Here is a 57,671-nt window from a genome sequence, read left to right on the forward strand (position 1 = left end):
CCTTTTAGCTTTAGAAAAAGAGGTTAGGTTTTAACTAACACCTATTTTATTGGGATATAAAACTCTGTTTTTAGTTTATGAGGTTTTACACGCTCTGGGTTGCTAATGTATTTTTCTCTAACAATTTCATCACGCAATTCGTAGTCGTTATTTAACAACCATTCATTAAAAATATAATTGTATACGTCTTGGAAAAATTCATAACTACCTTGATATAAAAATACTGCAAACTTACCGCCTTTAAGGATTTTAGTCCCAATGTCTCCTGAAGCTTTAGCGTCTTTAAGGATTACTAAGCAAGAGTCGTATCTTATTTTATCTTCGTCTGTTACTTTTGGATCATCATATGGTAAACCTATATGTTCAATCCCTGCTGTAAATAACTTTTGTTCTTTTACCAGTCCCCAAAGCTTTTGCCATGAATCTGTATAATCTAATGTTTTATATGGCCCCTGCATACGAATGTAGATACATTTTTTATCTTCTAAATCTAGAATTTTAGGCTTTTTGATGTTTAAACTTTGACTGTTTTCGGTACTGGACATTGTTCCCATGATGTTCGATTTTTTAATTGTGAATAATTTGTTTTTGCGATACGCGGTTGGAGATACTCCAAAATGATTTTTAAACTTTTTAGATAATGACGAAGGTGTTTCAAAACCAACATTATAGGCAATGCTTTCAATATCTAAAGACGTATAGCGGATCATTTTTGCAGCCGTTTCTACACGTATTCTAGAAATGTATGCTCCAATGGGTTCTCCTAAAAGCGCTCTACTAATACGATGAAAATGAAACGGTGAAAAATGTGAGATCTCTGCCAGCATTTTTATGTCTATTTTGCTATCTAAATTACTGTGAATGTATTCTACAATAACATTTAGTTTTTGTTCATAAAAAGCTTTGTTGGTTTGTTTTAGTGTCATTTTTAAAGTATTGATTAAATACTATTTAACATTTATACTTATCGTAATAAAATGTCCTTTTTTCCTTTCTATTTCATTATAAAAAGAAACCATAACTTAGGCTATGCTTTGGTTTTCTAATTCATATAAAGAAAAAAATCATCATTTTCTTTTTACGCTAACTACAAATATTAAATAGTATGGCAAATGTATTCACTATTCAAGATATAAACTTTTCCAAACTTGCTAGATTATTATCCATAATTGAATGAATTTAACAATTATTAAATTTATTTTGTAACTTATTATGGCTTCTATACGTCTTACTTTTAATTTAGAATAAACCCATTCATCTAAAATGTTAGCATATGAAATCAAATTCAAATTATCAATTGTTTAAAAATGGTACATTACTACTTTCTTTATTATTAATATGTAATATATGTTTTGCTCAAACCAAAGTAGAGCAAATCGACAAGTTAATAAGTATGTATGGAGCTTATGGTAAGTTTAATGGGTCTGTGTTAGTATCAGACCATGGAAAGGTTATTTATAAAAAAGGATTTGGTATGGCAAATATGGAATGGGATATTCCTAACAAGCCCAATACAAAACATCGTTTGGGTTCTATCACTAAACAGTTTACGGCAATGCTCATATTACAATTGGCAGCTGATGGAAAATTAGATTTACAAGAACCCATTACTAAATATCTACCAGATTATCCAAAAAAAACCGGAGATAAGATAACCACACATCATTTACTTACGCATACGTCTGGAATACCAAACTATACCTCATTTCCTAAGTTTTTCCAAGAAGAAAGTCGTAATCCATACACACCCAATGAGTTTGTGAAAAAATTTGCGGATAAAGCATTAGATTTTTCACCTGGTGAAAAATTTAGTTACAGTAACTCAGGGTATTTTCTTTTAGGTGTTATAGTTGAGAAATTATCTGGAAAAACCTATGAACAAATGCTTCATGATAAAATCTTTATACCATTAAACATGAATGAATCTGGTTACGATAATCATAGTGATATTTTGAAAAACAGAGCTACAGGCTATGAAAACAGAGGTAATAAGTTTATAAATTCGAATTATTTGGATATGTCTATTCCTTATGCGGCTGGGTCTATGTATTCAACTGTTGAAGATTTGTATAAATGGGATCAGGCTTTGTATACCAATACCATACTATCAAAAGACTATATGGATATGTATTTTAAGCCTTATATATCTGCTTTTGGTAATAGCCATTATGCATATGGGTGGGGTGTTGGCTATAATAAAATAGGTAAATCTGCCGATAGTATTTATACCATAGGCCATGGCGGTGGTATTAATGGATTTAACACCAACATTTCCAGAGCACCATCTGATAAATCTTTGGTTGTGCTTTTAAATAATACAGGACGAGCACCACTTAATCAAATGACTAGGGCCATTAGAGGTATTATGTATGGCAAAGATTATAAATTGCCCAAAAAATCGGTAGCCAATGAGGTGTTAGGTGTTATAGAGGAAAAAGGTATTGATGCCGGAATAACACATTACAATACCATTAAAGATTCTGAAACTTATAGTTTAAGAGAAAATGAAATGAATGGAATTGGTTACCAGCTTATGAGTTCTGGTAAAGTAGAAGCAGCAGCAAAAGTATTTAAACTAAATATCGATGCGTTTCCTAAATCATCAAATGCCTATGATAGCTATGGAGAAGCGCTTATGAATTTAGAGAAGAACGATCTAGCGATAGAGAACTATAAGAAATCTGTAGAGTTAAACCCTAACAATCAAAATGCCATTGGTTATTTAAAGAAATTGGGAGTAGATGTTAGTGATTTAGTAAAAGAAGCGGTTGTACCTGATGCTATTTTGGAAACCTACGTAGGAAAATATCAACTCATGCCTAGTTTCATTATAACTATTACTAAAGAAGGCAGCCAATTAAAAGCACAAGCTACAGGACAACCGATAGCTGATATTTTTCCGAAGTCTGAAAATGTATTTTACTTAAAAGTGGTAAATGCGCAATTGACTTTTAATAAGAATGATGAAGGTAAAGTATTTAGTGTTAATCTTTTACAAGGTGGGCGAGAGATTACTGGTAAAAAGATAGAGTAATAAAATACCCCGTATTGTCGCATGGACGTTTAAGTGAAAAATGTTAGTTACGAGGAAGTATGTAATTTTTATTTACTGTAGTAATCTTTATAATCTGAAGAGATTACTACGTCGTACCCCCTCGTAATGGCATAAATGTTTAAGCTTTTTTCTTTCTATGATCCGTTTTAATAAATAAACTTACTTGTAATCTGTGTAAATTTAGGTCGTTTATAAAACGATACATATAGCCTAATTGTAAATTACAAGATTTATTAAGATTTATACCAAGAGCACCGTAAAGCCTGTTTTCTGAAAAGAAGTCTTTTTCAAGATGAAAAAGGACTTCATTATTTGCACGAATGAAAAGTGTTTTGTTTAGATTAATTTTTGTTCCTAATCGATATCTTAATCTATTTTTTGATGAGTGGCCTACCCTAAGATTAAATAAACGCTGCTCAAGTCTTAATCGATGATCTATAGGTAAATTACTTAACTTATGTTTATAGGCAATTTGCTCAGATATTCTGTATTCATATACATGTCTGCCATCTAGACCTTGAATACTTCTATCAATGTCTAAAAAACTATAGCCTAGTTCAACTTTTAGTTTATTATTTATGTGATAATTTATACCTCCTTTAAGGAGCAATAAATTAAAATTTGTTGTTGGCTCATAAGCCCAGATTTGTCCACCAGCAACTATGCTTATTTTGTTTGATATTCTGTGGTTTCCAAAGTAAGTGTACCAGGCACCTAATTCGTCTTCTGGTGAAGTTTGTGAGTGACTTAAAGAAATAGTAAGTAAAAAAATAAATGTTGTTAAGTAATGTTTCATCATTTTGAGTTTGAGAAATAAGATCTCTAGTATTACATTTTGTAGTACTTTCAATCTATATAAAAATCAGTAATATAAAAGGAGCTCTTTTCGAGCCCCTTTTTAGGTTAAATAAGAATCTATTAAAAGTGTTCGTGTAAGTGATGATGTTCATCAATTAGTGGGCCACCTTCAATGATTTGTTCAGATGCTTGACCTGCAAATTTTTCAAAGTTTAAGTGGAATGAGTGAGCTAACTGAATAGCTTTGCCAATATAAGCTCCTTTTTGTAACCAAGTGTTCATAGGGTCTAATATTTCAGAAGGAACTCCTGGGCAATATTTAGGCATATATAAACCAAAAATAAAATTTTGTTCATAATCTACATTATCCAAGTCACCATTAAGTATTCCAGTAATCATAGCTCTTGTATATTTTAATTTTATCCGGGATCCAACACCGTAAGGCCCTGCGCTCCATCCAGTATTGATTAACCATACATTTACACCAGCTTCTTGCATTTTCTTGCTTAACATTTCACCATAAACAGCTGGATGTAATGGCATAAATGGCTCTCCAAAACAGGCAGAGAAAGAAGGTACCGGTTCTGTAATACCTGCTTCTGTTCCTGCAACTTTAGCCGTATAGCCAGAAATAAAGTGATAAGCAGCCTGTCCTGGTGTTAATTTTGATACTGGCGGTAATACACCAAAAGCATCACATGTTAAAAAGAATATATTTTTTGGGTTGTTTGCATAAAGTGTTTCTTGAATGTTATCAATGTGATAAATAGGGTAGCTAACACGAGTATTTTGAGTAATGCTACTATCTTTATAATCTACTTCACCATTATCTTTAAATATTACATTTTCTAATAAAGCTCCTGGTTTAATGGCTCTAAAAATATCTGGTTCTTTTTCTTCAGTTAAATCAATAACTTTTGCATAACAGCCACCTTCAAAATTGAAAATAGTGTTATCTGCTGTCCATCCATGCTCATCATCACCAATTAGTTTTCTGTCTGGGTCTGCGGATAATGTTGTTTTTCCAGTTCCGGAAAGCCCAAAGAAAATAGCTGTATTTCCATATTTCCCAACATTTGCAGAACAATGCATTGGTAATACGTTTTTCTCAACAGGTAAAATCATATTTAGTGCAGAGAAAATTCCTTTTTTTATTTCACCCGTATAAGCAGATCCTCCTACTAAAGCTATTTTTTGAGTAAAATTGATAATTGAAAAGTTCCCTTGACGTATGCCGTAAGCTTTTGGGTCTGGACAAACATAGCCAGGTGCACAAAGGACTAACCAATCTTCTTTAAAATTCTCTAATTCTTTTTCACTAGGCCTTAAAAACATGTTGTAAACAAATAAATTAGACCAAGGTAATTCGGTTATCGTTCTAATATTTGTCCTAAATTCTGGTTCTGCACATACATAGCCATCTCTTGCATAAATTTCTTTACCAGAAAGATAGTTTGTAACTTCATTTTTAAGCTTTTCGAAATTTTTTGGGGATATTGGTTTATTCGTTTTTCCCCACCAAACCTTGTCGGCAGTGTAATTATCTTTCACCAGAAAACGATCTTGAGGAGATCGTCCTGTAAATTTTCCTGTGTTAATAGCAAGTGTACCATTTGAAGTTTCTTTCCCCATGCCTTTGTCAACGGTAATCTGTTGAAGCTTCTCTGGAGATAAATTCCAATTCACTTTCACGTCTTTCAAGCCATACTGTTCTAAAACGGTATGCTTAACTGTTGTTGCATCTTTCATTTTTTTCAATTTTAAGGTTACTACTAATAGTTTCTTTAAATTTTAAAAGGCCATATTACTGGCACTAGTACGAGTGTTATGATAAAAAATAAGAGCAGTAAAGGCGCTCCTACTTTTAGATAATTCATAAATTTATAACCACCGGCGGTCATCACCATAGCATTGGTTGTAGTTCCTATTGGGGTTAAGAAAGCCGTTGATGCACTTATGGCAACTACAATCATAAATGGAGCAGGAGACAGGTTTAGTGAGTTTGCAGCAAGTATAGCTATAGGCGCCATTAAAACAGCTGTTGCTGAGTTATTAATTACTTGGCTAAATGTTGTTGTTAGTAGAAATACACCACCTAGTAATAATATAGGGTGAATAGATCCTAAATAATTTACTAAGCCATTAGCTATAACTTGTGCTGTTCCTGTTTTTTGTAGCGCTACTCCCATAGGGATCATAGCAGCAATCATAACAACGCTTGTCCAACTGATGCCTTTATATGCTTTAGAAATAGGGACGCAGCCTGTTAATAAAACAATACCGGCAGAAATTAATGCCGCAATTGATCCTGGCACTATTTTAAAGACCATGAATATGATCATGAGAACTAAAGCCCCTAAAGCGATATAAGATTTAGAATTAAGGCTTTCTACATTTTTAGCCATACCTTCAGGACTACCAATAATAACTAGGTTTTCATGTTGCTTTTTTAAATCATCAATATGTTCCCAGGTACCTCGTATTAAAAAAGCATCACCCGCTTTTACGGTAATTTCTTTTTCTTGCAGCGGTTTGCTATTTCTTGAAGCTGCTAAAAGCTGGATACCATATCGTTTAAAGTAATCTCCTAATTTATATTTTCTACCAACTAAAATAGAATTAGGGTTTACTATCACTTCGGTCATACCAACCTCTTGATTAATTAAATTGTTTTTTAACTCATCTGTAATAGGTTCAAGGGGTAATAGACCCAATCTAAACGAAATCATAAGTTTATTGATGGCTTCTGTATCTCCTTTTACAGTAATAATATCATGATAACATAGTTCTGTATTTGGACTTGGAAATTCTTCAAACTGATGTATCCCTTTTAAAACATTTGGATGCCTTCTTTTTAATCGAATAATTGAGATATTATAATTTTTTTCAAATTGCCATTCTTCAATTTTTGTGTTGATTAACGGTGATAACGATCTTATACGCAATCTGTAATAGCCTTCATCAATTTTATAAGCTTCTATCCAGTTATGTAAAGTAGATTCAATATTTACTGGCTTATTGTTCGTTTTGTTTTTTGGTAATAATTTGTAGCCTATGTATCTAAAATAAATTAAAGCGACTATTAATAATGGAATCCCAATTAATGCAAATTCAAAAAACGAAAATCCATCAAAACCAGCATCTATCAAAGCATTACTAGCAATAATATTTGGAGGCGTACCTGTTAAGGTTAGTAAACCACCAGTATTAGATCCAAAAGCGACAGGCATTAACATTTTTGAAGGTAGTGTACCTATGCTCCAGGCAGATGATATTGTAAGAGGCATTAAAGTGGCTACTGTACCTGTATTACTTACGAAACCAGATAATACACCTGCACCTAGTGTTACTATAACTAATAATTTTGGAACGCTTTTTCCGGCCCATTCCACAAACTTTTTACCAGCTAAAGCAGTCCATCCAGTTTGGGCAATTCCTTCACCTATAACAAAAAGAGCAGCGATCATGATGACGGTTGGATTGCTAAACCCACTTAGCGTTTCTGTTGGAGTTAAAATTCCTGTTAAGAATAAACTTATCATAGACATGAGGGCTACAATGTCTGGTGTAAATTTCCCCCAAACAAAGAAACCAATGGTAATAACTAAAATGACGAGCATTAAGTAGATCATAATTTTGTAATTGTTTTTTAGTTTTAGTAATGTAATAATTTAAAGTAAAATTACAGCTGATTATCGCTAATAATTATGATTAATGTCATGCTTTTTCCAGTAGCTTTGCTTTTGGAGAATTATGAAAATTTAGTGCTGTTTTGTATAGAAAATGAATACGAAAACGTAAGAGTAGTATTGAGTTTTTAATGATTTATTATATATTTAATAAATATAAGTTTAGGGGTAGTAAATAATTAATAAAATAGGTGGAAAAAACAGAATTCAAGATATCTAAAATGGATTGCCCTTCTGAAGAAAATTTAATTCGAATGAAACTAGAAGGTATAGAGTCTATTAAGAATTTAGAATTTGATATACCAAATCGAAAACTTTTTGTGTTTCATATAAAAGACATTGATATTATTGAAAAGTCTATAGTTGAACTAAATTTAGGAGCTACAAGAATAAGTACAGAACAGACTAATCAAACTCACTTTAAAGTGGAAGTTAATCAAAGAAAACTGCTTTGGACAGTACTGAGTATTAATTTCTGTTTTTTTATTATTGAAATGACTACAGGTATAGTTTCTAAATCAATGGGACTTGTGGCAGATAGTTTAGATATGCTTGCAGATAGTTTTGTTTATGGTATTAGCCTTTTTGCTGTAGGCGGAACACTTATTAAGAAAAAACAAATAGCTAAACTTGCAGGTTATTTCCAAATTATACTAGCAACCATTGGTTTTTTTGAGGTTTTAAGGCGATTTTTAAGTGAAGAGGTATTACCAGATTTCTCAACTATGATAATTGTTTCTATTTTTGCACTTATAGCAAATGGCATCTGTTTATACGTGCTGCAAAAGACAAAAAATAAAGAAGAAGTACATATACAAGCGAGTATGATTTTTACATCAAATGATGTGATTATTAATCTGGGTGTTATCATTGCTGGAATTTTAGTAACCTGGTTAAATTCAAACAAACCAGATTTAATTATAGGAACTATTGTTTTTGTTTTAGTAATTCAGGGGGCTTTTAGAATTTTAAGACTCGCTAAATAAAAATAAAGACCTAAAATATATATATTATGAAATTAGATATTCTTGCTATTGGAGCACATCCTGATGATGTGGAATTAGGTTGTGGTGGCGTCATAGCAAAAGAAGTAGCCAACGGAAAAAGAGTTGGTATTATAGATTTAACAAGAGGCGAGTTAGGAACCAGGGGAACTGCAGAAATAAGGGATGTTGAAGCTAATAATGCAGCCAAGATATTAGGTGTTGATTTTCGTGTTAATATGGGGTTTGCAGATAGTTTTTTTATTAATGATAAAGAACATCAATTAAAAATCATAAAAATGATTCGTAAATATCAACCAGATATTGTGCTTTGCAATGCTATTGATGACAGACATATTGATCATGGAAAAGGAAGCAAGTTGGTTAGTGATGCCTGTTTTTTAAGCGGATTAATTAAAATTGAAACTAATAATGGGGAAGATAAGCAGGACCCGTGGAGACCTAAGCAAGTATATCACTATATACAATGGAAAAATTCGGAACCAGATTTAGCTGTTGACATATCAGGGTTCATAGATAAAAAAATGGCATCTGTACTAGCCTACAAAACGCAGTTTTATGATAGTAATAGTAAAGAACCAGAAACACCTATTTCTAGCAAGAACTTTACAGATAGTATTATTTATAGGGCTAGAGATTTAGGAAGACTGGTAGGTGTGGAGCATGCAGAAGGCTTTACTGTTGAAAGGCATGTTGCGGTTGATAGTTTATTCGATATTAAATAATTATAATTTTCAGCAATTTTTCTTGAATATCCGTAATATTTCATAATTAATTTAGTTTTATTTGCTGCCAAAATTACTGTGAAACCTTCTTTTTGATAACGGTATATTTACAACTTTTTTGTCTGACGATTAATTTTATTGGTATTAACAAAAGAAAACATAATCATAAATATTCTTCATACTTAGCGTATCCATATAATTCTTAATCTCTATTTGTGCATCTTTATTAGCAACAGTGATAATACTTTGAGGGTTCTTAATGTCTTTTAAAGCATTAAAAGGCTTTAATATGGTACCATAAATATCTCTTCCTATTTTATTTGGGTTATCGCAAATCCACTCAAAAGGAATCCCTTTTTTAATAAGCGTTTTAGCGACTATTTTTCCTTTGTTGCCAGCACCCCAAACAACAAGCGATTTATTAGGGTTATAATCTAATTCTAAGAAGTAATGTAGTTTTATGTCAATAAAATGATTTTCTGCATAGTGCTCGTGCGTTCTAGATGTTCTGGAATTATAATCTCTCCAGTCATGTATAATAGTGTCACAAGGGATACATTTATAATTGTGTTTATAAAACCGAAATGCTAAATCGTAATCTTCTGGATATCTATCTGGGTTAAAAGCATCACATGCTATTAAATCATTTCTATGAATCATCCAGCAAGGGGAAGGAATGACACATTCTTTATAAATTTCAGAATAATTATTTCCTGTTTTGGTTAAGTTATTCAACCATACTTCATAATTTTTGTAGCCTTCTTTAATGCCTTCTTCCGAAAAATAATTAACCAATCCGGTAGCCACATGTTGTTTTCCGTGATTTAATAAATTAGTTACTAATACGTTTAATTTGCAAGCATGCATAATATCGTCACTATCCATTCTGGTAATAAACGCTCCTTTACTATGTTTAAAGGCTAATCGTAACGCATCAATAATACCAGTACCTTTGTTTTTTAAAAGAATTATTCTGTCCTCATTTTTTGCAAATTTTTCAACAATACTAAAGCTAGAATCTGAGGAAGAATCATCTATTATAAGTACTTCCCAATTAGTATATGTTTGATTTAATATAGAAACTAAACAGGCTTCTATATAGGCTTCTGTGTTCTTGAAAGGTATAAGTATACTAACTAAAGGGGTTTGCATTAGGCGAATATAATTTATCTTTTTAACATAACCTTAAGAATAGAGACCGTAACATAGTGGTATTTTGTGCGTCAATAAAAAAACTAAATTTAATTAAATGAATACTAAGACATTTGCTGCACTATTTGCAGGCATTTTACTAGCCAGTTGTAGTTCTACAAAGAATACAAAAAATGATTTAGCAACAAGTTTGCCAATAGCAACATCAATAAATCTAACAGGTATCGATAACGATAAAGCACCAGTAACTATTAATCCTGGACGTTTTACAGAGGAAACTGTAACATACCGTTTGCCAAAAGTAATACAAGGAACCTATTCGGTAAGTGATTTTGGTAAGTATGTTGATGATTTTAAGGCTATTGATTATGATGGGAATGAGATGCCGGTAAATAAGGTAGATACTAATACTTGGTCTATTAGTAATGCCAAGAAATTAGATAAAATTACTTATTTAGTAAATGATACTTATGATATAGAAGTTAAAGGGGGGATAGGAAAAGACACTCCTTTTTCGCCATCAGGAACAAACATAGAGCCTGATAATTACGTGTTGAATTTACATGGTTTTATAGGGTATTTCGATTCTTTAAAAAACAATCAATATAAATTAGATGTTACAGCTTCAGCAGATTTTGTACGTACTTCTGCACTACAAACTGTAGGTTCGAAAACTAGTGAGGATGGGAAAAACATAACGACTAGTTATTTTGCCACCAGATATTTTGACATTACTGATAACCCGATGATGTATGGTAATTTAGATGTTGAAGAATTTCAAGTTGGGGATATTAAAATTGTACTAAGCGTATATTCTCCTAATAAAATACATTCTGCTAAATCTTTAAAGGAGACTATCTTTAAAATGATGCAAGCTCAAAAAACGTATTTAGGAAATGTAAATACAACACCACGTTATGATATTTATTTGTATTTGTCTGAAGGTAAAGATGAATCTCCAAAAGGTTTTGGAGCTTTAGAACACCATACATCTACAGTGGTTGTGATGCCAGAATCTATGCCAAAAGAAGCTTTAGAAGAAAGTATGATAGATGTAGTATCTCACGAGTTTTTTCATATAGTAACGCCTTTGAGTGTACATTCTGAAGATGTGCATTATTTTGATTATAATAATCCGACTTTCTCGAAACACTTATGGATGTATGAAGGTGTAACAGAATATTTTGCAACGTTATTTCAGGTAAACCAAGGGCTTGTTGAGGAGGCTGAGTTTTATAATAAAATTATGAGTAAAATCCAACAGTCTAAGGCCTTGAATGATACTATGAGTTTTACCATAATGAGTGAGAATATTTTAAAAGATCCTTATAAAGATCAATATTTAAACGTGTATCAAAAGGGCGCATTAATTGGTATGTGTATTGATATATTGATGCGGGAAGAAAGTAATGGGAATAGAGGGATTTTATCATTAATGAAAGAGCTATCGAATAAATATGGAAAAAACAAACCATTTGAAGATGATAAGCTAATAGACGAAATTGTAGCCATGACTTACCCGTCGTTAAGAGAGTTTTTCGATACGCATGTTATTGGAGACACACCAATAAACTATAATGATTTTTTAGAAAAAGCCGGTTTGGAATTTGGAGAAGCTAAAATAAAAGCTAATTACATATTAATGAATGGCGCACCTATAGTAAGTGGAGATCCGGAAAACGGTACCATATTTTTTACAGATATGGTATTAAAGAATAGTTTTTGGGTAGAACAAGGTGTACAAGCCAATGATGTTATTAAATCTGTTGATGGTGCGGCTTTAACATTTCAAAACGCTAACAAGATATTACAAGATGTTTTTATGTGGAAACCAGGAAAAGACATTGAAGTAAAATTAGAAAGAGGAGGTGAAGAAGTTGTAATAAAAACTACCACCACACAATCGTATACTAATGGTAAGGCCATTATAGAAAAAACCGATGCTACTGATGCTCAAAAGGCATTGAGAAAGGCTTGGTTGAAAGGATAATTCATTATAAAAATGTTTTCAAATTAACGATTGATAGACTGTAAGTTTGTCAATCGTTTTTTATGGGCACTAGTCAAGAATTGTGCTTTTATGATAATCTTTTGTAAAAGCTTTGAATGAAGAGATATTAAAAACCTTCAAAAACGCCTAATCCAAATAGAGCGAAATCATATTTAACAGGGTCATTTGCATCTAATTCTCTTAAAGCAGTATCTAATTCGAATAAGGCTTTAGCATCATTTTGTTTACGATGTAATAAGCCTAATTTTCTAGCTACATTCCCAGAGTGTAGGTCTAAAGGACACGATAATTGAGAAGGCGAGAGGGTTTTCCAAATACCAAAATCAACTCCCGTGTTGTCATTTCTAACCATCCAACGTAAAAACATGTTAATGCGTTTTGCTGCGGAGTTTTTTAAAGGATCACTTATATGTTTTTGTGTTCTTTGTAAATGCTCAATTTCAAAGAATGTTGATTTAAATTTTGAAATAGATACTTGTAGGGACTCTTTTTTTACATGCTTTGAAAAAACAGATTCTAATCCACCATGGTTTTTATAAATATGCTTGAGTGATTTTATAAATTGGATGCTGTCATTACCATTAAAGGTTCTATGAACAAAAGGCGTTAGTTTTTCTAAATCAGTTTTTGAGTGATTTAAAACAAAGTCATAAGGAGAATTGTCTAACAATTCCATCAGACGTTTTGCGTTATTGATGATACTTTTTCTATTTCCCCAGGCAATGGTTGCGGTTAAAAAACCTGAGATCTCAATAGCTTCTTTTTTGCTGAATTGATGTGGAATTTGAATGGGGTCACTTTCAATAAACTTGGGGTTGTTATATTGAATGACTTTAGCATCTAGAAAGTCTTTGAGGTCTTTTTTGTTCAAGTGTTATATTATGTTGAAGTACTAATCAATCAATTCATTACTGAAATAGTAGAAAAATGTAATCAATTAATAATTTTACCATCTACCATCGTTAATTTTCTATCGGCCAGATCAGCTAGTTCTTTATTATGTGTAACAATGACGAAGGTTTGCCCGAATTCATCACGTAATTTAAAAAATAGACTATGTAGCATTTCGGCAGACTCACTATCTAAATTACCAGAAGGCTCATCTGCAAAAATTAAATCTGGATTATTTATTAATGCTCTTGCAACTGCAACACGTTGTTGTTCACCGCCAGATAACTCATTTGGTTTATGATCGTACCGATGCGATAAGCCTAAAAAATCTAAAAGTTCCATAGCTCGTTTTTCTGCATCGGCTTTTTTAGTACCTTTAATGAAGGCTGGTAAGCATACATTTTCTAAAGCTGTAAATTCTGGAAGTAATTGATGAAATTGAAATATAAAACCAATATGTTCATTTCTAAACTTAGCTAGTTTTTTGTCATTAAGATCACTAATATTGGTATCATTTATGTTTAGTTCAAACTTACTATTAGCAGAAGCTGAGTCCAAAGTCCCTAAAATTTGTAATAAGGTCGTTTTTCCAGCTCCAGATGCCCCAACAATAGAAACAACTTCACTTTTCTTTATATTAATATCTACACCCTTTAGTACGTGTAAATCATTATAGTATTTATGAATATTTTTTGCCTGAATCATTTTGAATAATTGGAACGCTGAAAATACTACTTTATAGATTTATTAGCAACGATTTAGCCATTACTTTTATTTTTAAAAGCATTTTTTAGGTTATTATAAGCCATAAAACAGATAAAATGAAGTTGAAAAGTATAATCAATAGGCTAATTGAATAAGGTGTTAAGGCCTTTAAAGTAGGTGTCCTATGAAGCGGTTCTTTCATTAAATAAATAATTTCGATAAAGTACTATAATTTAGATCCAGTAGAAAATTGCTGTGAACATTGGAGGTCTAAATTCCAAGCACTGAAGTTAACTTTTGTTTCAAAATCAATATTACCCAAATTATAACTAGAATCTGTCGTTAAAATTTTAATTTTATTAATTAAAGTTGAAATTTGCTTAACTTTAAACATTATGTTTTTAAACTCAAAAAGATACTAAACCGCTATGCCATATAAGAAATTTGAAGAGTACAACATGCAAGTGACAGATGATGTTAAGGAAAGATATGAAAATATTATTAAAGACTTAGGAGAAGATACCAATCGCGATGGACTATTAAAGACTCCAGAACGCGCAGCAAAAGCTATGCAGTTTTTAACACAAGGGTATCATCAAGATCCTGTCGAGATACTTAAAAGTGCTATGTTTAAGGAGTCTTATAATGAAATGGTTATTGTAAAAGATATTGAGCTGTATTCCCTTTGTGAACACCATATTTTGCCTTTTTTTGGGAAAGTTCATATAGCCTATATCCCTAACGGACAAATTGTCGGTTTAAGTAAGTTGCCAAGAATTGTAGATGTTTTTGCAAGACGTTTGCAAGTACAAGAACGTTTAACTGAGCAAATTTTAGATTGTATAAACCATACTTTAAAACCACAAGGAGTTGCCGTGGTTATTGAAGCCTCTCATATGTGTATGATGATGCGTGGCGTGCAAAAACAAAACTCTATTACAACAACTTCGGGTTTTAGGGGACAATTTGAGAAAATTGAAACGAGGAACGAGTTTTTAAAATTGATAGGGAAGTAGTTTATATTTAAAGGTTTTGGTATGCTTCTTGCGTATCTTATTGTATTAATATTACTTAATGAAAAAATACAAAAAATTAGTTTTAAGTATTGGTTTAGATGCTATTGGATACATTTCTTTCGTAATTCCTGGAATTGGTGAGTTTTCGGATATTATTTGGGCGCCTTTATCGGGTTATATTATGACTAGATTATATAAAGGGAAAGCTGGTAAAATTGCAGGTGTTATAGCTTTTACAGAAGAAGCGTTACCTGGTTTGGATGTGATCCCAACATTTACGCTTATGTGGTTATACACCTATGTTTTTAAAAATAAAGAGGAGATTATAGAGATTTAAAAAGCGGTATTTGTATCTTTAATACGGTTCCATTTTTAGGTTTGGATATAATTTGAAGTTCACCTTTAAGTTTTGATATCCTGGATTCTATATTTACTAACCCAATGCCATCATTTTTTTGAGTTGAATCAAAACCCATACCATCGTCTATAATCTCAACACGCAAGTTATTAGAGTTTATAGAGAAATTAATGGTAATGTTAGTCGCCTTTGCATGCTTAATAGTATTTTGAATAGCTTCTTGAATGATTCTGTATAGATTGATTTTTATATAATCATTAATATCTTCCCAAAAGATGACGTTATTTTGGTTTATACTATATGTGAAAGTATTGAGTTTGCTTTGATTATGAATGTATTCTTCCAGAATGGTAATGAAATTTTTATCGGCATCTAATAATGTATTTTTTAATTCATGGGAAAGGTCTCTTATTTCTCTTTCAATAGATTGAATTTCATTAATATAGAAACTGTAATTTTTTTTGTTTGGATTGTCTTCATCCATAGACAAAAACTCTAATCCTAATCGGGAACCAGAAAGCTTATTTAAAATACCATCATGCAATTCTTCCGAAATGCGATGCCGTTCCAAAAGGCGGCCTTCTTCAACTTTTGCTTGTTGTCTTAGCATGAGGCTATATATTTCATCATTGGCCTTTTGTTGCTCACTCTCAAAGCTCAACATTTTGTTTTTAGTAATTTGGATTCTTATAATAAGAATGAGTATAAAAATTAAAATGATGATAAGTCCAATAACAACGATTAAAATGTTTTGAGTTGTTAAACGTTTTGTTTCATCAATATAATTATCTGTTTCATATTGGATTCTGGCGAATTTGTTTCTGGAAGCCCGTTCAATGTCAAGAAGGCTATCATTAAGTTTTATATGTTCGTATAGGTACTGCTTTCCCGCTTCTCCTTTTTTAATTTTGGAAAGCATTAATAAAGACCTGGAAACCTCGTAATGATTTTTAATTTCTTTACCAATACGGTACGACCTTTTTGAAAGTATAAGTGCTGAATCTTTTTTATTAACGGTGTAGTAAAATTCAGCCATATCATTACCGCCAGAAGCTATTTCGTATAAAGCATTTAAACTATCACTAATTTTATAAGCTTTATTGAAAAGGGAATTAATATATTTTGTGTTATTATTTTTAGCTAGAAATAGAGTGTATGCTTTATTATTTAGAATAGCTACATATGATAAAGGATCTTTTTTTAATAAGCTTTTGTTTTCAAGTAATTCTTTATATATAAATAAAGTCTTCTTATAATCTTTTTTTTCTTTATATGCTTCTGCTAAATTGATTTTGATATCTAAATAGTTTTTGAATTTATTTACATAAATACTAATCTCATGTTCATCAGATATTTTATTATTAATTGATAAAGCTTTTTTATGATATTCAATAGCTTTATCATAGAGTTTTAGATATTTTGCATTTAGAGCAATTCTATTATATAAGTAAGATATTTTGTCAAGGTTTTTATTGTTCTTTGGAAGTAAATTTATCTTATTTATTGCTTCAATTAAATTAGCATTACTATTAACATAATTGTGTTCATTAAATTGTAAGTTAGAAATATTATTTAGTATATCAATTTCAGTGCTTACATTTTTTAATTTTCTAGTAATTTTAAGGGCTTTATTGTAATAATAATAGGCACTATCGTTTTGTATTTCTATTATATGGTGATAGTAGCCTAATAGTGAGTAAGTATCTAATATTGGATAAGAAGAATCATTTAATTTATATGCTAGTTTTAAATTTTTATCTAATAATTTTTTTGATTGCTCCAGATTGTTCTTAAGTACATATAAATATGCTAGGTTTGTATTTGATTTGAGAATAATAGAATCTATCTTAGTTTTATATGATAATTCACTTGCAAATTTTGCATACTTAAATTTGGCGTCTAGATCTGATTTTTCGTTCTCAGACAACCTTCGTAACCTATGGATGCTATCTAACATCACATCAAAACTACTGTTTTGCGAATTTATGTTAAACGAAACAAGAAGACATGCTATAAAAAAACAATATTTATTCAATCTGATTGTGTTTGTGAAATAGCATCCAAAGATAAGATTTTTTTTACATCATGCTATACGTGATTCCCAAACTAATATTTCTTCCCATATTAAATATACCTTATTTGAAAAGGTTTTGCTAAGATTTGATATCATTATCATATTTGCCTTTAATGTATTTATATATCACTTATGTTAGCATAGCGGGAGTAATAATAAACGCCCCGATTTTATTAAAATCGGGGCGTTTATTATTATTTAACCTTTATTATTTACTTAACAGTAATAGGGAAGATAGCTTGTGCATCTGTTTCTCCACCAGCATTAGTTATATCACCATCGCTAACGCCGCTAGCACTTTTATTAGGTTCATGACGTAGTGTAATAGTAATCGTTCCCGAACCAGGAGTTGCAGAAGTTGTAAGTGTAAATTCTAACCCTAACGGGTTGCTATCACCGTCAAAATCAACATAAGTAAATGTAGCTATACTATTTGTTGCCTGAAAGAAAAATTGATGCTCTTCGTCTAACGTTTTAATTTCCTCAGTAACATCCTCAGCTGGAGATTCGGTTTCGTTTAATATCTCCATACTTCCATTATATGTAGTATCAGCAAGTAAATCTCCTGATACTGTAAACACAGGAGGATTAGGCCCGTCTTTACCATCTAAATCGAGGCTTTTAAAAGTTATAGAAGTGCCTCCTCCATCAGGAACTAAGGTTGCTGTTAATGTTGTTATGACCTCTTCCTGAATAACAACTTCAGGGTTATCATCATCTGAACATCCAGTAAGTATAAAAGTTGATAATAAGATTAAAAATGTACTTTTTAAATTATTTTTTAATGTATCCATGGTTTATTTTTTTAATAATTAAACTTTACTTGTAACATAATATTTCTTCCTAAATCATCGGCAAAATATCTTAATCGGTTAAGATATTCTCTATAAGAAGTATTAAAAAGGTTAGTAATATTTAAACCTATATTCAGGTTTGTTTGTTTTGATAAATTTAGAGTTATATCACTTTGAAAATGCAATAAATGATAGGTTGGTGGCGGCGAACTAATATCTAATAAGACCTCACTATCTATTGTGGGTATATAAACATCAAAGTTGTTATCTGGAAACTCATTTTGTCTTAAAACTAATTCACTTTGTAATTCAGTATTAAGCTGTAACCATTTTTTATTTGAATAGCCTAAAATATTAACTGTTTTGAATGATGGCATATCAATCAAAGCTTGTTTTTTTGTTAAATCTCTTCCTTTAATAAAGGATGATTTATTATTAAGCAACCAGTGTTCGTTGAACTTATAATTAGCAGTAACATCCAAACCTAATAACGAGGCATTGGTTTGATTATAACTCCAAACAGGAAATGCCCCACGAATGGTTAACTCGGTTCCCGTTGGTTCTATAAAAATATAATCGTTAATATGATTGTAAAATGCTTCAAGGTTTATTGATAATGCATTTCTGTTATATTTATATGTTCCAGAAATTCTGTTTGATGTTTCTTGCTTCATACGTAGATCACCCAACTCAATCCTAGCGGCAGAATGATGTAAGCCATCACTAAATAACTCTGAAGGATTTGGCGCTCTATTGGATAACCCATAGTTAAAAATAAATGAATTATTATCATTAATTTTATAAGCTATTCCAGCTGAAGCTGATATGTTATGATAATCGAACACAGGATTGGTAAGCAATTGGGACCCTAAATCATCAATAACAATATTACTAAAATCTGCATCATAATTTCGTTCTTCCCAACGACTCGTAAGGTAGAATTTTTTAGCGTCTATGCGACTAAAATCATAACGAAGCCCAAAATTTAAATTGGTTTTCTCGCTTAATCTAAAATCTGAAATAGCAAAAGCCCCAGCATCATATTTATCGTAATCAGGAATCAAGCGCCTAACACCAGTCTCAGGATTTGCAAAATTGTTTTGATACCCTACATTCAGTCCAAATTTATAAGTTCTATCGCTTTTAGAATCAACTTTTAAATTTGTTCTAATGGTGTGTGTTTTTAAAGTCAAGTCAATTGCGGGTTTATCTCTATCATCCCCAACTCGAATATCATACTCAAAACGTTGATTATTTTGAAAATCATATTGTACCTGTAAACGTCCAAACTTTTTAAACCGTTTATAAAAATCGGCTTTAATAATTTGATGTGTAACATCTTGTCGTGGTGCTTCGATAGTATAACTGAAATCTTCAACCACTAATGGTTGTTGACTATTGATTGCATTTACCAAATCTTCAATGCTCCCAATATGCGATGATTTTAATATTGCTATGTCATTATTCAAATAACTGTAATAGATATTGAAACCTCGTTCAAAGGTTTTATAACCAGATTTAATTGAAAACCCTTTTGAGTTTAATCCCGTATTAGTAAGGTTATAATCTGGCGTTTCAAAATCACCAAAACGTTTCATTGTTGCCTGTGCACCTAAATACCAACCTTTTTTGTAGGTTTTTGTTAATGAGGAATTTAAGCTAAAGCCTCTACCATTAGTATGACCACTAATAATTGTTTTTCCGTAAAGCGAATCTTTTAAACTAACATTAAAGGGTTGCAAAACAATAACACCGCCAATAGCATCTCCACCGTAAGCCAGAGCATCGGCTCCTTTAATTACATTAACACTTCCTACAGTGTTTAAATCAATATTTGGAGCGTGTTCAATACCCCACTCTTGATCTTGCAAACGAACACCATTTGTCATCACTATTATTCTACTACTGTGCAAACCATTAATAACAGGCTTTACAATTGAATTGCCTGTATTTATAGAAGATACACCACTAATTTGTTTTAATGCATCGCCTAAGCTAAAAGCACCGAAACGTTCAATAGCATCCGTTTTTAACAGTGTTTCTTGTGATGTTTTAGTTAATTTAGTGATTGTTTTCCCCTCAACTTTAACTTCGTTGAGTTCTTCTATATGATGTTCTAAATTTATAACATAAAACGAATCACCATTAATTTGAATGTCTAATCGTTTTGTTTCACAACCCAAATGCGATATTGAGACGGTTAATTTTCCATCACAGAGGTTTGCAATAGAAAATTTCCCATCGATATCTGTAGTAGTGTATTTGTCTAGTGTTTCAATATAAATGGTAGCTGCTATAATAGGCGAACCATCATGAAAATCATGAACTTCTCCATAAAATCTGGAGTCACAGTTTTGATTATGAACTATGTTGATGAAACAACAAGCCACAATCAATATATAATATTTCATTATTATAAATATATTTAGTTTAAAGAAATGTACATTTTAAACTAAAACAGGTGGACCTCTAAGAGAAAAAGATAATTGCCGATGATTATTAAGAAATTTGTATGTTAATATTGGAATTTTAAAATAAGATGAAACATTTATGATATCATCATATTTAAATAAATGTAAATATTGGTTACTTAGTTTGAATTTATAAAACTCACAATCTAAATCTATTTCGTGTAAGTGTGCCTTTGCTTCCCCTAAACAAACTTCATGTTCATGGTGAGTGAAAATATGAGCAAACTTAACAACAGTAGGCACTAGTAGGGTAATAGCCAACCAGAGGGTTATTATTCTAAATATAATATGTTGTTTTATTTGATTCACTAATCTAAAAACCGCTTAAAACCTATTCTACGCAGCATTTTTTTTTCGAAGTTCCAAAAAAACTTGTATTGTCCAAAAAGCCATCCGAAAAATACTAACATAAATTGGTACACAATAAATAATAAAAGAATTCGGATGGTCCAATATCCAAAACTTCCAAATGCTTCAGGTGTAATATTTAAAAAGTTTAAAATAGGTTTACCTATATAGGAAGCAGTCGATCCAGTAATAGCAAATACACATAAAATGATTATAATTTGCCAATTATGTTCAATGCCCCAACGTTCTTTTAACTTTTTCACAAATACAATTTGATTGCAAAAATAAACAAAAGACTTTAAATTCGAGGAACAAATCCTGCTAATCGTTGTTTGTAGGTTAATTGGAAATAAATAAAGTAATTAAAGAGTTTGTAATTAACTTCATATCCATAATCTATACCATGTTGATAATCAATTTGTAGTTCATATAGATTAGGATCAAAACGCTGTGGTTGAAGTACTCTTTGATTCCATTCTGTTACATAAATAAAATTTCTGTTTTCTAGATATTGTTGTGAATAAAAACCTTCTGGTCTAGCAGTGGTTAGTAACCAGGTATTAAAACCAGGTTCTATAATGATAATTTCGTATTCTAACTCGTCATTAGCAATAGTTACTGTATCGCTAACAATTGCCGCCAGTTCTTTTTCAGACTTGTTTTTTTCGGATGCTATTGGTTTTGCTGTATTACAATTAAAAATAAATAGAGATACAGATGATAGTAATAATATGTAAATAACTTTTTTCATAGCTTTAATGGATTTCTATTTGTTATTCAAAAGTGCTATATAATTTTATATTATAAAAACTAGAATGAGTTAACTGATCGTCTCATTGAGGAACTAGTTTCTTTTAAGCGTCCTTTGTTTCAAATAAATTTACAAAAATCATACCTTAAAATGTTGTTTTAGAGTTGTTTTAACAAAAAAAAACGCCAAACAGTAATATTTGGCATTTTGTGTTTTATTATGGCTCTATAATTTATTTTCCTCCAAAAAGCCCACCTAGCAACCCTCCTAGGCCACCTTTCTTTTTATTACCACCTAATACCATACCTGCTACATCGTCAATAACGCTTCCGTCTCCATCAGCATCAAGAATAGATTCAATGAAACTTTGTTCTTGTTTAGGAGAATTGCCTCCAAGTAATCCACCTAATAAGCTTTCAATACCACTTGAATTACTTACGTTTTGTTGTCTACTTTGTTTTCCTAAAACACCCATTAGTATGGGTGCAGCTACTTTTAATATTTGAGCCACAGATCCAGCATCGATACCAGATTTCTGGCTTAATGCATTTTCAACATGTTGTTGTTTACCTCCCAATACATGGCCTAATATTTTTCCTCCGTCATTTAATACATTATCATCTACGCCACCACTAAATAAACCACCAAGATTGTCTAAAATACTTCCGTCGTGTTTACTATTTAAAGCACTAAGTAAACCTTCTGCTCCTTGTGGGGTCGCTGAATTACGTTTCATAGCTTGCATTAAAACAGGCAAAGCCATTGTTAAGACACTTCCGGTTTTACTTTCGTCTTGTCCTGTTTGACCAGCTACACCACTGATAATAGTTTTTCCAAGGTCGCTGTTTAATAAGTCTAAAATTCCTGCCATAATATTTTATTATTTTATTTAATTGAAAAAGTTGGTTAGTGAAATTGATTGGTCAATGTACAAAAAAAGTCCTAACATATAAGTTAGGACTCAATTTTATCTCTTAGGTCACATAATGACTCATAATTATTTTAATATACTGATAATTTGATCTGCTAATTCAGTACCAATTCTATCCTGAGCTTCATTAGTTGCTGCGCCAGTATGAGGTGTTAATGATAACGAAGGGTTCATTAATAGTTGGATTTCTGGTTTAGGTTCTTTTTCGAAAACATCTAAAGCTGCTCTTGCAATTTTTCCGCTAGTAATAGCTTCAACAAGGGCAACTTCGTCAACAACACCACCACGAGCTGCATTAACAAGTATAGCTCCATCTTTCATGATTTCTAATTCAGATTTGCCAATAACGTAGTTTTCTTGTGCTGGAACGTGTAGCGTTAAGAAATCTGCTTGTTTTAAAACGTCTTCTTTAGAAATAGTTTTAATGTTAAAATTTAATTTTTGACCATCAAAAAAGTCTAATTCTAAATTAGCTTCATCCATAAAAGGATCAAAAGCAACCACTTTCATACCAGCTCCAATAGCAACCTTTGCAGTCGCTTGGCCAATACGACCAAACCCTAAAACACCTAAGGTTTTTCCTTTTAACTCAGAGCCTTTTGCATAAGCTTTTTTCAAGCCTTTAAAGTTAGAATCACCTTCTAATGGCATGTCTCTATTTGAGTTATGTAAAAAACGAGCTAGTCCAAATAAGTGTCCAAATACTAGTTCTGCAACCGAGTGAGAAGATGCTGCTGGAGTATTAATAACACTACGCCCTTGTTCTCTGGCATATTCAACATCAATATTATCCATACCAACACCACCACGACCAATGATTTTTAAATTTGGACACGCATCGATTAAGTCTTTACGTACCGTAGTAGCACTACGCACTAATAAAACAGTAATGTCCTTTTCGTTGATATAATTAATTAATTGTTCTTGTGCCACGGTTGTAGTTATGACTTCAAAACCACCTTTTTCTAGCGCATCAATACCACTTTGTGAAATACCGTCGTTTGCTAATACTTTCATTCTTTAAGTTTAAAGTTGAAAAGTATAAAGTTTAAAGTTGTTAGAACTATTAGACTTTATACTTTGTAATAAATTTATTTCTAGAGTTCGAGTAGGCAACTGTATACTGCAACTGCTTACTGCAAACTGTTTTTATGCTTTACTTTCTAATTCACTCATGACTTCAACCAATGCTTTTACACTATCTAAAGGCAATGCATTGTACATAGATGCTCTATAACCACCAACACTTCTATGACCGTTTAAACCATTTATACCAGCTTCTTTAAGCATGGTTTCGAAAGTTTCCTTTAGATTTTCGTTTTCTAAGGTAAAGGTAGCATTCATGTCAGAACGATCTTCTTTAGCAGCAAATCCTTTAAATAATGGATTTAAATCAATTTCAGAATACATTAATCGTGCTTTCTTTTCGTTTTCTTTTTCAATGGCCGAAATACCACCAAGATTTTTTAACCATTCTAAAGTTAACATGGAAGTATACACTGCAAATACAGGAGGTGTATTAAACATACTGCCTTTACTTATATGTACTTTATAATCCATCATTGATGGAATTTTACGAGACACCTTTCCAAGAATATCTTCTTTAATTACCACAAGGGTAGTTCCAGCTGGTCCCATATTTTTCTGTGCACCTGCATAGATTAAATCGAATTTAGAAAAATCCAATGTACGGGAAAAAATATCGCTACTCATATCACAAACTAATGGAATATCACATTTTGGAAATGCTTTCATTTGTGTTCCGAAAATAGTATTGTTAGAAGTACAGTGAAAATAATCGTAATCTGTAGGTATTTCGTAGCCTTTAGGAATGTAATTATAGTTAGCATCTTTTGAAGAACCTAATTCATAAATATCATCATAAATTTTTGCTTCTTTAACGGCTTTATCTGCCCAAGTACCAGAATTTAAATATCCAGCTCTTTTTTCTAAAAGATTTAAAGCAACCATTAAAAATTGTGTACTGGCACCACCTTGTAAAAACAGAGCTTTGTAACCTTTGCCTTCTAATCCAAGTAATTCTAAAGCTAATGCTCTAGCTTTTTCCATAATATCTACAAAAGCTTTACTTCTGTGTGAGATTTCAATTAAAGATAAACCGCTGTTATCTAAATCAACGACTGCCTCTGAAGCTTTAAGTAATACTTCTTGAGGTAAAATACATGGACCTGCACTAAAGTTATGTTTTTTCATTTTCCTATCCCTAACCCTTTCCAGGGGAAAGGGAATTTTATGGGCGAATTTTTAGTTAATATTTATTTTTAACTCCAACCTTCCTTCCCAATGGGAAGGATTGAGGATGGGATGAAATTTAAGATGCAAAGTTGCTAATTAATTGGATATTTACCGCTAAAAATTCAATAATTTTTTTATTAAATTGCTAATAAAAATTCAATAGAATCAACACTATCCGCATAATCCCAAAGTTGGGGTTTTTGAGTGGCCCCAAAAGTAATTTCATTTTCTGTAAATCCATTGGAGACAATACATTGAATTTGCTGTATTTCTTTATCTAATTTTTCTTTCAATTGCTTGGGTGATTCATAGTATTCATAAAAAACTGTTGCAATGGGTGAAGCATGGCTTTCATCTTCTTTTATCATTAAAAAACCATTTTCTAACATATCAAACTCACTCATTAAATATACAGCCTTATTATAATCATAATTGTTGGCATATTTTGCTTTATCAATAATAGGATGCCAGTGGTACATCGCTTCAAAAAAGGCATCAAAATTATAATTTTTTGGAACAAATAATTTAGAGACATTTCTACAGCCTAGACCATAATATCTAAAAATATCTTCAGAAAGCGCCACCAGTTCTTCTTTAGATTCTTTTCCGCTTAAAACGGCTACCGAATTTCTGTTGTTTCGTATAATAGATGGTTTGTTTTTAAAATAATGCTCAAAATAACGTGCTGTGTTATTACTACCAGTTGCTATTACGGCATCAAAACCTTCAATTTTATCTTCGGTAAAGGTCATAGTGCCTTTAAATTCCGGTTGAACAAATTCTAAATACTTTGCCAAATAAGGGAGTATATGTTTATCGTTTGATGATTGTTTTATTAAGACATGATGACCAGAGATAAGCACTGATAAAAAATCATGAAACCCAACTAATGGAATATTACCGGCCATAATAATGGCAACTTGTTTAGGTTTAGTGATATTAATCTGATATGGCTCTAACCACTTATTGAGATTCTTCGTTGTTAAAGCTTCTGTCCAATTTTTAATTGAAAACCGAATATTCTCTTGTGTAAACCACCCATTATTTTCTTCGGCTAGTTTTAGTTGATGTTTAAAACCATCGAAGAATGTATCGTTGTGTTCAACATTATCATTTTTTCGAATAACTTCATTAGAAAATTGACTTAAAAAATCTCCTAATTTTACAAAAGCGTTAATTCTTTGTTGTAAATTCATTCTGTATTTGGTTATGAATGGTTTTGGCGTTATTTTTGCGTCTGCAAATTTAAGCAAACTCAAGAGAAAAAAGGCTATGGCTATTATAATAACAGATGAATGTATAAATTGTGGTGCTTGCGAACCTGAGTGCCCAAACACAGCAATATATGAAGGTGCCGATGACTGGCGCTATAAAGATGGTACTAGTTTAGAAGGTACTGTTGTATTAACTAACGGAAACGAAGTAGATGCAGACGAGGCTCAAGAGCCAGTAAGTGATGAGATTTACTATATTGTTCCAGATAAATGTACAGAGTGTAAAGGATTCCATGATGAACCACAATGTGCTGCGGTTTGTCCTGTAGACTGTTGTGTGCCTGATGAAGATGTGGTTGAAACAGAAGAAGAGTTGTTAGCTAAACAACGCTTTATGCACCCCACCCAGAAGGATAGTTTATAATCTATCATAAATTATAAAATAAATCCTGAGCTTTACGCTTAGGATTTTTTTGTTGCAGCCATATAAAGAATTATTTTAGCTTTAAACTAAATTAATATTATCTTGAAAGAAGCAGCATTTATTCTAGATCATGATTTAGCCCCATTTGTTAACTGTATTTATACAGATGAAAATTTTGATGTTAATGGACATACCAATATTCCTTTGTATGCCGATGGCTATCCAGGAATTATGTTTCAGCAAACTGAAAATGACTTCTTTCTCCTTCCAAAAAACAAAAAACTATCAGAGCTTTTTCTTTTTGGACAAACGTTAGCACCAGTTTCTTTGGATGTAAAAGGACTTTATAAATTTGTAGTCATTCAATTATATCCTTTTGCTTCTAAATATTTATTGGGTATAGATCCTAAAGTTTTAAATGATGATTGTTATGATCTATTACAAATTGACTATTTAAATGTTGAGAGCTACAGACAGTCACTAGTACAAGCTAATAATTTGGATGAACAAGTGAGTATCATTTCAGATTTAATGCGGGAATTGATTAGAACACATAAAGTTTCTGAAAACGACAACATAGAAAAAGCTATTTCTATAATAATCCAGAATAAAGGTCAAATAAAAATAAAAGATTTATTAGATAAAATTTATATGACTGAACGTACGTTTGAACGTAATTTTATGACTTATATAGGTTTAACACCTAAACAGTTTTCTAAGATAATTCAGTTTCAAAGCTCCATAAATAAGTTAACACAAGCTACTTATAATTCTTTATTAGATGTTGGTTATGATAGTGGTTTTTCCGATCAATCTCATTTTATAAGAACTTTCAAAAGTTACACAGGACTAACACCTTCTTATTATCTTAATCATTTATCTAATCGATGATTTTGTCGGTTTTGTTCAATTTTTAGATTTGTATATCAAATACTTTTGCCTCATAATCTTAAATAGAAAATTATGAAAGTAGTAATATTTGGTTCTACAGGAACTATAGGAAAACATCTTATTGAACAATCTTTAGAAAAAGGACATCAAGTATTGGCCTTTTGTAGGGATGCAGAAAAGCTAAACATATTCTCTAATCCAAATCTAAAAATTAAGGAAGGGGACGTTTTCAATATAAACGATGTCGCTTCAGCTGTAAAAGGTCAGGAAGTTGTTATTATAGCACTGGGTTCTGGAAAAAGCAGAAAAAGTGTTGTTAGATCTCAAGGCACTAAAAATATAATTGCAGCTATGGAAGATAATGGTGTCAATCGATTAATCTGCCAAAGTACATTAGGCACTTATGAAAGTAATAACAACCTCAATTTCTTTTGGAAATATATTATGTTTGGATGGTATTTAAAACAAATTTTTTTAGATCACGAATTGCAGGAACGTTATGTGAAGGATAGCAACCTGAATTGGACTATTGTAAGACCTGGTGCTTTTATCGATGGTGAAAAAACAGAACTTTACCGACATGGTTTTGGATCTAAAGCAAAGTCATTAAAACTTAAAATTTCTAGAGCAGATGTTGCCGATTTTGTCTTAAAGCAAATAGGAAATCCACATTATTTACATAAATCTCCGGGGTTATCCTACTAAGAATAAATTAAGGTATAACAAAAATCCTAAGTTTTTTTACCTAGGGTTTTTGTTAAAAAGTGCATATTAACGCAACTATTGATTAAAAATGGCATCTATATATTTAGTATTTGTAGCTTAAGAAGCTTAGATAACTACTTATATTGATTTGAATCATTAACGTTTAATTTTACTCATTTTGCACATGACTTTTCTGGAATTTTTCAATGCTACTGTAAGTACCTCTATACCATCATACGAAGAATTCCATTTTCCTGTTAAAAAAGGCTTTTTTAAAAAAGGGGAGATCTTGACCGAATACGGACAGGTAGAGGACTCTTTATATTTTATGAACAAGGGGATAGCAGAGATTATCATAAAAAGTTATATGTCTGAAAAAGTAATAGATTTCTTTTTTGAAAAAGAGTTTTTTTGTTGTTTTACTTCTTTTCTGAACCAAAAACCTGGAGATGTTCGGGTTGTGGCATTAATGGATTGTGATGTTGAAGTCATTAAACGCGAAGATTTGATGCAAGCTTATAATGATTCATTTGATGTAAATAAGTTTGGAAGAATTATGACTGAACATGGTTATATAAGAAAATCTAATAGAGAAAAAGCACTTTTAACAAAAACAGCCGAAGAGATTTATGTTGAAATGCTCAAAAGCAAACCAGATTATATCTCTAATATTCCAGTTAACAAAATAGCTAAATATTTAGGTATTCACCCGGAAAGCTTAAGTAGAATTAGAAAGAAATTACATTCTTAGGATGCTTTAATTAGTCTTTTTAATTTCGATAGCATCGCAGGTACCTACAAAAGGAACTCCAGTAGTATAAAAAGCATAAGTGATCAGCCCAACATAAACATTATTGCCATACGTTGGTGCCGTTCCGGGTAGATTTCCAGTTCCATTATAAAGTGTCCAATTATCAGACGTGCTATCACCAGTAAAGTTAGGAAGTTGCCAATATACCGTGAGCGTATTGTTTTCACTTCCAACAATGCGTATGTCGGCTCTTCCGTTAGGAACAGTATTAGCGCCAATATCATTTACCGAAGAGCCTCCATTTAGCGTGTTTTTCCCTTCAATGGTAAACGCAGTAGATCCTCTGTGTCCAACCACTACATGAGATGAATTTATAGAGTTGAAATCTTCTACATGAACCTGAACACCTGCAAAATTATACGGACTGTTCGCCGATGTCGGTGCTATTTGTGAATTGTCTATAGTACCAATACCTATGTTTCTTGCGATAAACTCAAAAGGAAAAGCCACTAATTTAGCATCCAACCGACCTTGATCTTGATTAAAATGTAACGTTTTGTTATCGGAATTGTCAGTAAGAACAGCACGATATCTTCCAGCTACTCTTGAAACATCAGGTAATGACGAAGCGTTATTAGTTACAAAGTCAATTAAGGCTCCGGTTCCATCAAAATCATCTACAATATCAGTTGTTGTATTGTCTTGATCGTCTTCCTGATTGTCTTCATTTTGAGAAGGTGTGCCGTTTTGTGGTGGTATATCATCCTCTTTTTTTGAACATGAAAAAGCAATGAATAATACAAATAACAGGGTATAGTATTTCATAATAAAGTAGGTTATAATTTGGGTTTTCTAAATTAGTATTAGAAATAATAAGCTAGGCTAATATAGAAAATATTTTAATAGCCTCTTTTTTTAAGCCTTAATAACATTTTGAAAATCAAATTCCTAACATAGATCAAGGATGATTTTTGGTTAGTTTTTTTTAGAGTTCATAATTTTATAAAAAAAAACTTAAAGCTATGAATTTAGAAACTATCATTTCACAATTACCAACTCCTTTAGAGGTTTTATTAGACCCTATTTCATTAATCGTTTATGCTATTTTAGGGAGTTTATTTATTTGGGAATCGTTATTTCCCGCGAGGCAATTACCCAAAATAAAATTTTGGAAGCTTCGCGGATTACTATTCTTTACTGTGTTTTTATTACTAACAACATATATTCCATTATTATGGGACGATTTTTTCATAAAATTTCAATTGTTTGATTTAAGCTATTTAAGTTTGACGACGCAAATTATATTAGGTATATTTTTATTTGAGCTTGTACAGTATGGTTGGCATATTAGTATGCATAAATCCAACTTTTTATTTAGGGTATCCCACCAAGTTCACCACAGCTCAGAACGTTTAGACGTTCCCAGTACATTTGTTTTTAGTATTAATGATATGATTGGTATATCGCTAATAGGATCTATTAGTTTTGCTGTTATCATGGGATTATCTCCAAAAGCTATTACTGCGGTAATTCTATCCACTACTTTTTTTGGAGTTTTTCAACATGCAAATATTAACACACCAAGATGGATTGGGTATATCATTCAACGTCCTGAAAGTCATACGTTACATCATGCTAAAGGGATACATAAATATAATTATACCGATTTGGCTATTATAGATATGTTGTTTGGGACTTTTAAAAACCCAAAAACACATGAACATGAAACAGGGTATTATTTGGGAGCTTCTCGCAGACTATTGGATATGCTTATGTTTAGAGATGTCACTAACCAAAAATAATAGAATCAGGTTGTTTTATAATAAAAAAAGACGAATGAAAACAATTAAAAATATTTTTTCAAAAAAAGTGGCTATCGTAATAACGATTGTTTTATTACTATGCTCTTGTTCAAAAGATAGTAATCCAGATCCTTCTAATCCAGATCCTTCTAATCCAGAGGAAGATATATTTTATTTACCAGTTGTGATCCATATTATACATAATGGTAAACCCGTTGGAGAAGGTACAAACCTTTCTACTGCACGAATTGAAAGACAAATTGAAATACTAAATGAAGACTTTCGCAGAAAAAAGGGAACAAGAGGGTATAACAATCACCCAGATGGAGGAGATACCAGAATAGAATTTGTTTTAGCAAAGCAAGATCCAGACGGAAAACCTTTTAACGGCATTAATAGAGTAGATTCAACTAAGGTGCTTGTACCCAGCTTGGGACATAATGTAAATCACTATGCACAATACGCTTATTGGGATCCTAAAAAATATATCAATGTTTGGACAACACCATTACCAGAAGATTCAGAATGTTTTGTATTTGGTTCTGCGACAGGACCGGAAACAGATTTACCTGGAACAGAGTTTTTTTCATTACCGCAACCAGGTGATGCTGAAGGTATTTTAATTAATTGGTTGCATTTTGGAGAATCGGATATTGCATGTTATGCACGATTTGGGAGAACCTTAACTCATGAAATGGGGCATTACTTAGGAGTATTGCATATTTGGGGAGAAGGAGATTGTGAGAATAATGACTATTGTGATGATACTCCAGCGGTTGATAAACCTGTTTATAATATTGCTTTTATAGGATGTGAGGGAGAACCTGCAATGATTAACAATTATATGACCTGGTCTTATGATGAGACCATGAATATGTTTACTAACGATCAGATAGCTCGAATGCATTATGTGTTAGAACATCACGAAGGACGTCATGCTTTATTATCTAGCCATGCGCTTAAACCCTAACAGATAAGTATGGAAAACAAATTTCAAAATAATGCCATTCGTGGACCTATAAATGCGTTCTTTTTTAAAATGATTTCTGGATATATGGATATACTTTTTGGGAATTCAAAGCGTAAGCTTTTTAAAAATCATCCAGAGACTGTTATTGAAATTGGAGCAGGAACAGGAGCGAATATGCGTTATTTGAAAGTTGGAACTAAACTAATAGCTATAGAACCCAATATTCATATGCATGCTAACTTAAAAAAGAGCGCAGTTAAATATGGTATTCATTTAGAAATAAAAGAGGTCGTTGGAGAATCTATTGATTTGCCTGATAATTCATGTGATTTTGTAGTGTCTACTTTGGTACTTTGTACAGTTAGTAGTCCGATGGCTTGCATAAATCAAATTAAGCGCATCTTAAAACCATCCGGCGTATTTATATTCATTGAGCATGTAAAAGCTAGAGATAATTCTATGTTAGCGTTTATCCAAAACCTGATTCATAAGCCGTGGCATTGGTTTTTTGAAGGATGCCATACCAATAGAGACACTAAACAATTATTAGAATCTGTTGGTTTTAATAAGTTGGAATTAGAAACTTATAATTCCTACTCCCCATTTATTCCTATTATTCCCCAAATTCGTGGACGCGCTGTTAAATGATCAGATCACGTATTTAGCTTATAGAGCTTTGTTTTTTTGGAGGAAGGATCTCAGAAGAATCATGCAAAAGAACTTTTTAGAGTGATTTTTAATTATTGTTGTGCAAATAAATAGTGAGGCTAAACAATTATTTGAATTTTTGATACAAAGTAAATTATGTCAATCATTATTCAAATTCTAGGATGTACTGTATGCATAAAATAAGTGAGAAAGTATGAAAATGGTGAATTTTTTTTAATTTCTTTATCGGACCATGTTCACATTTAGAAGTTGATAAAAATAAGGATGTAAATCTTTAATCCGATTATTATTTGGAGGTAGAACGGTAAAAGATTTAGATGAGAACGGGAAAAGACATGATTACGAAGATAATAACAGATTGAATATTAAAATTGAATTTTGGAATATATAGATTCGAAAACTTAGACGTAAATAATTACTATACACAATAAAAAAATATAGATCATTTGGCTGATAGTGCTAAGTTTTAAAATGAGTACATTTATAAAACATGTGGCTCTTGATACTTACGAACTTTGAAAAACCAAACATCTTATAAGCACAACCCAAATCACTCCCCACTCCCAAATCGTTTCATTTCCTCTAAAGGTTCTAAAATCTCTTCATTTTCCCATGTAGATTTTTCAAAAGCTTTTAACAAGGTAAACGGAACCACTTTTTCTTGTTTGATTAAAGCAAAATCATTTAAAGTAATATTTTTAACGTCGGTGAAAAGTAATTCCTCTTTATTACGGTTATCACCTTCAATTTTAAAGTCAAACCCCACTTTGTTTTTCTCTCGACTATTTTCAATAAGTTTTAAACCTCTACTCACATAAAAATAAGCACCTTTTATTCGTTTGATGTATTTAGGCTGGTATTTGTTATCGCTATTTTTTTCGTAGATATACATGCCTTCACTAACATTTTCTATAAACTTAACGCCTAGGAGTAGTTTTAGGTTTACTTTTTTACCATAGCGAGATCCGTAATATTTATAATCTACTTTGGTAACCGCATAGTTTTCATCCGAAATGAATAGTTTACCAGTAAACTTTGCTTTGCTTCTTCTGGGTTTATAACTTACAATATAAGTAAGATCTCCATTATCGTAACCCACATCTTCAAACGTGTAATCGTATAATTTAGGATTTAAAATACTTTTTAAAAAAGAATCATCTACAAACATGGATTTACGTAATAACGAACCAGTCTTATTTTTTAGATCGTACACATTGTACTCATTTTTCATCTTCTCTTTAAAATCTTCATTTCTTAATGATAATGAATCCTCAACTTTAAATAACCCGCTTTTAACCTTATAGGTTTTCATAGTATCTATATATTTCAAAGCCATAGTTTGTGCTTTTTCTTGCACGGATTCAATAGAAAAATCATTCTTATGATCAAAAAGCTTCGTGGCCTTATTAACAACGAGTTTGCTGCTATCTTTATCTAAACTTGATAACTCGCCTTTAAAATCTGAAAAATGAATGATGTTGCTAGATCTAATGTGTCTGGAGAGCGAATCTAAACTTTTATTAGCCTTTTTTATGTTTTTAGATTTTACACGGGATGCTTTTTCAATGTCAAAGTCTAGGCTTTTAAATTTTGCATAATCGGTACTTCTATAAAATATGTTGTATGTCTTCAGGTTGATATCATAATTCTCATCAAGTTTTGCATTGACTCTAGCGATAATAGAATCTACATTAGGACGCTTATTACTAATATAAACCTCACTAAGTTGGTTAATAGCAGTTTCTAAAGGAATTATAAAGTTGAGTGCTTCAATAGCAGCTATACTAAGTTCTTTGTTTTGATACCCTAAACAAGAAATAGTAACAGTTTTGTTTTGAATATCTTCTGAATTCAAACTAAAATAGCCTTCTTCGTTAGAAATAACACCACTAAACTCACCTGTTTTAATAGTAGCATATGGTATGGGGGTTTTACTTTTCTTATCTATCAGTTTAGCTGTGATATTTTGGGAATGTATATAGAAGCTAGTCAATAAAATGGCTACGAATAAGACTGATTTTTTCATAATCGATGGTTTCATAAGATCGACGAGTAAAATAGAATAATGTTACAATGAGATGTATTATTAAACTCATATATAAATTCATAAAAATAAGTATAAAAAACCAAGTATATAGCCTGCATTTTGAATGTACCTTTAAAAAGGCACAAATTTACGTGAATCTAACGTTGCATGGGGACTAGTCATGAATACGAATTACTAAGCCTATGTAGGCTTGAAATCTGTAGATAGACAAATTAGTTATTGAATTTTATAAAAATTATAAAATACTGTTAATTATAATATATCTTTGCACTCGCAAAAAAGAGATTCCCGTCTTTGCGGGAATTAAAAATAAATTTTCAATGAAAGCAGGAATTGTAGGATTGCCTAATGTAGGAAAATCAACGTTATTTAATTGTTTATCGAATGCCAAAGCACAAAGTGCAAACTTTCCCTTTTGTACTATAGAGCCTAATATTGGTGTGGTGAATGTGCCAGACCATCGTTTAGAAAAATTAGAAACGTTAGTGAACCCAGAGCGTGTACAACCGGCAACTGTTGAAATTGTAGATATTGCAGGATTGGTTAAAGGAGCGAGTAAAGGAGAAGGTTTAGGAAATCAGTTTTTAGCGAATATTAGAGAAACTGATGCGATTCTTCATGTATTGCGTTGTTTCAATAATGATAATATTGTGCATGTTGATGGTAGTGTAGACCCGATAAGAGATAAAGAAACTATCGATATGGAACTACAACTTAAAGATTTAGAGACTGTCGATAAAAAACTTGATAAAGTAAAGCGTGCTGCTAAAACTGGAAATAAGGAAGCTCAAAAAGAAGAAGCTGTATTACTGGCTATAAAGGAAGGTTTGGAGTCTGGAACATCCGTTCGTGCATTAGAATTTAGTGAAGAGGATTATGTAGATTTTGTAAAACCATCTCAGTTTATCACAGATAAACCAGTGATGTATGTTTGTAATGTTGATGAAGGTGCAGCAGTTTCTGGTAATGCCTATGTTGAAAAAGTAAGAGAAGCTGTTAAAGGTGAAAATGCAGAGGTTTTGGTGTTAGCTGTAGGTACAGAGGCAGATATTAACGAGTTGGATGATTATGAAGAACGCCAAATGTTTTTACAAGATATAGGACTTGAAGAGCCTGGTTCTGCTAAATTAATTCGTTCCGCTTACAAACTGTTAAATCAGCAAACCTATTTTACGGCAGGTGTAAAAGAAGTACGTGCCTGGACGATAGATATAGGAGCTAGTGCACCACAAGCAGCAGGAGTTATACACACCGATTTTGAAAAAGGTTTTATTCGTGCCGAAGTTATTGGTTATAATGACTATGTGTCTTTTGGCAGCGAAGCCAAAGTAAAAGAAGCTGGAAAAATGCGCGTGGAAGGTAAAAATTACATTGTTAAAGATGGAGATGTGATGCATTTCTTGTTTAATGTGTAGCTTTGTTGGGGATTATTTTTGACCATAGAATAGACCCTGGGTTATAGAGAATAGACTATAGACCCTAGAATATAGACTAAAAGGAATAATCATTATTTACTTAGTGTTAAATATTGTATATCAATGAACACTTCAACTGTTTACTGCCACTGAACACTGTGACTGTCAACTAAACGTATAATATTTCTTTGTTTTGTGTTTAGGTTTGTTGAGTGTTTTATGATCCTAGATTATAGAGGATAGAATATAGATCCTAGACTATAGACTAAAAGGAATTTATTATTTACTTATTGTTAAATATTTATGTCAACGAGCACTTCAACTGTTTACTGGCATTGAACACTGTGACTGTCGACTAAACGTATAATATTCCTTGTTTGATGTTTAGGTTTGTTGAGTGTTTTATGATCCTAGATTATAGAGAATAGACTATAGACCCTAGAATATAGACTAAAAGGAATAATCATTATTTACTTAGTGTTAAATATTGTATATCAATGAACACTTCCACTGTTTACTGCCACTGAACACTGTGACTGTCAACTAAACGTATAATATTTCTTTGTTTTGTGTTTAGGTTTGTTGGGTTATTATTTTTGACCATAGATCATAGACCATAGACCATAGACCATAGATTATAGATTATAGAGAATAGATTATAGACTAGAGACTAAAAGGAACAATGGTTATTTACTTATTGTTAAATAGTTATATCACTGAGCACTTCCACTGTTTACTGCCACTGAATACTGAATACTGAACACTAAATACTACCTACTGAAAACTGAGACTGCAACTGTCAACTAAACATCTAATACTGGTTCTGAACATCGTAATTCTTCAGTTTATAAAATAACTACACCAAAGCACTACGTTACTTTCGTTTCATGCAAACTACAAGAACTTTTGTTTACGGTGTTTTTTTAGGAATCCTTGGTATTGTGCTATTTTCTTCAAAAGCAGTTATGGTAAAACTAGCGTATCAATACGAAGTAGATACGATTAGTATTCTGTTACTTAGAATGCTATTTTCCTTTCCTTTTTATATCGTCATAGCCTATTTATATCGACATCAAAATAAGGAGGCTGTCATAAAGAATAAACATTATGCCTGGGTCGTATTTTTTGGATTCGTTGGGTATTATTTGGCCAGTTATTTTGACTTTGTAGGACTTACTTATATAAAAGCAAGTTTAGAACGTATCATTTTGTTTTTGTATCCCACTATTGTACTACTGTTAAATAGGTTCTTTTTAAAACAACCCATAACTAAAATTCAAGGAGGAGCAATAGCATTAACCTATTTAGGTATTGTTATAGCTTTTTGGGATGAGGTTGCTATTTCTGGAAATGACACCTATATAGGCGGTTTTTTTATTTTACTTAGTGCTATAACATATGCCTCATATTTGGTTGGAAGTGGTTGGTTAATTCCTAAATTTGGGGTTGTAACATTCACAGCATATGCCATGATCGTTTCATGTATTTGCGTATTTATTCACTATAGTATTATAAGTAAAGTAGATCTGTTTAGTTTTTCATGGGAAGTTTATTTACTGGGGTTTTTAATAGCTGTTTTTGCGACTGTGATACCGTCATTTTTAGTATCAGCTTCTATTAAAATGATCAGTTCATCGAACTTTGCAATTGTAGCAGGTATCGGACCAATTTCTACGATCATTCTGGCATCTATTTTCTTAAATGAAGTCCTAACGTTATTACAACTTTTTGGGGCTCTGGTCGTTATAATAGGCATTTTATTAGTGTCTTTGAAGAAGCCAAAAACCAAAGAATAAGGTTCTCAACAAAAACAATGTTATATTGTTAATTACTTTGTGTGGCGGAGGTTTTATTTTTTGCAACGTTGTCTTATATTAGCGTTCTATCATTAAATTTAGCGCAGTTCTATGGCCGAACAATCCAATTATACTGAAGATAATATACGCTCACTCGACTGGAAAGAACATATCCGTATGCGTCCTGGGATGTATATTGGTAAACTTGGGGATGGCTCGTCTCCAGATGATGGAATTTATATCTTATTAAAAGAAGTTTTAGATAACTCTATTGATGAGTATGTCATGGGAGCTGGGAAAACCATTGAAATATCTATTCAAGGGACTAAAGTAACGGTTCGTGATTACGGACGTGGGATTCCTTTAGGGAAAGTCGTTGATGTGGTTTCCAAAATGAATACAGGTGGAAAGTACGATTCAAAAGCTTTCAAAAAATCTGTAGGGTTAAATGGGGTAGGTACCAAAGCAGTAAATGCATTATCGTCATATTTTAGAGTAGAATCTACACGTGATAACAAGTCAGCCTCAGCGGAATTTGAAAAGGGTAATCTGACTAATAAAGAATCATTAGACACTACGGCAAGAAGAAAAGGAACAAAGGTGTCTTTTATTCCAGATGATCTCATTTTTAAAAACTATAAATATAGAAATGAGTACATCATTAAGATGCTTAAAAACTATGTCTATCTAAATCCAGGGTTGACTATCGTTTTTAACGGCGAAAAGTATTATAGCGAAAACGGATTAAAAGATTTACTAAGCGAAAATATTAATGAATCCGATAGATTATATCCTATTATTCATTTACGAGGCGATGATATTGAAATAGCATTAACCCATAGTAAAACACAGTATAGCGAAGAGTATCATTCGTTTGTAAATGGACAAAATACAACTCAAGGAGGAACGCACTTAAATGCGTTTAGAGAAGCATTAGTAAAAACCATACGTGAATTTTATGGTAAAAATTATGATGCATACGATGTTAGAAAATCCGTAGTCAGTGCCATAGCTATTAAGGTAATGGAACCTGTTTTTGAAAGTCAGACTAAAACAAAATTAGGTTCTACTGATATGGGAGGTGATCTACCTACGGTTAGAACCTATATAAATGATTTTGTAAAAACACAATTAGATAACTTTCTACATAAAAATCAAGATACGGCAGAAGCCATTCAACGCAAAATATTACAAGCAGAAAGAGAACGAAAGGAACTTTCCGGTATTCGAAAACTAGCAAAAGATCGTGCTAAAAAGGCAAGTCTACACAATAAAAAATTACGTGATTGTAGAGTGCATTTTGGAGATACCAAAAACGAACGTAATTTAGAAACGACACTTTTTATTACCGAGGGAGATTCGGCTTCCGGAAGTATAACAAAATCTCGTGATGTTAATACACAAGCGGTTTTTAGCTTAAAAGGAAAACCATTAAACTGTTATGGATTAACCAAGAAAATTGTTTATGAGAATGAAGAATTTAATCTGTTACAAGCAGCTTTGAATATAGAAGAATCCTTAGAAGATCTGCGTTATAATAATGTCGTTATTGCAACAGATGCCGATGTTGATGGGATGCATATACGATTACTACTAATCACATTCTTTCTTCAATTTTTCCCAGAAGTAATCAAAGAAGGGCATTTGTATATATTACAAACCCCTTTATTTCGTGTGAGGAATAAAAAAGAAACCATTTATTGTTATTCAGAAGAAGAACGTATAAATGCTATAGAGAAATTAAAACCAAAACCAGAAATAACCCGATTTAAGGGATTAGGTGAAATTTCACCAGATGAATTTAAGCATTTTATTGGTGACGATATTCGATTAGATCCTATCATGTTAGATGATAATATGTCTGTTGAAGAATTATTATCATTCTATATGGGTAAAAACACGCCAACACGACAAGAGTTTATCATTGATAACCTGAAAGTTGAAATGGATTTAATTGAAGACACAAAATAGTTATGAAATAAAGCCATATTATTTAATAATACATAAATTTCTCCTACTAAGAATTGATATAAAGCATGACCGAAGACGAAGACCCTAACGACGATTTAATTAACGAACAAGAAGAACCTCAGGAAACCATTACCCGAGTAACGGGTATGTATAAGGATTGGTTTCTGGATTATGCATCTTATGTTATTTTAGAACGTGCTGTACCAGCCATAGAAGATGGTTTTAAACCCGTGCAACGTCGTATCATGCATTCTATGAAAGATTTGGATGATGGACGTTACAACAAAGTGGCAAATATTGTCGGCCATACCATGCAATACCATCCGCACGGAGATGCGAGTATTGCAGATGCCATGGTACAAATTGGTCAGAAAGATTTACTCATAGACACACAGGGAAACTGGGGGAATATTTTAACAGGAGATCGAGCAGCTGCATCACGTTATATTGAAGCCCGTATTTCTAAATTTGGATTAGATGTAGTATTTAATCCTAAAATAACCGAATGGCAAGCTAGTTATGACGGTAGGCGTAAAGAGCCAGTTAACTTACCGGTTATGTTCCCTTTACTATTGGCACAAGGTGGTGAAGGTATAGCTGTAGGATTATCAACAAAAATATTACCACATAATTTTATCGAACTTATTGATGCTTCCATTAAGCATTTACAAGGGAAACGATTTACAATATTACCAGATTTTCCAACAGCGGGAATTGCTGATTTTTCTAATTATAATGATGGACTACGAGGCGGTAAAGCAAGAGTACGAGCTAAAATTTCTCAGCTGGATAAAAATACACTTGTCATCTCAGAGATTCCATATGGAACTACAACATCATCGCTTATAGACTCTATTTTAAAAGCTAATGATAAAGGAAAAATAAGAGTTAAGAAGATTGAAGATAATACAGCGGCAGAAGTTGAAATTTTAGTGCATTTGCCTTCAGGATTATCGCCAGATAAAACGATTGATGCGCTCTATGCATTTACTAGTTGTGAATCATCTATTTCGCCTTTAGGTTGTGTTATTGAAGATAATAAACCTTTATTTATTGGTGTTTCCGAAATGTTACGCCGTTCTACAGATAATACCGTTCAGCTTCTTAAAAGTGAACTTGAAATTAAATTAAGCGAGTTTGAAGAGCAATGGCATTTTGCAAGTTTAGAACGTATTTTTATTGAAAATAGGATTTATCGTGATATTGAAGAAGAAGAAACCTGGGAAGGTGTTATAAGTGCTATTGATAAAGGACTACAACCACATATTAAACATTTGAAGCGTGCTGTAACTGAAGATGATATTACAAGATTAACCGAGATACGAATTAAACGTATATCAAAATTTGATATAGATAAGGCACAACAAAAAATTGATGCTTTAGAAGAGCAGATAGCAGAAATAAAGCATCATTTAGAAAACCTTATTGATTATGCGATTGCTTATTTTACAAGATTGAAGAAAGATTATGGAGATGGAAGAGAACGTAAAACAGAGATTCGCGCGTTTGATGATGTAGACGCTACTAAAGTCGTTATAAGAAACACAAAACTTTATGTAAATAGAGCAGAAGGCTTTATTGGAACCTCACTTAGACGTGATGAGTATGTGGGTGATTGTAGTGATATAGATGATATTATAGTGTTTACCAAAGCAGGGAAGATGATGATTACAAAGGTAGGCACAAAAACCTTTATAGGTAAAGATATTATACATGTTGCTGTATTTAAGAAGAAGGACAAGCGTACTATTTATAATATGATTTATCGTGATGGTAAAAATGGGCCATCATACATTAAGAGATTTGCTGTTACAGGTGTAACAAGAGATAAGGAATATGATTTAACAAATGGAAATAAAGGTTCTACAGTACTTTATTTTTCTGCAAACCCGAATGGAGAAGCAGAAGTCATTACGATATTATTACGACAAGCGGGAAGTATTAAGAAACTAAAGTGGGATATTGATTTTGCCGATATACTCATAAAAGGAAGAGTCTCCAAAGGAAACGTCGTTACTAAGTATTCTATAAAACGCGTTGAATTAAAAGAAAAAGGCGTTTCTACATTAAAACCTCGTAAAATATGGTTCGATGATACTGTAAGGCGTTTAAATGTTGATGGTAGAGGCGACTTAATAGGAGAATTTAGAGGAGAGGATAAACTACTCATTATTAATCAATCTGGAATAGTTAAAACAGTTACACCAGAAGTAACGATGCATTTTGATGATGATATGATTGTCATGGAAAAATGGATTCCTAAAAAACCTATATCTGCAATTTATTTTAATGGAGAAAAAGAGATTTACTATGTAAAACGTTTTTTAATTGAAAACGAAGGACGCGAGGAATCATTTATTTCAGAGCACCCTAATTCGCAATTAGAAATTGTATCTACAGACTGGAAGCCTATTGCGGAAGTGGTCTTTGCTAAAGAACGAGGTAAAGACAGGAAAGATAATTTAGAAGTGAATCTTGAAGAATTTATTTCAATTAAAGGTATCAACGCTTTAGGTAATCAGTTAACAAAAGATAAAGTAAATCAAGTCAATTTATTAGATTCGTTACCTTACGAGGCTCCGGAAGAAGTGCATGCAGATGACTTAGAGGTTATTGGAGAAACTGAAGTTACAGCAAATACACCTGTTAGTAATGATACACCTTCGAACTTAAATGATGATGTAAAACTATCTGAGGAAGACCCTGATGATGAAGGACAAATAACGTTGTTTTAAATATTGGATTAACGGTTGTTGAACTTGGTATCAGGAACATATATGTTCATTTCGAACATTGCAGAAATAAAAATATATATTTTACTCTCCGTAGCATTCTGAATGACATAGTTTCTTTATTAAATAGTTATACCAATTCTCATTTGAAATAACCTAAATAAAACACCCTTTTTCGCCTTCTACTTCAATAGAAAAAGAAATCGTAACTTAGGCTATGCTTTATTTTTATATTTTTTATAAAGCAAAAAATCATTATTTTTTTACAGTAATTCCAAACAAGAAATGGTATTAAACAATTGTCTGTCAGTTTTTAATATGTCGACTCACGTTATTTTAGTATAGCCGCTTTAAATCTAATAAATAACAGGCTTATAGCTACCCTCTAGAACGGATTTCTCGCTTCATAAAAATGACATATGAAAATAAAAAACACAATAAAGTCAATGCCAGTAAACCTGTAACTTGTGGCCAAACCAGCAATAAACTTTGTCCTATTGACAATGTACTTGGAATAGCCCCGTGCATCTGTTCCATCGTTAGCGGACCTAAACTACGCACAGATGGTACTAAAAGCGCAGAGGTAATTTCATTGAATAGCTCATTTGGCATGATTTGAACCAAATAAAACTTTAACTTTTGATATATAAAGATCTTGCTTTGTGAAGCATATTTTGAGGGTTCAAAACCTTTAACTATTATATTCACAATTAGTGGATAAAAAATTGTAAAAAACAACCATACAGCTAAACCCAACAACGCAGAGGTAGCAGATTGTTTAAAACGAATCGAAAACATAATAGACAGGTTCAACCAAAAGGAAACATATACAATGCTTAATATGGTATATATAACAATACGCATAAATTCTTCCGCTGTAGGAGGTATTCCTAAGGTTACTAATCCTGCACCTAAAACCAAAAAGCTTAATGCAAAAAGCATGACACTTATTACGATTATTCCTGCCAAAAATTTTGCATTAATAATATAGTCTCTTGGAATTGGTTGCGCCATAACACGACTCAATGTGCCTTTATTTTGTTCGGAACTAATTGCATCAAATCCTAAACTAATTCCAAACAGAGGGCCTAAAAACCCCACAAACACAAAAAACGAAGGCAGGGTTCCGTCCGATTTGGTAAACAAATTCAAAAAAAAGAAGGCATTTTCTGAATTATTTATTGCAAGTGTTTTAGCACTGTCTGCAAGCGTTGAAAATAATGTTCCCATACAGGCCAATGCAATAATGGCAAATAAAATAATGAAACGCCAATTTCGTATATGATCCGTAATTTCCTTTTTCACCATTACTTTAAAAGGCGCTAAGGTGAAATTAGAGGTATTGCCAGATTCACTTCTTTTAAAAAAATCATTAAAATTGATTAATTCTAAGACTTTTATTTTAGTTAATTTTGAAAGACTTATTTTTAATACTTTAGTGTTCATATCGCTTTTCCTTCTTGAAAAAATTTGTGATAAATATCATCCAATCCATATTCTTTCTTAGTTAAATAACTAAGACCATATCCTAAATTCACAATAAGTTTAGATAGTTCATCAGAAACATCCTGTTTCGATTCCACAAAAAAATGATTATTGTTCAACGTTACGTTTGCAACACCTTTTATTTGATTTATTTTTTTTGTGACTTCTTCCAAAGGTGTCTTCAAATTTGCTTGATTGCTTGTAACTCCTGCTTCGATAGTGAACGTGTTTTTAGTGAATAATTGCCCTGCTAAATCACTAATTTTTCCTTCTGCCAATAACTTACCTTTTACAAATATCCCTACACGATCACACACCTGTTGTATTTGATGCATATGATGAGACGAAAAAAGAACAGTAATTCCTTTTTTTCGACTTAGCCGAACTATAAGCTGAAGAAACTTTCTAACACCCTCGGGGTCAAGTCCTAATGTGGGCTCATCCAGTATAATTACTTCCGGCTCTTTTATTAGTACATCTGCAAGACCTAGCCGTTGACGCATTCCCCTAGAGTAGCTTTCAACTTTCTTATCTTTTACATCCAACAAACCTACCTCCTCAAGTATCCCTAAAGCATCTTTTTGAGCTTGTTTAATGGGAATATTGTTTAAACGAGCTATATACATTAGATTCTGTAGGCCTGAATAATCATTATAAAACCCAACATCCTCAGGTAAATATCCAACTTTTCTTTTAACTTCAAGTGGGTTTCTTGTAGCATCTATACCGCACACTTTAACACATCCAGCATCTACTTCGGTTAGACCGAGAAGCATAAGAATGGTTGTTGATTTACCTGCTCCATTGGGACCTAGCAAACCAAAAATTTCGCCTTTTTCTATGGAGAGCGTCAAATCATCTACCGCTAGATGGGTTCCATATTTTTTAGTTAAACCAGATACTTCTATACGCTTTTCCATAATTATCTTCTACCATATTTTTTAAATAGGTAATACATGGCTCCCAATGTTCCTGCAATTATAAAAATACCTAGCCAACCCCATAACAAAGGTGTTTTTACCAAGATTCTTATAGATGCCATTGATGATATTTCTGGAGTTTTAGCTGTGATTTTTGACACATAATCTCCTGGAATTGCTTTATCAGCTGCTTTTATAGTCGCATATACCTGTGCACTAGCACCAGCATCTAGTGCAGGTATGGTGTCTGGTTTCATTGAAATTTCCCAATTTTTGGGTTTTGACGTACTAAAAGTAACATCACTCAACCTACTCGAGCCAGAATTCTTTACCAATAGCTCTATTTGTTTTTCTCGACCAGAAGTTATACTAGAACTTAACAAACCTGTAGGAGTAGTTAGTTCTAAATCATAAGATCCTTTTATCACTACCTCTAGTTCCAAATTGGCAGAACTATATTTATTGGTTGCCTGTACAGGTATTTTATAAGATCCAGATTTTATACCATAAGGAGGTTTTACTTCAATAGAAATATTGGTTGTCTTTCCTGGTTCTATCTCAACTGCCGTTGCTTGTCTGCTGTTAGGCTTAAAAATCACATTCCAACCTCGAGGCACTTTGGCAAGTAAGGAATACAGTTGTTTTTCTCCAGTATGATTTTTTAATTTTGAGGAAAAATTAAAACTCGACTTGGAGTGTCCTTCCATATTAATTTGATCGGAGGTAAACTCAGTCTTAAAAGTACCTTGTTCGGACACATCGATTACTATAGGAAGGACATCATAATTTTTAGCAATAACTCTAATTTTATAGGCGCCTTTATCAACTTTTGAAGGTACATTTATAGTCAAAGAGATTGTTTTTTTCTCACCTGGGAGAACCGATATTCGGTTAATACTATATCCTCCAGCTTTTAAAGTGGAATTCCAATCTTTAGGCAATCCTGACAAAAGGATGTCAACATTTTTCAACTGACTTCCATAATTTTTAACTTCAATGGTATAGTCAATGGACTCTCCAGGGGGGACAGAAATATTTGTATAGGGTGTATACAAAATGATTCCGTTACCAGCATTAACTGAAAAACTGCAAAACAATATAAAAGCTAATGAAAATAAAAAAGTGTTTAATAAAGATTTATTGGTTGTCATAAAAAGCTATTTTATAATTTTTAAATACGTTCAAATAAAAATGTGATGATTAAATAAAGTAGGTGTGTATCTTAGTAGTGATTATTTTGAAAAATGGTCATGATTTACAAACAATCGCTTAAATAACCCTGTGGAATCACTTTCAACAAAAACATTTGGGTGTTGAGAAGAATTCATGATAAACTTATTTCCTGTAGAATCTCTATAAGCCTTCACAATAAGGTCTGCCATTGAATTACTTTGAATGGTCAACTTATAATCGGCTTTATCTTTTGGAGTAAACCCATCTACAAATTGTGAGCTACTTTGATTTTGTACTGTATTGAGATATTGAGCCACCTTGGTAGAATCTGTTGAAAGCATTCCCATAGTCCAAACGGAATCTTTTTTAGCAAGGGAGAAATCCTTATCACCAGTCTCAAATTTTAATTGCGTAATTAAATCTTTATCAACTTTTATAAATTCTGAATTTCGCCATGTGTTAAATTTGCGTTTAAAAGTGTTAGAAAGTCCACTTTTTGTAGCATAGGTTTTAGGATTGTCTTTTATTCTGAAATACGTAGTCGCATCCATGGAAGGTCGCCCTCCATATCCTGGATTTTGGGATTGCTTATAAGTTGTTTTTCCAAGATACAGTTTCGTGGCTTGTTCTTTGTCCCGTTCATGGATTTCAACACATTGCGCTAAAGAATCCGTTAGTTGATAAGCTCCCCATTTATCTTTGGTTTTAGCAACTAACTGTTCGGTTTTTATTTGCTCCAACTCTCCCAACGCATTCTTAACCGTAGATTGGTTAGCTTTGGTTTTAATAGTCCCCTGTGCAACTTCCCAACTATCATTCTCATTTGAAATAATAATTGGTTCTTCCTTTGTAGCTAATGACGGGCGAATGATAATTTTCTTTACTTGTGATGAATCCAACCGAATCACTTCAGATTTAAAATTCACACTGCTAGTCTTTTTAAAATAATTTGTCGCTACAAATAGTAGTACTAATCCAATTAGTACCGCTATTAATATGCTATTTTTTTTCATAATATAACTTAGAATATTATTAGTGGTTATTCATAATTTTCTTCTATTCTTCTACTACGTTTATTCCTGTTCATCTGCATTCTAACAATACCATAGATAATTACAAGTAAAATAGGTAGTAAAAAATTGAGATATTTCAAGGTTGTTTTAGTGCCTTCTTCCAAGGTATCAATTGGGCGGTATCTAATCCCTTTATTTCTTAGGTCTATCAACCCTGTGTCATCACTTAACCAATCAATGGCATTAACCATTAGATTGGCATTCCCTGATTGTATCTGTTGTTGCCCGTTATTAATGGGAAAATCCCCATCTGCAATGACACATATGCGTGATCGATTACCATTGGCATGCTTTTGTTCCAACACCCCAGCTATAACTTGATTTGGTGCATTGAAATCCTTTTCTGTCCATTGTTTTTGAATGTCAAAAAATTGAGGGGCTTGCATTGTTGCTGAATTTTTTGAAGAAAAAGCTAAGGGTGTGAATGTAGAAAGAGAATCTTTAGCCGTAAACTTTAACGAACTGGGAAACTGCATCACCACGGCTTCTAGACCTTTAGTTATTGGATGGTCTGCAAATTGGCTTACAATCGGGATATACGGAAAAGAAACATTCGACGTGAAATTAAAGAAGCCTTGTTGCTGTTGGACGCTTACGGTTGCACATTGCGCATCCACAACAAAATCTTCTCGTACTTCTAATCCCTTTTCTTTAAGCCACTTTTCTACACCTGTAGTAAGGGCACTGCCGTAAGTATTATTTAAATCTCCGTTTACCCGATTCAAAGCAACGAATAAGTTACCTCCATTTTCCAAAAATTTATCTAATTGGTTAAGGCTAGTTTCGTTAATAGTATCGGTTGGACGCACTATAGCTAAAGTCTTTATATTTTCAGGAACAGGCATACTATCGTTTACCTTAGTAGACTTAAAATCATATAAAACATCTAAGGCTGTTTTTACTTGCGAGAGCTCCGAAATTGTGGCTTGCCCGTAACCTTCCATAAAACCGACTTCGAGTTTATCGCTTACGGCAATCTTTTTTATTGATGATGACAACAAGTATTCTAAAGGAGCCCCAGGCTGCATAAATGGAATTACTTCTTTCTGCTCTTCTAACTCTAAAACGGCCCCTAAAAATGCCTGCTGTTGTTTCATTTGGTCTTTCTCACGAACATTAATCATGACTGGATTGATACCCGCTTCAATAGCTTCTCGCTCTGTTTCTTCATTTTCATTAGGGTTAATAAAGGTAAATACCAGATTATCATCTGAATTTCGAGCATATTCTATTAAATACTCCTCAAAATTGCTCCTAGTCTTTGCAATATCGGGTGGAAGATTCTCAGAAAAATAGGCTTTAACTGTTATTGGATTTTCTAAAGACTTCATTATATCTTCTGTTGCCTCACTTAAAGTGTATTGCTTGTCCTCGGTTAAGTCTATCCTAAAAAAATACTGTTCTGATACTAAGTTTACAAATAGAAGAATACCAAGAACCAATAGAATAGTTATGTATGTTTTTTTCATTTGTTTATAATTATTTTTTTCAACGGTCTCATGTAACATTCATTTGATCATCTTCCCGATAGCTATCGGATTAGTAATGAATGTTTCATTTGATATAATATTGATTAAGAAAAATGTCTTTTAGATAGGGACCACTCTCCAAGGTAAAGACCCAAAACGGTTATGGAAAGAAAATAAACCAAGTCTTTGGAGTCTATAACGCCTCTTGAAATAGATTCAAAATGGGATTGAAGATTCAAGGCATCGAAAATCTGACCTATACTGCCTGTAAAATTCTGGGCCAATACTCCAAAAATAATATGGAAAAACAGACCGATAAAAAGAGCGGTCATAAATGCAACAATCTGATTCGTTGTAATACTACTTGCAAAAATTCCAATAGCCGTATACGTAATACTCATTAATAATAAGCCAAAGTAGCCACAAATAGTACCTCCATTGTCTAAATTTCCGATATTGGAAATTGTGATAACATAAGGTAATGTTGCCAACAAAGCTATACATACTAACAAAACCGAACCTAAAAATTTGCCTAATATCAATTGGCGGTCAGATACCGACTTAGTCAACAAAAGTTCCAATGTCCCTGTTTTTCTTTCTTCAGCCAGCATTTTCATGGTTATGGCTGGAATGAAAAAGAAAAGACTCCATGAAGCAATACTAAAGAATACACGTAAGTTTGCCTGACCTACTAGAAAAATATCGTTTCCATAAAGCCATGTAAAAAAACCGCTGAATCCTAAAAAAAGACCTAAAATAATATAAGCTATAAGTGAGTCGAAAAAGGTTGCCAATTCTCGTTTGGCTATAATCCATATTGTTTGCATATTTAGTTTATTGTTAAGTTTCTAAAAATATCCTCTAGTTTTGTCTCTAAAGGTGTGAGTTCGGTCAATACCCATTTTTTTTGAACACATAGATTAAATATATTCCGTTTAGAAGTCTGTTCTGCAAGGCTTTGTACTTCAAACAAATTTTGATTTTGTTGAACATATTCTACAGATTGAACGGAATCCAATTCTTTCAAGGATTTCAAAATTACATCAGCTTCACCATCCTCAATACGAAGCTTTAGCACTTCATTCCCTTGCGCCTGTTTTCTTAGTGTTTCTGGTGTTCCGTTTGCCACTATCTTCCCTCTATTAATAATGAGAATACGATCGCAAGTAGCCTCTACTTCAGGAAGAATGTGAGTACTAAGAATGACTGTCTTTTCTTTCCCCAAATCACGAATTAGCTTTCTAATCTCAATAATTTGGTTTGGGTCCAGCCCTGTAGTAGGCTCATCCAAAACTAGAATTTCTGGATCATGAATCATAGCTTGTGCAAGACCTACACGTTGCCGATACCCTTTAGATAATTCTCCTATTTTTTTGTGTTTTTCTCTGTTCAAACCACAAATCCCAACCATCTCACGAACTCTTTTATTAATATTGGATTTGTCTATTCCTTGAAGAGACCCACAAAACTCCAAGTAATCTATCACAGGCATATCTAGGTATAGCGGATTGTTTTCTGGGAGATAGCCAATATGTTTTTTTAAATCATTAGAAGGATCTATAATACTTTTACTACCTATATGAATATCACCTTTTTCAATTCCAATATATCCGGTAATCATTTTCATTGTGGTAGATTTCCCTGCCCCATTGGGGCCTAAAAATCCAAGGACTTCTCCGGTCTTAACATCAAAGCTGATATCGTTTACAGCCGTTTGAGGCCCATAAGTTTTGGTCAGTTTTTCTATTTGTATATCCATATTTGATATATCACTTAATTAATTTGGTTAAACATTAATTTAAATTTTATTGGGAGGTGATTGTTCTCTTTTGGGTCGATGCTTTTTAATAATGCTGTCGAATTGCTTATGATGATCTTCCAATCTTTGCTGCAAAATGGAATCGAAGTTGCTAAAGTTTTTGAGGAATAGGTTAGGGAATCCAAAATCTAAATCATCAAAGGTATCCCCAAAGAGCATTGATTCTCTATTTGGGAAGAATTGTTTCATAATAGAATCCATTTTCTTAGCATCCATGTTAAGATTGCTGCTACTGGAATACCTGTAAATAGAATCATATCTGATGAGATTTCCATCTTTATCAAATTCCTTATTTACTTCTATTTTTTCCTCAGGCTGTTTTATTGAATCTTTTTTTTGTGCATTAATGGCCACATTAAAACTTAGGAAAATTGTTAAGAATGTTATATTTAACTTTTTCATGATGCTTTAAATTATTTTGACACTTTATGAAGCTTCAACAAATTCCATCGTACTTTTTGCATTGTCCTTTTTTGTTAGATGAATTTGCAATGTATTATTTTGAAACTGAGCTGAATTTATATATTGGTATTGCTTATAAGGCAGGAGTATATCAAAATCCAGATACTTTTTGTTAGCTTCAAACAAAGATGAATTCCTTTTAAAATCAAAGGTGTTTTTAGGTTGTTTTATTTTTAAAAGGAGCCTTCCGTTTTGTACACTTATCCTATAATTTCCTCTTTTAAGGAAATTCGCCGAAATAAGAATATGAACTCCCGTTGTATCGAAATCCATTTGAAATTTTTTAAATCTCAACGGAGGAAAAGAATGGGTTACAACCTGATTATTTACTTTTTTAATTTTGTTTAGTATATTCATGGCTATTTTTTTAAATTATACTTAGATGTTGGTAAGTATTCGTCTAAAGAAACAGAACGAAAAATGATTTGTGTACTAAAAAGGCAAGACTATATGAAATAGAAAAATTCCTTAATCGATACGCTTAGATACTTATCTGTAAAACTTAAATTCAAAAAGTTTAATTCCTAAAAGAAGAATAGGAAAAATTAATCGGAATGTCTTTTGAAAAGATTGTAATTCCGAAATAAGCCCGCTTGTTATACTATTTGGCATTAACTTGCCTGATATTTTCCCAATTGACCAAACAGAAAACACGGGCGAAAAGCTATTTTCTCGTTTAATAAATTGCATTCTATTGCTATTTTAAATTTTGTTAAAATTAAGAAATCAAAAAAAATACCAAAAGTTAAAAAAAGTTAAAATTTCAGTTTATTACTGTCATTTATTCTTAGGCCGTGCCTATTATTATAAAAAAACCTGCTTGCACAAGTTATGAAATAGTCCTCTTTATTAATTAAATTAACATTTTTATTTCATCGGTCTGTTAAAGCGAACGTTTTCTAGGACTGATATTTACTAGTAAATATTGAAGTAAATAAAATTTGTTTTCCCTTAATATTATTTTTAATTATGAATTATACAAATGATATCTTTGACACTATCAGATAAGTAAGGGTTTTACTTTAAGTTCATTTATAGTATCGTAAACAAATCGGCTAACAGTTTAATTTTTTAATCTGTAATTAATTGATATATAAGATTTTATTTGAAAAGGGTATAATCCTGCCACCCCGACTTTTTATAAAATCAAATAGAAACAAAAACTTAGTAATCGTATGATTATCAAGTTTTTGTGGTTTTATAGCTAATATTTTATTTGATTTCATATGATAAAAAAAGTTACCTATTCGGTTACCTTTTTAAAAAAATCAAAAAGAGGTAACCAGATTATTTGATTTGACTTTCGTTTTTGATGTTCAATTTTTAAAAACGAAAACACATGAAAAATGCAAACACCTTCAGTATTCTGTTTTGGCTAAAACTAGCAAAAACAAAAAATGGAAAAGCACCACTTTACGCTCGCATATCTGTAAATGGTAAAAGAGCAGAACTATCTTTAAAAAGAAATGTCGTTATTTCCCAATGGGATACCAAAAGAAATCGACTCAAAGGCTTGACGACTTCCAGTAAGGTTCTTAATAATCATTTAAAAGAAGTTCACCACAAATTATTTGAAGCCTACGGGGAGCTTCAAAATTCCAATACGCTAATCTCCTCTCAAAAAATAAAAGCCCGCTTTTTAAAACAAGACGGATCTCATTATGCTATAACAGATATCATTGAGTATCATAACGAGCATATGAAAGAAACTCTGCGCTGGGGAACCCAAAAGAACTATTATACAACTTATAAATACATTTTTAAATTTCTAAAACAAAAGCACAAAACAAGTAATATTTTCTTATCAGAATTGAATTATAAATTTATTATTGATTTTGAACGCCATTTAAGGCATCAAAATAATATGAGTAACAATACGATTATGAAACATATAGAACGTTTAAGAAAAATGGTGAGTTTAGCTTTTAAGATGGAATGGATAGATAAAGACCCCTTTGTAAAGTTTGAAGCAAAATATGAAAAAAAAGAAAGAAGCTTTCTAACTCAAGATGAACTACTACGAATAGAAAACAAAGAATTCGATATCCATAGATTGCAGCTAATCAAAGACTTATTTGTGTTTAGTTGTTATACAGGATTGTCCTATGGCGATGTAATGAATTTAACCAACAATAATCTGTGTATTGGAATAGATGGCAAACAATGGATAAGTTCATATAGGCAAAAAACGGACATTCCAATAAAAATACCATTACTCAATAAAGCCGCAGCAATCATATCGAAATATAAAGGTCATCCAAAGTCAATATAATAAGAACACATTATTTCCAAGCATATCAAATCAAAAATTAAATTCTTACTTAAAAGAAATAGTAGACTTATGTCGAATAAAAAAGAACATCACTTTTCATATAGCCAGACATACTTTTGCAACTACCGTAACTTTAAGTAATGGTGTACCTATAGAAACCGTATCAAAATTATTGGGACATTCTAAAATAACTACCACTCAAATTTATGCTAAAGTGATTGAAAGAAAGGTCAGTGAAGACATGCTAAAACTTGACGGCAGAATTCTAAATAAAACAAATACTTATTTATAAGAAACGGCTTTAAAAAAACATAAAAATTAAATACCTTAACATAAAATTTGATTTAATTTTGGTTTATTTGTTGAAATGAATAATAAAATATTCTCCAATAAAGAGCTTATGGAACGTGTAAAGCGTTCAGATCACAAAGCATATAAATTGTTATATGAGAGACTTTGGGAATCGCTATATATAAAAGCGTTTTCAATGCTTGGTGATAAAGATCTTGCGAAAGATGTTATTCAAGATATATGGATTAGTCTTTGGGAAGGAAGATCTGAAATTAAGAATGATAATATTGAAGGCTATTTGATGAATGCAGTCAGATTTAAGGTATATAACGAATTTAGAAACTTGAAATACCAGAATTATTTACTCTCTTAAAAATCTAGAACTAATAGTTCACTTTTTGCTGACGTTAAACAATTTGTAACATTTCGATTTGTTTTTAGACAATAATTAGAAACTTATAAATGAAATACAGCCATTTCTTTCTTGTCAGTAATCCATCAAAAACATATAAAGAGGCTTTGCTGGCCTTTAATTTTTTAGCAATTTCATCAAATTTTAAACTGCCAAATTTATTAAGCTTTAAAACTTCTTGACACACAGGAGGCAGTGATTCAATAATTTGTCCTAGTTTCTGACGTGTCAAAATTAATAGTGAATTTTGTAATACCGTCTGTGTCGGTTTCCAAAGAGAATTTATAACCATGATTTCTTAATACTTCGCGTATTAGCATGAGCCCAATACCTTGGCCGTCATTTTTTGTACTAAAAAAAGGGGTGAACAATTTGTTCTTAATATTATCTGGGATTTTTTTACCGTTATTACTTATAATTAAGCGTAGGGGAGAAGATGATGTTTCAATACTAATAGTACCATTTTCTTTTATGGCTTCAACAGCATTTATATAAATGTTATGAACAACTTGTTCAATTTGAGTGCCATCTGCCAATATTGTTACTGGTGTTTCAGATAACTTCCATTCGGTGGAAGTCTTATTGTTATTATGCTTTTCTAATAAAGACTTTTGGTTAATTAACAATTCATTTAAATTACAACTAGACATATCTGGAGGTGGTATTTTAACAAAATTGGCGAAGTTTGCCGTGAAATTATTAAGACTCTTATTTCTCTTAATAGCAACATTAATAACATTGTTAAATTCTTTTCTATCTTCCTCATTAAGAAATTTTTCATAATTAAGTGTAGACTCTAAAATAGAATTTATGGGACCAATAGAATTGTTAATTTCATGAGACATCATCCGGATTACTTTTTCGTATGCCTTCTTTTCCGTTTCTAGGGTTACGTTGGTAATTTCTTCAATAAAAATAAAATAACGTGTATGACCTTGGTCTATAAAATGTGATTTTTGGCAACGTATATTTTGTATCCCAGAAATTGTAATAACAGATTCTTCCTTATCCATTTGGTCTATTTCATGGAAGATTAAATGGTCTATTTCATTTACTTTTTTACCAACTACCTCATCGTTTTTTAGCCTAATAATCTTTTCAGCTGATGGGTTAATAGAATTAATATTCTTGTTTAAATCCATTAATATAATACCAACGGGAGAGGCTTTTATAATCTTATCTAAAAAATGGTATTGCTCTTTTTGTAACACACGTTCATCGCGTAACTTCTCTATCATGTTGTTGTAAACAGCAACCATAGAATCTAATTCATTACTCTTAAGGGGCACAAAAGTATTGCTATAATCATTGTCTTTAATGAGCTCTGTACCTGTAACTACAAGGTCTATAGGTTTTCTTGTTTTGTTGTAAACAATGATGCTAAAAACTATAGTAATTAAAAGGCCAATTTCCCCAAAAATAAGTAGTAAAGGGCGCTCCATAAAAAGTAAAACAATGAGGATACCTAAAAGTAGATTTAAAACGAAGAGCAGTAAAAAAAGTTGATGTTTTATCTTCATTTAATATCTAACTTTTGAGAAGACTTGTTTGTAAATAGTAATGTTTTCTTCTGTTAATTTTTTAAAACCCTAATATCATATTTTTCTAACCTTCTATACAAAGCGCCTCTACTTAACCCTAGAGCATTGGCTACTTTACTAATATTATGATTAAAGTGTTCTAGTGTTTTAATAATCATGTTTTTTTCAATCTCATCCATAGACATTTTTCCTGGGGTTGGAAGTTTGGTTTTGTCGGTTTTTGTAATATTGTTTTGTAACTGATTTTTAAAGTGCTCTATTTCAAGTATGCCTTTTTTATAAATTAAAGCAGTACGTTCTATAAGATTTTTAAGCTCCCTGATATTACCATAAAACTTAAGCTTTGATAACCATTTTAATGCATTATCGCTTATTTCTATACTATTAAATCCATATACTTCTTTGGTTTTATTTAAAAAATATGTGGTTAGTTCAGGGACATCTTCTGTACGTTCTCTTAAAGGAGGCAGATAAATGGTAATAAGGTTTAACCTGTAAAACAGGTCTTCCCTAAAAAGGTTTTTAGAAAGCATATCTTCTAAATCTCGATTTGTTGCGCATATCACCCTAACATCAGATTTTTTGGTTCTGCTATCTCCAACGACCGCATAGGTTTTGTCTTGTAAAACACGTAATAATTTAACCTGACTATTTAAACTCAAATCGCCTATTTCGTCTAGAAAAATGCTGCCTTTATTAGCAAGTTCAAACCTACCAACTCTATCATATTTAGCATCGGTAAAAGCACCTCTTTTATGGCCAAACATTTCACTTTCAAATAATGTCTCTGGAATACCCCCCATATTAACCTTCACAAAAGCTTGATTTAACCTCAAGCTATTTTTATGAATGGCTTCTGCAATAACTTCTTTACCCGTGCCACTTTCACCTAAGATAAGTACAGGCGCATCTGTTTTACTTATATTGCCTACGGTTTCCAGAATGGATAAAAACCCTTGAGATTTTCCTATAATGTTTTCAAAATTATAAGTTTTATCTAAGTCTTCCCTCTTTAATTTATTGGTTTTTGTCTTTTTTACTTTGCTAGACCCAATACTGGATTTTATAGTATTTAAAAGTGTTTTGTTGTCCCAAGGTTTGGTAACAAAATCGTATGCCCCAAGTTTTATACCTTCTACGGCAAGTGGTACGCTTCCCCAACCAGATATTAAAATAACTGTAATCTGATTTGATATTTTTTTTATCTTTTTTAGTAAGCTAAGTCCGTCTTTTCCGCTGGTGTCTATTGAGAAATTCATGTCCAGTAAAACAAGTTCTGGGTGTTCTTTGTTTATTTCTTGTAGTGCTTCTTTGGGTGAAGCAACAGCATTAGCCAAAAAACCTTCTTGTTTTAAGAAAAACAATAGGGAGGTTCTAACAGCTACATCATCATCTACAATTAATATCATGCTTTGCTATTTGTTTTAAGTACATAAATTGGCTAATTAACTTTGTTAAAAATAAACTATTTTAAATTTAAAAACGTAATTGATATGCTCTTTGAATTAAAATAATATCAATAACGTCAGTTCGAGTAATTTTAAGATGCGAAAAATTGTATCGAGAACCTTTACAAACTAAAATTATTTTTTTCGACACAAATTTTACTCATTTCAATCGTAAAAGTCACTCAAATTGACAGAATTTCATCAAAATACGAAATCGTTTAAAACGTACAATTTCTTATAGAATTGAGATGAAAATTATTCATCTTTTAAAGCAATTGCAGGATCTATGTTTGATGCTTTTATTGCGGGAAACATAGCAGCAAAAAATATAATTAAAAGAATAACAGCTGTAGCCAACAATGTTGCTTGTATAAAAATGGTTGACCCATGCGGAATCACTTTAAAATACCATAATTGTACCGTAAATATAAAACCTAATATAATACCCAATATGGCAACTAAAAGTGCTTCTCCTAAAATGATGCTATAGATTTTAGACTTAGTAGCTCCTACAGCTCTGCGTATTCCAATTTCTGAACGCCTTTTGGCAATACCATAATAGATAACTCCTATAAAACCGATGGCGATGTTTAGTAATAAAAAGGTTAATAGTAAAAATACATGCAGTGTCCGTTCATATTCTTCAGCATTTCCCTTTTTCTTCATTTTTTCAAATGATTTGATAAAGAATTTCCAATCTGCTTTTTCTGCTTCTGGGATGCTTTTTTCTGCTGTTTTCATTAATCGTTCTTCAATATTGGCAGGTTGGTTTTCAGATTTTAGTTTCACGGTTATTTCAATACCTCCAGCTAGATTCATGCCGAATAATTCTCCCGAACTGCTTGGTCGCTTAGCCATATTAGGGTCATTACGATAAAAAAATGAAGGGT

The 57,671-nt window shown here is 32.0% G+C and carries 52 protein-coding genes (2 of these 52 running past the window's edge); 21 read left to right on the top strand and 31 right to left on the bottom strand.

The window, feature by feature from the left end; translation table 11 throughout:
• A protein-coding gene (locus EM932_RS00585; protein WP_135874415.1) for a PAS domain-containing protein crosses the window boundary here: on the top strand, nt 1-34 show its 3' portion. The gene continues 458 nt to the left of window position 1, outside the view; only the last 34 of its 492 coding nucleotides appear in the window; its start codon lies beyond the left edge, outside the window; it ends in the stop codon at nt 32-34.
• Nucleotides 35-41: 7 nt separating this feature from the next.
• Here EM932_RS00585 and EM932_RS00590 read toward each other — a convergent pair whose 3' ends face one another.
• Complete coding sequence (locus tag EM932_RS00590; protein ID WP_135874417.1) at nt 42-926, bottom strand: AraC family transcriptional regulator; 885 nt, start codon at nt 924-926, stop codon at nt 42-44.
• Nucleotides 927-1,273: 347 nt separating this feature from the next.
• Here EM932_RS00590 and EM932_RS00595 point away from each other — a divergent pair, with 347 nt between their 5' ends.
• The gene (locus tag EM932_RS00595) at nt 1,274-3,034 is read left to right on the top strand and encodes a serine hydrolase (RefSeq protein ID WP_135874419.1); all 1,761 of its coding nucleotides are present in this window, start codon (nt 1,274-1,276) and stop codon (nt 3,032-3,034) included.
• A gap of 139 nt (nt 3,035-3,173) precedes the next feature.
• Here EM932_RS00595 and EM932_RS00600 read toward each other — a convergent pair whose 3' ends face one another.
• The 3 genes from EM932_RS00600 to EM932_RS00610 form a co-directional block, all read right to left on the bottom strand.
• Complete coding sequence (locus tag EM932_RS00600) at nt 3,174-3,854, bottom strand: DUF2490 domain-containing protein (RefSeq protein ID WP_135874421.1); 681 nt, start codon at nt 3,852-3,854, stop codon at nt 3,174-3,176.
• 119 nt (nt 3,855-3,973) lie between these two features.
• Nucleotides 3,974-5,602 carry a phosphoenolpyruvate carboxykinase (ATP) gene (gene pckA, locus EM932_RS00605; RefSeq protein WP_135874424.1) on the bottom strand — a complete coding sequence of 543 codons (1,629 nt, stop codon included), beginning with the start codon at nt 5,600-5,602 and terminating at the stop codon, nt 3,974-3,976.
• Nucleotides 5,603-5,637: 35 nt separating this feature from the next.
• Entirely contained in the window at nt 5,638-7,485 is a 1,848-nt protein-coding gene (locus EM932_RS00610) for an SLC13 family permease (RefSeq protein ID WP_246040817.1), read from the bottom strand.
• A gap of 248 nt (nt 7,486-7,733) precedes the next feature.
• On the opposite strand from EM932_RS00610, the gene EM932_RS00615 reads away from it, so the two are divergent.
• Together EM932_RS00615 and bshB1 are read left to right on the top strand one after the other, a co-directional pair.
• The gene (locus EM932_RS00615) at nt 7,734-8,528 is read left to right on the top strand and encodes a cation transporter (RefSeq protein WP_211344237.1); all 795 of its coding nucleotides are present in this window, start codon (nt 7,734-7,736) and stop codon (nt 8,526-8,528) included.
• A 26-nt stretch (nt 8,529-8,554) separates the two neighbouring features.
• On the top strand, nt 8,555-9,271 hold the full coding sequence (gene bshB1 / locus EM932_RS00620) for a bacillithiol biosynthesis deacetylase BshB1 (protein WP_135874426.1): 717 nt from the start codon (nt 8,555-8,557) through the stop codon (nt 9,269-9,271).
• A gap of 144 nt (nt 9,272-9,415) precedes the next feature.
• On the opposite strand, the gene EM932_RS00625 is transcribed toward bshB1, so the two are convergent.
• Nucleotides 9,416-10,423: a glycosyltransferase gene (locus tag EM932_RS00625; protein ID WP_135874428.1), complete on the bottom strand. Its 1,008-nt coding sequence runs from the start codon at nt 10,421-10,423 to the stop codon at nt 9,416-9,418.
• A 97-nt stretch (nt 10,424-10,520) separates the two neighbouring features.
• Between EM932_RS00625 and EM932_RS00630 the strand changes: the two genes are divergently transcribed.
• Complete coding sequence (locus EM932_RS00630) at nt 10,521-12,413, top strand: M61 family metallopeptidase (RefSeq protein WP_135874430.1); 1,893 nt, start codon at nt 10,521-10,523, stop codon at nt 12,411-12,413.
• A gap of 127 nt (nt 12,414-12,540) precedes the next feature.
• Here the strand turns inward: EM932_RS00630 and EM932_RS00635 are convergent, their stop codons facing one another.
• Nucleotides 12,541-13,305 (bottom strand): TIGR02757 family protein, encoded by a 765-nt coding sequence (locus EM932_RS00635; RefSeq protein WP_135874432.1) that lies wholly within the window; start codon nt 13,303-13,305, stop codon nt 12,541-12,543.
• A gap of 62 nt (nt 13,306-13,367) precedes the next feature.
• The gene (locus EM932_RS00640; RefSeq protein WP_135874434.1) at nt 13,368-14,030 is read right to left on the bottom strand and encodes an ABC transporter ATP-binding protein; all 663 of its coding nucleotides are present in this window, start codon (nt 14,028-14,030) and stop codon (nt 13,368-13,370) included.
• A 428-nt stretch (nt 14,031-14,458) separates the two neighbouring features.
• On the opposite strand from EM932_RS00640, the gene folE reads away from it, so the two are divergent.
• Together folE and EM932_RS00650 are read left to right on the top strand one after the other, a co-directional pair.
• The gene (gene folE, locus EM932_RS00645) at nt 14,459-15,046 is read left to right on the top strand and encodes a GTP cyclohydrolase I FolE (RefSeq protein ID WP_135874436.1); all 588 of its coding nucleotides are present in this window, start codon (nt 14,459-14,461) and stop codon (nt 15,044-15,046) included.
• 58 nt (nt 15,047-15,104) lie between these two features.
• Complete coding sequence (locus EM932_RS00650) at nt 15,105-15,383, top strand: hypothetical protein (protein ID WP_135874438.1); 279 nt, start codon at nt 15,105-15,107, stop codon at nt 15,381-15,383.
• On the opposite strand, the gene EM932_RS00655 is transcribed toward EM932_RS00650, so the two are convergent.
• The 9 genes from EM932_RS00655 to EM932_RS00695 form a co-directional block, all read right to left on the bottom strand.
• Nucleotides 15,370-17,361: an ATP-binding protein gene (locus EM932_RS00655; RefSeq protein ID WP_145988290.1), complete on the bottom strand. Its 1,992-nt coding sequence runs from the start codon at nt 17,359-17,361 to the stop codon at nt 15,370-15,372. The two genes, EM932_RS00650 and EM932_RS00655, sit on opposite strands and share 14 nt — an antisense overlap.
• A 329-nt stretch (nt 17,362-17,690) precedes the next feature.
• Entirely contained in the window at nt 17,691-18,272 is a 582-nt protein-coding gene (locus EM932_RS00660) for a type 1 periplasmic binding fold superfamily protein (RefSeq protein ID WP_135874442.1), read from the bottom strand.
• An 11-nt stretch (nt 18,273-18,283) separates the two neighbouring features.
• A complete protein-coding gene (locus EM932_RS00665) occupies nt 18,284-20,683 on the bottom strand; it encodes a TonB-dependent receptor (RefSeq protein ID WP_135874443.1) in 2,400 nt (799 codons plus the stop codon).
• Nucleotides 20,684-21,051: 368 nt separating this feature from the next.
• Nucleotides 21,052-21,354 (bottom strand): DUF6787 family protein, encoded by a 303-nt coding sequence (locus tag EM932_RS00670; protein WP_135874445.1) that lies wholly within the window; start codon nt 21,352-21,354, stop codon nt 21,052-21,054.
• 35 nt (nt 21,355-21,389) lie between these two features.
• On the bottom strand, nt 21,390-21,842 hold the full coding sequence (locus EM932_RS00675; protein WP_135874447.1) for a DUF6146 family protein: 453 nt from the start codon (nt 21,840-21,842) through the stop codon (nt 21,390-21,392).
• Nucleotides 21,843-22,074: 232 nt separating this feature from the next.
• Entirely contained in the window at nt 22,075-22,713 is a 639-nt protein-coding gene (locus tag EM932_RS00680; RefSeq protein WP_135874448.1) for a DUF937 domain-containing protein, read from the bottom strand.
• 126 nt (nt 22,714-22,839) lie between these two features.
• A complete protein-coding gene (locus EM932_RS00685) occupies nt 22,840-23,790 on the bottom strand; it encodes a D-2-hydroxyacid dehydrogenase (protein ID WP_135874450.1) in 951 nt (316 codons plus the stop codon).
• 132 nt (nt 23,791-23,922) lie between these two features.
• Entirely contained in the window at nt 23,923-24,987 is a 1,065-nt protein-coding gene (serC, locus tag EM932_RS00690; RefSeq protein WP_135874452.1) for a 3-phosphoserine/phosphohydroxythreonine transaminase, read from the bottom strand.
• A 179-nt stretch (nt 24,988-25,166) separates the two neighbouring features.
• Entirely contained in the window at nt 25,167-26,225 is a 1,059-nt protein-coding gene (locus EM932_RS00695; protein ID WP_135874455.1) for an acyl-CoA reductase, read from the bottom strand.
• 76 nt (nt 26,226-26,301) lie between these two features.
• Here EM932_RS00695 and EM932_RS00700 point away from each other — a divergent pair, with 76 nt between their 5' ends.
• From EM932_RS00700 to EM932_RS00715, 4 genes are all read left to right on the top strand, one after another.
• Nucleotides 26,302-26,667, top strand: coding sequence for a 4Fe-4S dicluster domain-containing protein (locus EM932_RS00700; RefSeq protein WP_135874457.1), 366 nt, complete (start codon nt 26,302-26,304; stop codon nt 26,665-26,667).
• A 102-nt stretch (nt 26,668-26,769) separates the two neighbouring features.
• Nucleotides 26,770-27,558: a helix-turn-helix domain-containing protein gene (locus EM932_RS00705; RefSeq protein WP_135874459.1), complete on the top strand. Its 789-nt coding sequence runs from the start codon at nt 26,770-26,772 to the stop codon at nt 27,556-27,558.
• 72 nt (nt 27,559-27,630) lie between these two features.
• Complete coding sequence (locus tag EM932_RS00710; RefSeq protein WP_135874461.1) at nt 27,631-28,263, top strand: NAD(P)-dependent oxidoreductase; 633 nt, start codon at nt 27,631-27,633, stop codon at nt 28,261-28,263.
• A 184-nt stretch (nt 28,264-28,447) separates the two neighbouring features.
• On the top strand, nt 28,448-29,014 hold the full coding sequence (locus EM932_RS00715; RefSeq protein WP_135874463.1) for a Crp/Fnr family transcriptional regulator: 567 nt from the start codon (nt 28,448-28,450) through the stop codon (nt 29,012-29,014).
• Between the two features lie 6 nt (nt 29,015-29,020).
• Here the strand turns inward: EM932_RS00715 and EM932_RS00720 are convergent, their stop codons facing one another.
• Nucleotides 29,021-29,839, bottom strand: a complete 819-nt coding sequence (locus tag EM932_RS00720) for a hypothetical protein (protein ID WP_135874465.1) — start codon at nt 29,837-29,839, stop codon at nt 29,021-29,023.
• 197 nt (nt 29,840-30,036) lie between these two features.
• Here EM932_RS00720 and EM932_RS00725 point away from each other — a divergent pair, with 197 nt between their 5' ends.
• From EM932_RS00725 to EM932_RS00735, 3 genes are read left to right on the top strand one after another with little or no spacing between them, the layout of a single operon-like run.
• Nucleotides 30,037-30,816, top strand: a complete 780-nt coding sequence (locus EM932_RS00725) for a sterol desaturase family protein (protein WP_135874467.1) — start codon at nt 30,037-30,039, stop codon at nt 30,814-30,816.
• 34 nt (nt 30,817-30,850) lie between these two features.
• Nucleotides 30,851-31,786: a M43 family zinc metalloprotease gene (locus EM932_RS00730; RefSeq protein ID WP_170179681.1), complete on the top strand. Its 936-nt coding sequence runs from the start codon at nt 30,851-30,853 to the stop codon at nt 31,784-31,786.
• 9 nt (nt 31,787-31,795) lie between these two features.
• On the top strand, nt 31,796-32,434 hold the full coding sequence (locus EM932_RS00735; protein WP_135874470.1) for a class I SAM-dependent methyltransferase: 639 nt from the start codon (nt 31,796-31,798) through the stop codon (nt 32,432-32,434).
• 571 nt (nt 32,435-33,005) lie between these two features.
• Here the strand turns inward: EM932_RS00735 and EM932_RS00740 are convergent.
• Nucleotides 33,006-34,481 (bottom strand): carboxypeptidase-like regulatory domain-containing protein, encoded by a 1,476-nt coding sequence (locus EM932_RS00740; RefSeq protein ID WP_170179682.1) that lies wholly within the window; start codon nt 34,479-34,481, stop codon nt 33,006-33,008.
• A 341-nt stretch (nt 34,482-34,822) separates the two neighbouring features.
• On the opposite strand from EM932_RS00740, the gene ychF reads away from it, so the two are divergent.
• From ychF to EM932_RS00760, 4 genes are all read left to right on the top strand, one after another.
• Nucleotides 34,823-35,917 (top strand): redox-regulated ATPase YchF, encoded by a 1,095-nt coding sequence (gene ychF / locus EM932_RS00745; RefSeq protein ID WP_135874473.1) that lies wholly within the window; start codon nt 34,823-34,825, stop codon nt 35,915-35,917.
• An 887-nt stretch (nt 35,918-36,804) separates the two neighbouring features.
• Nucleotides 36,805-37,713: a DMT family transporter gene (locus tag EM932_RS00750; RefSeq protein ID WP_135874475.1), complete on the top strand. Its 909-nt coding sequence runs from the start codon at nt 36,805-36,807 to the stop codon at nt 37,711-37,713.
• A 111-nt stretch (nt 37,714-37,824) separates the two neighbouring features.
• Nucleotides 37,825-39,684: a DNA topoisomerase IV subunit B gene (locus EM932_RS00755; RefSeq protein ID WP_135874477.1), complete on the top strand. Its 1,860-nt coding sequence runs from the start codon at nt 37,825-37,827 to the stop codon at nt 39,682-39,684.
• A gap of 65 nt (nt 39,685-39,749) precedes the next feature.
• On the top strand, nt 39,750-42,419 hold the full coding sequence (locus tag EM932_RS00760; RefSeq protein ID WP_135874479.1) for a DNA gyrase/topoisomerase IV subunit A: 2,670 nt from the start codon (nt 39,750-39,752) through the stop codon (nt 42,417-42,419).
• 375 nt (nt 42,420-42,794) lie between these two features.
• Here EM932_RS00760 and EM932_RS00765 read toward each other — a convergent pair whose 3' ends face one another.
• The 9 genes from EM932_RS00765 to EM932_RS00805 all read right to left on the bottom strand — a co-directional run bounded on the left by EM932_RS00765 (nt 42,795) and on the right by EM932_RS00805 (nt 51,174).
• Nucleotides 42,795-43,862, bottom strand: coding sequence for an ABC transporter permease (locus EM932_RS00765; protein ID WP_135874481.1), 1,068 nt, complete (start codon nt 43,860-43,862; stop codon nt 42,795-42,797).
• On the bottom strand, nt 43,859-44,821 hold the full coding sequence (locus tag EM932_RS00770) for an ABC transporter ATP-binding protein (RefSeq protein WP_135874483.1): 963 nt from the start codon (nt 44,819-44,821) through the stop codon (nt 43,859-43,861). Before EM932_RS00770 ends, EM932_RS00765 begins: the two co-directional genes overlap by 4 nt.
• A gap of 2 nt (nt 44,822-44,823) precedes the next feature.
• A complete protein-coding gene (locus EM932_RS00775; RefSeq protein WP_135874486.1) occupies nt 44,824-45,972 on the bottom strand; it encodes a COG1470 family protein in 1,149 nt (382 codons plus the stop codon).
• 81 nt (nt 45,973-46,053) lie between these two features.
• Nucleotides 46,054-47,007: a DUF4340 domain-containing protein gene (locus EM932_RS00780; protein ID WP_135874488.1), complete on the bottom strand. Its 954-nt coding sequence runs from the start codon at nt 47,005-47,007 to the stop codon at nt 46,054-46,056.
• A gap of 26 nt (nt 47,008-47,033) precedes the next feature.
• The gene (locus tag EM932_RS00785) at nt 47,034-48,536 is read right to left on the bottom strand and encodes a GldG family protein (RefSeq protein WP_170179683.1); all 1,503 of its coding nucleotides are present in this window, start codon (nt 48,534-48,536) and stop codon (nt 47,034-47,036) included.
• Nucleotides 48,537-48,640: 104 nt separating this feature from the next.
• Nucleotides 48,641-49,363, bottom strand: coding sequence for an ABC transporter permease subunit (locus tag EM932_RS00790; protein ID WP_135874492.1), 723 nt, complete (start codon nt 49,361-49,363; stop codon nt 48,641-48,643).
• A gap of 2 nt (nt 49,364-49,365) precedes the next feature.
• The gene (locus EM932_RS00795) at nt 49,366-50,295 is read right to left on the bottom strand and encodes an ATP-binding cassette domain-containing protein (RefSeq protein WP_135874494.1); all 930 of its coding nucleotides are present in this window, start codon (nt 50,293-50,295) and stop codon (nt 49,366-49,368) included.
• Nucleotides 50,296-50,334: 39 nt separating this feature from the next.
• Nucleotides 50,335-50,757, bottom strand: a complete 423-nt coding sequence (locus EM932_RS00800; RefSeq protein WP_135874496.1) for a hypothetical protein — start codon at nt 50,755-50,757, stop codon at nt 50,335-50,337.
• 24 nt (nt 50,758-50,781) lie between these two features.
• A complete protein-coding gene (locus EM932_RS00805) occupies nt 50,782-51,174 on the bottom strand; it encodes a hypothetical protein (protein ID WP_135874497.1) in 393 nt (130 codons plus the stop codon).
• 982 nt (nt 51,175-52,156) lie between these two features.
• Between EM932_RS00805 and EM932_RS00810 the strand changes: the two genes are divergently transcribed.
• The 3 genes from EM932_RS00810 (at nt 52,157) to EM932_RS00815 (ending at nt 53,753) form a co-directional block, all read left to right on the top strand.
• Nucleotides 52,157-53,089, top strand: a complete 933-nt coding sequence (locus tag EM932_RS00810; RefSeq protein WP_317129344.1) for a site-specific integrase — start codon at nt 52,157-52,159, stop codon at nt 53,087-53,089.
• A gap of 22 nt (nt 53,090-53,111) precedes the next feature.
• Nucleotides 53,112-53,381 (top strand): tyrosine-type recombinase/integrase, encoded by a 270-nt coding sequence (locus tag EM932_RS21325; protein WP_369074039.1) that lies wholly within the window; start codon nt 53,112-53,114, stop codon nt 53,379-53,381.
• 108 nt (nt 53,382-53,489) lie between these two features.
• Entirely contained in the window at nt 53,490-53,753 is a 264-nt protein-coding gene (locus EM932_RS00815; RefSeq protein ID WP_170179684.1) for an RNA polymerase sigma factor, read from the top strand.
• A 64-nt stretch (nt 53,754-53,817) separates the two neighbouring features.
• Here EM932_RS00815 and EM932_RS21375 read toward each other — a convergent pair whose 3' ends face one another.
• From EM932_RS21375 to EM932_RS00835, 4 genes are all read right to left on the bottom strand, one after another.
• Nucleotides 53,818-54,084: a sigma factor-like helix-turn-helix DNA-binding protein gene (locus tag EM932_RS21375; RefSeq protein ID WP_135874501.1), complete on the bottom strand. Its 267-nt coding sequence runs from the start codon at nt 54,082-54,084 to the stop codon at nt 53,818-53,820.
• Complete coding sequence (locus EM932_RS00825) at nt 53,993-55,312, bottom strand: sensor histidine kinase (RefSeq protein WP_135874503.1); 1,320 nt, start codon at nt 55,310-55,312, stop codon at nt 53,993-53,995. Before EM932_RS00825 ends, EM932_RS21375 begins: the two co-directional genes overlap by 92 nt.
• Nucleotides 55,313-55,365: 53 nt before the next feature.
• Nucleotides 55,366-56,742 carry a sigma-54-dependent transcriptional regulator gene (locus EM932_RS00830; protein WP_135874505.1) on the bottom strand — a complete coding sequence of 459 codons (1,377 nt, stop codon included), beginning with the start codon at nt 56,740-56,742 and terminating at the stop codon, nt 55,366-55,368.
• A 294-nt stretch (nt 56,743-57,036) separates the two neighbouring features.
• Nucleotides 57,037-57,671, bottom strand: partial view of an ABC transporter permease gene (locus EM932_RS00835; protein WP_135874507.1) — the 3' portion only. 637 nt of this gene lie beyond the right edge of the window; only the last 635 of its 1,272 coding nucleotides appear in the window; its start codon lies beyond the right edge, outside the window; the stop codon is at nt 57,037-57,039.

It is taken from the genome of Flavivirga rizhaonensis, assembly GCF_004791695.1.
GTDB lineage: Bacteria > Bacteroidota > Bacteroidia > Flavobacteriales > Flavobacteriaceae > Flavivirga > Flavivirga rizhaonensis.

Excerpts from the sequence above, each read along its gene's own strand:
- EM932_RS00805 (WP_135874497.1), bottom strand. The coding sequence starts at position 51,174 with ATGAATATACTAAACAAAATTAAAAAAGTAAATAATCAGGTTGTAACC.
- folE (WP_135874436.1), top strand. The coding sequence starts at position 14,459 with ATGCCATATAAGAAATTTGAAGAGTACAACATGCAAGTGACAGATGAT.
- EM932_RS00630 (WP_135874430.1), top strand. The coding sequence starts at position 10,521 with ATGAATACTAAGACATTTGCTGCACTATTTGCAGGCATTTTACTAGCC.
- EM932_RS00655 (WP_145988290.1), bottom strand. The coding sequence starts at position 17,361 with ATGTTAGATAGCATCCATAGGTTACGAAGGTTGTCTGAGAACGAAAAA.
- EM932_RS00800 (WP_135874496.1), bottom strand. The coding sequence starts at position 50,757 with ATGAAAAAGTTAAATATAACATTCTTAACAATTTTCCTAAGTTTTAAT.
- EM932_RS00590 (WP_135874417.1), bottom strand. The coding sequence starts at position 926 with ATGACACTAAAACAAACCAACAAAGCTTTTTATGAACAAAAACTAAAT.
- EM932_RS00780 (WP_135874488.1), bottom strand. The coding sequence starts at position 47,007 with ATGAAAAAAAATAGCATATTAATAGCGGTACTAATTGGATTAGTACTA.
- EM932_RS00775 (WP_135874486.1), bottom strand. The coding sequence starts at position 45,972 with ATGACAACCAATAAATCTTTATTAAACACTTTTTTATTTTCATTAGCT.
- EM932_RS00825 (WP_135874503.1), bottom strand. The coding sequence starts at position 55,312 with ATGAAGATAAAACATCAACTTTTTTTACTGCTCTTCGTTTTAAATCTA.
- serC (WP_135874452.1), bottom strand. The coding sequence starts at position 24,987 with ATGAAAAAACATAACTTTAGTGCAGGTCCATGTATTTTACCTCAAGAA.
- EM932_RS00595 (WP_135874419.1), top strand. The coding sequence starts at position 1,274 with ATGAAATCAAATTCAAATTATCAATTGTTTAAAAATGGTACATTACTA.
- EM932_RS00640 (WP_135874434.1), bottom strand. The coding sequence starts at position 14,030 with ATGATTCAGGCAAAAAATATTCATAAATACTATAATGATTTACACGTA.
- EM932_RS00830 (WP_135874505.1), bottom strand. The coding sequence starts at position 56,742 with ATGATATTAATTGTAGATGATGATGTAGCTGTTAGAACCTCCCTATTG.
- EM932_RS00765 (WP_135874481.1), bottom strand. The coding sequence starts at position 43,862 with ATGAACACTAAAGTATTAAAAATAAGTCTTTCAAAATTAACTAAAATA.
- EM932_RS00695 (WP_135874455.1), bottom strand. The coding sequence starts at position 26,225 with ATGAATTTACAACAAAGAATTAACGCTTTTGTAAAATTAGGAGATTTT.
- EM932_RS00715 (WP_135874463.1), top strand. The coding sequence starts at position 28,448 with ATGACTTTTCTGGAATTTTTCAATGCTACTGTAAGTACCTCTATACCA.
- EM932_RS00725 (WP_135874467.1), top strand. The coding sequence starts at position 30,037 with ATGAATTTAGAAACTATCATTTCACAATTACCAACTCCTTTAGAGGTT.
- EM932_RS00720 (WP_135874465.1), bottom strand. The coding sequence starts at position 29,839 with ATGAAATACTATACCCTGTTATTTGTATTATTCATTGCTTTTTCATGT.
- EM932_RS00710 (WP_135874461.1), top strand. The coding sequence starts at position 27,631 with ATGAAAGTAGTAATATTTGGTTCTACAGGAACTATAGGAAAACATCTT.
- ychF (WP_135874473.1), top strand. The coding sequence starts at position 34,823 with ATGAAAGCAGGAATTGTAGGATTGCCTAATGTAGGAAAATCAACGTTA.
- EM932_RS00650 (WP_135874438.1), top strand. The coding sequence starts at position 15,105 with ATGAAAAAATACAAAAAATTAGTTTTAAGTATTGGTTTAGATGCTATT.
- pckA (WP_135874424.1), bottom strand. The coding sequence starts at position 5,602 with ATGAAAGATGCAACAACAGTTAAGCATACCGTTTTAGAACAGTATGGC.
- EM932_RS00770 (WP_135874483.1), bottom strand. The coding sequence starts at position 44,821 with ATGGAAAAGCGTATAGAAGTATCTGGTTTAACTAAAAAATATGGAACC.
- EM932_RS00790 (WP_135874492.1), bottom strand. The coding sequence starts at position 49,363 with ATGCAAACAATATGGATTATAGCCAAACGAGAATTGGCAACCTTTTTC.
- EM932_RS00685 (WP_135874450.1), bottom strand. The coding sequence starts at position 23,790 with ATGAAAGTATTAGCAAACGACGGTATTTCACAAAGTGGTATTGATGCG.
- EM932_RS00785 (WP_170179683.1), bottom strand. The coding sequence starts at position 48,536 with ATGAAAAAAACATACATAACTATTCTATTGGTTCTTGGTATTCTTCTA.
- EM932_RS00600 (WP_135874421.1), bottom strand. The coding sequence starts at position 3,854 with ATGATGAAACATTACTTAACAACATTTATTTTTTTACTTACTATTTCT.
- EM932_RS00795 (WP_135874494.1), bottom strand. The coding sequence starts at position 50,295 with ATGGATATACAAATAGAAAAACTGACCAAAACTTATGGGCCTCAAACG.
- EM932_RS00665 (WP_135874443.1), bottom strand. The coding sequence starts at position 20,683 with ATGAAATATTATATATTGATTGTGGCTTGTTGTTTCATCAACATAGTT.
- EM932_RS00755 (WP_135874477.1), top strand. The coding sequence starts at position 37,825 with ATGGCCGAACAATCCAATTATACTGAAGATAATATACGCTCACTCGAC.
- EM932_RS00750 (WP_135874475.1), top strand. The coding sequence starts at position 36,805 with ATGCAAACTACAAGAACTTTTGTTTACGGTGTTTTTTTAGGAATCCTT.
- EM932_RS00740 (WP_170179682.1), bottom strand. The coding sequence starts at position 34,481 with ATGAAAAAATCAGTCTTATTCGTAGCCATTTTATTGACTAGCTTCTAT.
- EM932_RS00760 (WP_135874479.1), top strand. The coding sequence starts at position 39,750 with ATGACCGAAGACGAAGACCCTAACGACGATTTAATTAACGAACAAGAA.
- EM932_RS00680 (WP_135874448.1), bottom strand. The coding sequence starts at position 22,713 with ATGGCAGGAATTTTAGACTTATTAAACAGCGACCTTGGAAAAACTATT.
- EM932_RS00815 (WP_170179684.1), top strand. The coding sequence starts at position 53,490 with ATGGAACGTGTAAAGCGTTCAGATCACAAAGCATATAAATTGTTATAT.
- EM932_RS00730 (WP_170179681.1), top strand. The coding sequence starts at position 30,851 with ATGAAAACAATTAAAAATATTTTTTCAAAAAAAGTGGCTATCGTAATA.
- EM932_RS00675 (WP_135874447.1), bottom strand. The coding sequence starts at position 21,842 with ATGAAAAAAGTTATTTACATATTATTACTATCATCTGTATCTCTATTT.
- bshB1 (WP_135874426.1), top strand. The coding sequence starts at position 8,555 with ATGAAATTAGATATTCTTGCTATTGGAGCACATCCTGATGATGTGGAA.
- EM932_RS00810 (WP_317129344.1), top strand. The coding sequence starts at position 52,157 with ATGAAAAATGCAAACACCTTCAGTATTCTGTTTTGGCTAAAACTAGCA.
- EM932_RS00610 (WP_246040817.1), bottom strand. The coding sequence starts at position 7,485 with ATGATCTACTTAATGCTCGTCATTTTAGTTATTACCATTGGTTTCTTT.
- EM932_RS00735 (WP_135874470.1), top strand. The coding sequence starts at position 31,796 with ATGGAAAACAAATTTCAAAATAATGCCATTCGTGGACCTATAAATGCG.
- EM932_RS00700 (WP_135874457.1), top strand. The coding sequence starts at position 26,302 with ATGGCTATTATAATAACAGATGAATGTATAAATTGTGGTGCTTGCGAA.
- EM932_RS00660 (WP_135874442.1), bottom strand. The coding sequence starts at position 18,272 with ATGGATACATTAAAAAATAATTTAAAAAGTACATTTTTAATCTTATTA.
- EM932_RS00625 (WP_135874428.1), bottom strand. The coding sequence starts at position 10,423 with ATGCAAACCCCTTTAGTTAGTATACTTATACCTTTCAAGAACACAGAA.
- EM932_RS21375 (WP_135874501.1), bottom strand. The coding sequence starts at position 54,084 with ATGGTTATAAATTCTCTTTGGAAACCGACACAGACGGTATTACAAAAT.